The 57116-nt window shown below is 72.5% G+C and carries 51 protein-coding genes and 1 pseudogene (1 of these 52 cut by a window edge); 20 read left to right on the top strand and 32 right to left on the bottom strand.

The window, feature by feature from the left end:
* The 3 genes from ACFV88_RS23770 to ACFV88_RS23760 form a co-directional block, all read right to left on the bottom strand.
* A protein-coding gene (locus tag ACFV88_RS23770) for a helix-turn-helix transcriptional regulator (RefSeq protein WP_385493829.1) crosses the window boundary here: on the bottom strand, positions 1-190 show its start. Its footprint begins 1103 nt before the window's first position; 190 of the gene's 1293 nt are visible here — the first part of the coding sequence; its start codon is at positions 188-190; its stop codon lies beyond the left edge, outside the window.
* A gap of 1397 nt (positions 191-1587) precedes the next feature.
* Positions 1588-2553: a pirin family protein gene (locus ACFV88_RS23765; RefSeq protein WP_385493828.1), complete on the bottom strand. Its 966-nt coding sequence runs from the start codon at positions 2551-2553 to the stop codon at positions 1588-1590.
* An 82-nt stretch (positions 2554-2635) separates the two neighbouring features.
* On the bottom strand, positions 2636-3109 hold the full coding sequence (locus tag ACFV88_RS23760; RefSeq protein ID WP_385493826.1) for a GNAT family N-acetyltransferase: 474 nt from the start codon (positions 3107-3109) through the stop codon (positions 2636-2638).
* Between the two features lie 166 nt (positions 3110-3275).
* On the opposite strand from ACFV88_RS23760, the gene ACFV88_RS23755 reads away from it, so the two are divergent.
* Positions 3276-3896: an L-threonylcarbamoyladenylate synthase gene (locus ACFV88_RS23755; protein WP_385493825.1), complete on the top strand. Its 621-nt coding sequence runs from the start codon at positions 3276-3278 to the stop codon at positions 3894-3896.
* A gap of 25 nt (positions 3897-3921) precedes the next feature.
* Here the strand turns inward: ACFV88_RS23755 and ACFV88_RS23750 are convergent, their stop codons facing one another.
* From ACFV88_RS23750 to ACFV88_RS23725, 6 genes are all read right to left on the bottom strand, one after another.
* Positions 3922-4992 carry an ABC transporter permease gene (locus ACFV88_RS23750; protein ID WP_385493823.1) on the bottom strand — a complete coding sequence of 357 codons (1071 nt, stop codon included), beginning with the start codon at positions 4990-4992 and terminating at the stop codon, positions 3922-3924.
* Positions 4993-5079: 87 nt separating this feature from the next.
* The gene (locus ACFV88_RS23745; RefSeq protein ID WP_385493822.1) at positions 5080-5649 is read right to left on the bottom strand and encodes an NAD(P)H-dependent oxidoreductase; all 570 of its coding nucleotides are present in this window, start codon (positions 5647-5649) and stop codon (positions 5080-5082) included.
* Positions 5646-6716 (bottom strand): LLM class flavin-dependent oxidoreductase, encoded by a 1071-nt coding sequence (locus ACFV88_RS23740; RefSeq protein WP_385493820.1) that lies wholly within the window; start codon positions 6714-6716, stop codon positions 5646-5648. The genes ACFV88_RS23745 and ACFV88_RS23740 overlap by 4 nt, the downstream gene beginning before the upstream one ends.
* A 347-nt stretch (positions 6717-7063) precedes the next feature.
* Positions 7064-7576 carry a MarR family winged helix-turn-helix transcriptional regulator gene (locus ACFV88_RS23735; protein WP_385493819.1) on the bottom strand — a complete coding sequence of 171 codons (513 nt, stop codon included), beginning with the start codon at positions 7574-7576 and terminating at the stop codon, positions 7064-7066.
* Between the two features lie 102 nt (positions 7577-7678).
* Complete coding sequence (locus tag ACFV88_RS23730) at positions 7679-8749, bottom strand: MBL fold metallo-hydrolase (RefSeq protein WP_385493817.1); 1071 nt, start codon at positions 8747-8749, stop codon at positions 7679-7681.
* Positions 8750-8848: 99 nt separating this feature from the next.
* A complete protein-coding gene (locus ACFV88_RS23725; protein WP_385493816.1) occupies positions 8849-10024 on the bottom strand; it encodes an NAD(P)-dependent alcohol dehydrogenase in 1176 nt (391 codons plus the stop codon).
* 532 nt (positions 10025-10556) lie between these two features.
* Here ACFV88_RS23725 and ACFV88_RS23720 point away from each other — a divergent pair.
* The 3 genes from ACFV88_RS23720 to ACFV88_RS23710 all read left to right on the top strand — a co-directional run bounded on the left by ACFV88_RS23720 (position 10557) and on the right by ACFV88_RS23710 (position 13272).
* Complete coding sequence (locus tag ACFV88_RS23720) at positions 10557-12017, top strand: aldehyde dehydrogenase family protein (protein ID WP_385493814.1); 1461 nt, start codon at positions 10557-10559, stop codon at positions 12015-12017.
* Positions 12018-12087: 70 nt separating this feature from the next.
* Positions 12088-12585 carry a MarR family winged helix-turn-helix transcriptional regulator gene (locus tag ACFV88_RS23715; protein WP_385493813.1) on the top strand — a complete coding sequence of 166 codons (498 nt, stop codon included), beginning with the start codon at positions 12088-12090 and terminating at the stop codon, positions 12583-12585.
* Positions 12586-12699: 114 nt separating this feature from the next.
* A complete protein-coding gene (locus ACFV88_RS23710; RefSeq protein ID WP_385493811.1) occupies positions 12700-13272 on the top strand; it encodes an NADPH-dependent FMN reductase in 573 nt (190 codons plus the stop codon).
* 45 nt (positions 13273-13317) lie between these two features.
* On the opposite strand, the gene mnhG is transcribed toward ACFV88_RS23710, so the two are convergent.
* The 8 genes from mnhG to ACFV88_RS23670 form a co-directional block, all read right to left on the bottom strand.
* Positions 13318-13692, bottom strand: coding sequence for a monovalent cation/H(+) antiporter subunit G (mnhG, locus tag ACFV88_RS23705; protein WP_385493810.1), 375 nt, complete (start codon positions 13690-13692; stop codon positions 13318-13320).
* Complete coding sequence (locus ACFV88_RS23700) at positions 13689-14006, bottom strand: monovalent cation/H+ antiporter complex subunit F (RefSeq protein WP_385493809.1); 318 nt, start codon at positions 14004-14006, stop codon at positions 13689-13691. The genes mnhG and ACFV88_RS23700 overlap by 4 nt, the downstream gene beginning before the upstream one ends.
* Positions 14003-14608, bottom strand: coding sequence for a Na+/H+ antiporter subunit E (locus tag ACFV88_RS23695; protein ID WP_385493807.1), 606 nt, complete (start codon positions 14606-14608; stop codon positions 14003-14005). Before ACFV88_RS23695 ends, ACFV88_RS23700 begins: the two co-directional genes overlap by 4 nt.
* Before the next feature lie 7 nt (positions 14609-14615).
* The gene (locus ACFV88_RS23690) at positions 14616-16253 is read right to left on the bottom strand and encodes a Na+/H+ antiporter subunit D (RefSeq protein WP_385493806.1); all 1638 of its coding nucleotides are present in this window, start codon (positions 16251-16253) and stop codon (positions 14616-14618) included.
* Positions 16250-16816, bottom strand: coding sequence for a Na(+)/H(+) antiporter subunit C (locus ACFV88_RS23685; protein WP_385493804.1), 567 nt, complete (start codon positions 16814-16816; stop codon positions 16250-16252). The genes ACFV88_RS23690 and ACFV88_RS23685 overlap by 4 nt, the downstream gene beginning before the upstream one ends.
* Positions 16813-19740, bottom strand: coding sequence for a Na+/H+ antiporter subunit A (locus ACFV88_RS23680; RefSeq protein ID WP_385493803.1), 2928 nt, complete (start codon positions 19738-19740; stop codon positions 16813-16815). The genes ACFV88_RS23685 and ACFV88_RS23680 overlap by 4 nt, the downstream gene beginning before the upstream one ends.
* 191 nt (positions 19741-19931) lie before the next feature.
* Positions 19932-21242 (bottom strand): serine hydrolase domain-containing protein, encoded by a 1311-nt coding sequence (locus ACFV88_RS23675; protein WP_385493802.1) that lies wholly within the window; start codon positions 21240-21242, stop codon positions 19932-19934.
* A 61-nt stretch (positions 21243-21303) separates the two neighbouring features.
* Positions 21304-22038, bottom strand: coding sequence for a helix-turn-helix domain-containing protein (locus ACFV88_RS23670; RefSeq protein ID WP_385493800.1), 735 nt, complete (start codon positions 22036-22038; stop codon positions 21304-21306).
* Between the two features lie 233 nt (positions 22039-22271).
* Between ACFV88_RS23670 and ACFV88_RS23665 the strand changes: the two are divergent.
* Positions 22272-23641 (top strand): annotated as a pseudogene (locus ACFV88_RS23665) (amidohydrolase family protein).
* Positions 23642-23686: 45 nt separating this feature from the next.
* On the opposite strand, the gene ACFV88_RS23660 reads toward ACFV88_RS23665, so the two are convergent.
* From ACFV88_RS23660 to ACFV88_RS23645, 4 genes are all read right to left on the bottom strand, one after another.
* Entirely contained in the window at positions 23687-23968 is a 282-nt protein-coding gene (locus ACFV88_RS23660) for a hypothetical protein (RefSeq protein WP_385493799.1), read from the bottom strand.
* Positions 23965-24522 (bottom strand): RNA polymerase sigma factor, encoded by a 558-nt coding sequence (locus tag ACFV88_RS23655; RefSeq protein ID WP_385493798.1) that lies wholly within the window; start codon positions 24520-24522, stop codon positions 23965-23967. The genes ACFV88_RS23660 and ACFV88_RS23655 overlap by 4 nt, the downstream gene beginning before the upstream one ends.
* A gap of 263 nt (positions 24523-24785) precedes the next feature.
* The gene (locus ACFV88_RS23650) at positions 24786-26477 is read right to left on the bottom strand and encodes a VanW family protein (RefSeq protein ID WP_385493796.1); all 1692 of its coding nucleotides are present in this window, start codon (positions 26475-26477) and stop codon (positions 24786-24788) included.
* A 237-nt stretch (positions 26478-26714) separates the two neighbouring features.
* Entirely contained in the window at positions 26715-27581 is an 867-nt protein-coding gene (locus tag ACFV88_RS23645) for a universal stress protein (protein WP_385493795.1), read from the bottom strand.
* Between the two features lie 354 nt (positions 27582-27935).
* On the opposite strand from ACFV88_RS23645, the gene ACFV88_RS23640 reads away from it, so the two are divergent.
* Together ACFV88_RS23640 and ACFV88_RS23635 are read left to right on the top strand one after the other, a co-directional pair.
* The gene (locus ACFV88_RS23640; RefSeq protein WP_385493792.1) at positions 27936-28715 is read left to right on the top strand and encodes an SDR family NAD(P)-dependent oxidoreductase; all 780 of its coding nucleotides are present in this window, start codon (positions 27936-27938) and stop codon (positions 28713-28715) included.
* Between the two features lie 121 nt (positions 28716-28836).
* Entirely contained in the window at positions 28837-29379 is a 543-nt protein-coding gene (locus ACFV88_RS23635) for an SRPBCC domain-containing protein (protein WP_385493791.1), read from the top strand.
* Here the strand turns inward: ACFV88_RS23635 and ACFV88_RS23630 are convergent.
* The gene (locus ACFV88_RS23630; protein WP_385493790.1) at positions 29277-32414 is read right to left on the bottom strand and encodes a BTAD domain-containing putative transcriptional regulator; all 3138 of its coding nucleotides are present in this window, start codon (positions 32412-32414) and stop codon (positions 29277-29279) included. The two genes, ACFV88_RS23635 and ACFV88_RS23630, sit on opposite strands and share 103 nt — an antisense overlap.
* A 103-nt stretch (positions 32415-32517) precedes the next feature.
* A complete protein-coding gene (locus ACFV88_RS23625; protein ID WP_385493788.1) occupies positions 32518-35442 on the bottom strand; it encodes a BTAD domain-containing putative transcriptional regulator in 2925 nt (974 codons plus the stop codon).
* Positions 35443-35679: 237 nt separating this feature from the next.
* Between ACFV88_RS23625 and ACFV88_RS23620 the strand changes: the two genes are divergently transcribed.
* On the top strand, positions 35680-36438 hold the full coding sequence (locus ACFV88_RS23620) for a DJ-1/PfpI family protein (RefSeq protein WP_385493787.1): 759 nt from the start codon (positions 35680-35682) through the stop codon (positions 36436-36438).
* Positions 36439-36475: 37 nt separating this feature from the next.
* On the opposite strand, the gene ACFV88_RS23615 is transcribed toward ACFV88_RS23620, so the two are convergent.
* Entirely contained in the window at positions 36476-37345 is an 870-nt protein-coding gene (locus tag ACFV88_RS23615; RefSeq protein ID WP_385493785.1) for a L,D-transpeptidase family protein, read from the bottom strand.
* A 163-nt stretch (positions 37346-37508) separates the two neighbouring features.
* Here ACFV88_RS23615 and ACFV88_RS23610 point away from each other — a divergent pair, with 163 nt between their 5' ends.
* From ACFV88_RS23610 to ACFV88_RS23600, 3 genes are read left to right on the top strand one after another with little or no spacing between them, the layout of a single operon-like run.
* On the top strand, positions 37509-38189 hold the full coding sequence (locus ACFV88_RS23610; RefSeq protein ID WP_385493784.1) for an ABC transporter permease: 681 nt from the start codon (positions 37509-37511) through the stop codon (positions 38187-38189).
* 28 nt (positions 38190-38217) lie between these two features.
* Positions 38218-38895: an ABC transporter permease gene (locus tag ACFV88_RS23605; protein WP_385493893.1), complete on the top strand. Its 678-nt coding sequence runs from the start codon at positions 38218-38220 to the stop codon at positions 38893-38895.
* Between the two features lie 50 nt (positions 38896-38945).
* Entirely contained in the window at positions 38946-39878 is a 933-nt protein-coding gene (locus ACFV88_RS23600; RefSeq protein WP_385493782.1) for an ABC transporter substrate-binding protein, read from the top strand.
* A 49-nt stretch (positions 39879-39927) separates the two neighbouring features.
* On the opposite strand, the gene ACFV88_RS23595 is transcribed toward ACFV88_RS23600, so the two are convergent.
* Genes ACFV88_RS23595 through ACFV88_RS23580 form a run of 4 tightly spaced genes read right to left on the bottom strand, consistent with a single transcriptional unit; the run spans position 39928 to position 44068 of the window.
* The gene (locus tag ACFV88_RS23595; RefSeq protein WP_385493781.1) at positions 39928-41091 is read right to left on the bottom strand and encodes an ABC transporter ATP-binding protein; all 1164 of its coding nucleotides are present in this window, start codon (positions 41089-41091) and stop codon (positions 39928-39930) included.
* 9 nt (positions 41092-41100) lie between these two features.
* Positions 41101-41796, bottom strand: coding sequence for a lactate utilization protein C (locus ACFV88_RS23590; protein WP_385493780.1), 696 nt, complete (start codon positions 41794-41796; stop codon positions 41101-41103).
* Positions 41793-43316 (bottom strand): lactate utilization protein B, encoded by a 1524-nt coding sequence (locus ACFV88_RS23585; protein WP_385493779.1) that lies wholly within the window; start codon positions 43314-43316, stop codon positions 41793-41795. Before ACFV88_RS23585 ends, ACFV88_RS23590 begins: the two co-directional genes overlap by 4 nt.
* Entirely contained in the window at positions 43313-44068 is a 756-nt protein-coding gene (locus ACFV88_RS23580) for a (Fe-S)-binding protein (RefSeq protein ID WP_385493777.1), read from the bottom strand. Before ACFV88_RS23580 ends, ACFV88_RS23585 begins: the two co-directional genes overlap by 4 nt.
* A 129-nt stretch (positions 44069-44197) precedes the next feature.
* Between ACFV88_RS23580 and ACFV88_RS23575 the strand changes: the two genes are divergently transcribed.
* The 9 genes from ACFV88_RS23575 to ACFV88_RS23535 all read left to right on the top strand — a co-directional run bounded on the left by ACFV88_RS23575 (position 44198) and on the right by ACFV88_RS23535 (position 53274).
* On the top strand, positions 44198-45499 hold the full coding sequence (locus ACFV88_RS23575) for an alpha/beta fold hydrolase (RefSeq protein ID WP_385493775.1): 1302 nt from the start codon (positions 44198-44200) through the stop codon (positions 45497-45499).
* Between the two features lie 373 nt (positions 45500-45872).
* Entirely contained in the window at positions 45873-46316 is a 444-nt protein-coding gene (locus ACFV88_RS23570; protein WP_385493774.1) for a hypothetical protein, read from the top strand.
* Between the two features lie 153 nt (positions 46317-46469).
* Positions 46470-47114, top strand: a complete 645-nt coding sequence (locus ACFV88_RS23565) for a helix-turn-helix domain-containing protein (RefSeq protein ID WP_385493773.1) — start codon at positions 46470-46472, stop codon at positions 47112-47114.
* A 244-nt stretch (positions 47115-47358) separates the two neighbouring features.
* On the top strand, positions 47359-48948 hold the full coding sequence (locus ACFV88_RS23560) for an ABC transporter substrate-binding protein (RefSeq protein WP_385493771.1): 1590 nt from the start codon (positions 47359-47361) through the stop codon (positions 48946-48948).
* A gap of 53 nt (positions 48949-49001) precedes the next feature.
* The gene (locus ACFV88_RS23555) at positions 49002-49967 is read left to right on the top strand and encodes an ABC transporter permease (protein ID WP_385493892.1); all 966 of its coding nucleotides are present in this window, start codon (positions 49002-49004) and stop codon (positions 49965-49967) included.
* The gene (locus ACFV88_RS23550) at positions 49960-50874 is read left to right on the top strand and encodes an ABC transporter permease (protein WP_385493770.1); all 915 of its coding nucleotides are present in this window, start codon (positions 49960-49962) and stop codon (positions 50872-50874) included. The genes ACFV88_RS23555 and ACFV88_RS23550 overlap by 8 nt, the downstream gene beginning before the upstream one ends.
* A gap of 92 nt (positions 50875-50966) precedes the next feature.
* Positions 50967-51887, top strand: coding sequence for an ABC transporter ATP-binding protein (locus tag ACFV88_RS23545; protein WP_385493891.1), 921 nt, complete (start codon positions 50967-50969; stop codon positions 51885-51887).
* A complete protein-coding gene (locus ACFV88_RS23540) occupies positions 51880-52572 on the top strand; it encodes an ABC transporter ATP-binding protein (protein WP_385493769.1) in 693 nt (230 codons plus the stop codon). Before ACFV88_RS23545 ends, ACFV88_RS23540 begins: the two co-directional genes overlap by 8 nt.
* A 99-nt stretch (positions 52573-52671) precedes the next feature.
* The gene (locus tag ACFV88_RS23535) at positions 52672-53274 is read left to right on the top strand and encodes a hypothetical protein (protein WP_385493768.1); all 603 of its coding nucleotides are present in this window, start codon (positions 52672-52674) and stop codon (positions 53272-53274) included.
* A gap of 15 nt (positions 53275-53289) precedes the next feature.
* Here the strand turns inward: ACFV88_RS23535 and ACFV88_RS23530 are convergent, their stop codons facing one another.
* The 4 genes from ACFV88_RS23530 to ACFV88_RS23515 form a co-directional block, all read right to left on the bottom strand.
* Complete coding sequence (locus tag ACFV88_RS23530; RefSeq protein ID WP_385493890.1) at positions 53290-53904, bottom strand: class F sortase; 615 nt, start codon at positions 53902-53904, stop codon at positions 53290-53292.
* Between the two features lie 148 nt (positions 53905-54052).
* Positions 54053-54457 carry a hypothetical protein gene (locus tag ACFV88_RS23525; protein ID WP_385493767.1) on the bottom strand — a complete coding sequence of 135 codons (405 nt, stop codon included), beginning with the start codon at positions 54455-54457 and terminating at the stop codon, positions 54053-54055.
* A 128-nt stretch (positions 54458-54585) separates the two neighbouring features.
* Positions 54586-56739 (bottom strand): sensor histidine kinase, encoded by a 2154-nt coding sequence (locus tag ACFV88_RS23520; protein WP_385493765.1) that lies wholly within the window; start codon positions 56737-56739, stop codon positions 54586-54588.
* Positions 56732-57116 (bottom strand): winged helix-turn-helix domain-containing protein (locus tag ACFV88_RS23515; RefSeq protein WP_385493764.1); only part of this gene is annotated, 385 nt, incomplete at its 5' end. The genes ACFV88_RS23520 and ACFV88_RS23515, both read right to left, overlap by 8 nt.

Raw genomic sequence — 57116 nt, 5'->3', positions numbered from 1 at the left:
CGGACCGGCCCACCGCAGCGGCGAGCGCCTTCTGCGTCATCGGCTGTCCGTGATCGCCAGCAGTAGTCCGCCACGCTTTGACGAGGTCGCCAAGCCTCAACGCCCGGCCGATCCGCGGAGCGGCGGTCGGCGACGTCGGCCCGTCACCCTCGCCGCCGCGGGCTCGGCGACCCGTAGGAGGAACACTCACTGCAATTCCTTGATCTTACGCAAACTGGGAAATCGAAAATCGAATAGACACTACGCGATTCGAAGCGCAATTCAAAACCCGCATTCCGTCGTGACGGGCGCCCGCTCCCCGGGCCCCGCACCGGCAGGTTATCTGCCGGTGCGGGGCCCGGGAAGATCCCCTTGAAATAGTCCGCCGTGCCGTAACCAATTGCTCGTCACATGCCATCGAATTCAGGCATGTTCAGGTAGAGGGGAGAACGTCGAACCTTGATCTCGCATGCGTGAGGGCGAGGTCTGTGTTGCCAGTACGAGATCACCGATTTTCGCACCAGTTGACGGCTGCGCGGCCCAGAGTTTAGGTTCAGCCCAGCCGCGGCCAGAAGTGAAATTCACCATTACCCAAGGTCGTGTCACCAGAGGCCAGGACGCGCCCTCTCTCTTTCGGTATGATCTCGGTCGCGCGCGGGCACACCATCGTCAGGCTGGGAAAATGCTACGAGCAGGCAACCAGGGAACGGGCGCTGCAGACCTGACCAACGTAGACTCCCAATCCGTGCGAGCAGGCCACCGTCGGCCTTGGCCTCCCCGCCCCGCATGCCACCGCCCCCGGGGTGAACCGGCGACCTCAGTCCTGGCCTATCCCAGACCGGACAGGAGTGGCCCGCCAACGGACGGGATCGTCGGCATCGATGGCCACCACGACCCTGCGGTGGGCGAGGGGTGTCACCGACCTGGGCCGCCAGCAGCTGTGGAAGAACTCTGTTGGACCCCGCCACCGCGAGGGAAAGGCAGGCGGCGCCTTCCGGGTGGCCGAACCAAGCCTTCACGCTCGCGTGCTCCCCCACTGACCAGGGGCCGCGGTACTCGCCCATGTCGCCGTAGCTCCATGGGAATCGGGCTCGCTCTGGTGAACCACTTCACTCAGGCGGCGGCCGTCGCCGGTTGCGCCCGGGTTAGCCTCATGACCGCGACCGAGAGGTGCGGGGAACTTCTACGAGCGTCCGGGATGGCGGGCGGGACCCGAGACGAGCACGCGGGACGAGCTCCTGAATATGGCGAATTGTAGGGACTCCACAGGGCCAGGGGAAGTCGGCCGGTGGTGCCCCACAGGGACTCCCGCGCACCACCGGCTCCACCACGACTCCCCGCGCACCCGCCCCGCCGGGGGCACGACGGAGACGGCAGCCCGATCAGGGGCGACGGGGCCCCATCACGACCCCATCTGATTACTCGTCAGTAAAGTCAGCGTTGGGTCAGCATTAGGTTTACCTAACCCTGCCACAGGCAGCCAGACCTAGGACTGATGACAGCCTGAGCGAGCCCCGTCGAAGGGGGCGTCCGCCCCGTGCGGCTCCCTCCGTCAGGGCGGTGCAGCCGCACGAGGAAGCCGGATGCATCGCCCCCCGAAACGCCAGGTCAGCCCGTCCGCCCCCGCTTCTTCAGCTGTCCCGGCGGGAGTTGGGGCGCGGGCAGCGCAGCACCGTCGTACCCCTGCACCTCGCCGAAGCGGGCGCCGTCCATCCAGTCCGAACGCGCCTGGACGATCTCCTCGTTGCTCCGTCCGACGAAGTTCCACCACATGATCAGCTCCTCGGCGAACGGCTCTCCGCCGAGGAGCATCAGGCCCGCGTCGGACTCCGCGCGCAGCGGCAGCTCGGACCGGCCGCAGCCCAGGTAGAGCATCGAACCGGGGAGCACGGGGACACCGTCGACCCGGACCTCACCCGACATGGCCAACACGCCGTACTCGAAGTCGGGCACCAGCGGCAACCGCACATCCGCCCCGGCCTCGAGCGCGAGGTCGGCGCCCACGATCGGGGTGTACGTCGTGCCCGGTGAGCGGGAGCCGTCGAGGTCGCCCAGGATCACGGTCGCCGTCAGACCGGGGGCCGTGACCGTGGGGAGCGCGCTGTGGTGCTCGAAGTGCGGCTCCACATGACGGTCACTGTCCGGGAGCGCCACCCAGAGCTGCGCGCCGTGCAGGAAACGGGCGTGCGACTTCGGTGACTCCTCCGAGTGGCTGATCGCCCGACCGGAGGTCATCAGTCCCAGTTCGCGCGGCCGGATCGTCTGGAGGCTCCCGGTGCTGTCGCGGTGCAACACCTCGCCCTGGTGCAGCCAGCTCACGGTCTGGAGTCCCATGTGCGGATGCGGAGGCACCTGCATGCCCGGTTCATCCGCGATGTCGTCGGGGCCGTAGTGGTCGACGAAGGCCCATGCGCCGATCATGCGCCGGCCGAGGTTGGGCAGGAGCCGTCGGACCTCGGTGAACTCCCCGAGCTGTACGCGACGCGGGCTCAGCAGTTCGCGAACGGGTTCGGCGACGACGAATCCCCGGCCTCCACAGAGCGCGGGTTCCGGTGCGCGGTCAAGGTTGCTCATGTCGGACAACTTAGCGGAGCGGTGCGAACGGGGACCGGTGCCCCGGCCCGGTCCGCGGGGACCGACGGCGCCGGGGCGTCGCTCAGGCGTCGAGCGACAGTTCGAGCAGTTCCTCCGGGGGCCGGAATCCGTGCCGCCGGTACAGGGGGTCGCTCCGCTCCGACGGCCAGACAACCAAGGTGTCGAGCGGGGCGCTGCGTGCGTACTGGGCCACTGCGGTGAGGAGCGCCGAGCCGGCTCCCCCGTTGCGCCGCGCGGGGGTGACGTAGAAGTTCGTCACATAGCCGAGGGGGGCGTCGTCGCCGTACGGCTCCGGCACCTTCTCGACCAGGTGGAGGAACACCTGGCCGAAGACCTCGCCGTGCGACTCGGCGACCCAGGCCAGCCAGGTGCCGTGGTCGAGCCGGTCGCGGATCCACTGCACGGCCTCCTGCGGGGGACCGACCGGAGCGGGGCGCCGTCCCGCGTGGTCTTCGTGCTTGAACGCCCAACGCAAGGCGGCCAGCGGGCCGGCGTCGGCGGGGCGGGCCGGGCGCACGGTGAAGTGGGAGGACATGGGGCGAGTCTCCCTGATGCACCGTGAGCGGCGCAGTGCATTTCCTGCGGGTACCGCTGGACACGCCCGCCCCCGCCCCGGGCGCCGGGCCCGACTCCGCCTACCGGCCGGCAGTACCGGCCCGGCCCGGTCAGTCGAGCATCGCGCCGGGCCGTAAACTCGCGGGATGGCGAAGTACTTCGACGTGCACCCCGAGAACCCCCAGCGGCGCATGATCAGCACGGTGACCGACAGCATCCGGTCCGGTGCGCTGATCGCGTACCCCACGGACTCCTGCTACGCGCTGGGCTGCCAGGTGGGCAACCGTGAGGGCCTCGCCCGGATCCGGTCCATCCGTCAGCTCGACGACCGGCACCACTTCACCCTCATGTGTCAGAACTTCGCCCAGCTGGGGCAGTTCGTACACATCGACAACAACGTGTTCCGTGCCGTCAAGGCGGCGACGCCCGGCCGGTACACCTTCATCCTGCCGGCCACGAAGGAGGTGCCGCGCCAGCTGCTGCACCCCAAGAAGAAGACGGTCGGGGTCCGCATCCCGGACCATGCGGTCACCCAGGCCCTGCTCGCCGACCTCGGGGAGCCGCTGCTGTCCAGCACCCTGCTCCTGCCGGGGGAGGAGGAGCCGCTGACCCAGGGCTGGGAGATCAAGGAACGCCTCGAACACGTCCTGGACGTGGTGGTGGATTCGGGGGACTGCGGGACCGAGCCGACGACGGTCGTCGACTTCTCGGACGGCGAGCCCGAGATCGTCCGCCTGGGCGCCGGCGACCCCGACCGCTTCGCCTGACCCGGTCGGACCGGTCCGCAACCCGTCAGGACGGCCGGGGGACACCGGGCAGCGGCAGCCGCAGCCCGACCCGTTCGAGGAGGACCAGTCCGCCCACCCCGGCCGTCGTCCATACGGCGAGGACGAGGGCCCCGACGAGCACGCCGTCGCCGTGGAAGTAGGCCAGCCCGTTGACGGCCCGCACCCCCACGCCCACCGGAAGCACCTCGGAGAAGGGCGCGAGCCAGGAGGGCAGGAACTCGGCGGGCAGACTGCCTCCGCTGGTCGCGTTGCCGACCGTCATGAAGACGACGGCGGCGGCACTCGATCCCCACACGCCGAGCGCCCGCACCAACAGCATGGTGGCGGCGCCGACCGCCGTGGCGACGAGCGCCACCAGCGCGGCGACCCCGGCGAACGGGGCGGGCAACGCACCGAACGCCGAGACGACGAAGGCCACGGCCAACCCCCCGACGATCCCGAACGCGGCGAGGCCGGCCAGCCGCCGCCGCACGGACACCCCCGGGGCGAGCTGGTAGGTCATGATCCCGAACAGGTACCCCGCGAGGACCAGTCCGAAGGTCGTGTAGAAGACCGCGAGGCCACGGGTGTCCTGCGGTGAGGCGGGAACGACATCGGTCACCTCCAGCCGCTGACCGTCCTCCTGGGCGAGTTGCCCCAGTCCGGTGGTCACCAGCGTGGTGACCGCGGGTCCGTGTGCCCCCGCGTGGAGCAGTTCCGCACCGCCGGGGCCGGGTGCGTACGCGGCGAACACCTCGCCGTGCTCGACGGCGTCCCGGGCCGCCTGCCGGTCCGCGACGGGCTCCACGCGGAAGGTGTCCGACGGCGGGTCCGGCAACCGGTCCGCGATCTGCTGGGCCGTCGCCGCGGTGCCGACGACGGCCACCGGCAGGTCGCGGGCCACCGGGGCGTGGAAGGCGGAGAGGTAGACGCTGATGAAGATGGCGCCGATGGCCACGGCGACGGTCACCGGCAACAGCACCGGCCGTGCGGCGCTGCCCGCCCGGCGGGCGAGGGTGCGCCGCTCCCGCCGGGGCGGCACGGTGGGCGGGGGGCGCTCCTGCGTGCGGAGCGCGCTGGGCGGTGTGTCGGGCATGCTGTCCGTTCCTCAGGTCGAGTGGCTGGCTGCGCGGGCGCGCCCGGCCGCCGAGGGGCGGTTCCGTGGGGCCGATCGGCCCGTTGGTCAGGCCGGCGCGTGCGCTGTTTTCGCCTCGGCGAGCGCCCGGGCCACGGGCACCACGTCTCCCACGGCCATCTCGATGCGCTCGTAGACCTCGGGGTTGAGGATCGTCGTGCCGTCGAAGTCACCGGCGCTGAGGTAGATGCCGGCCGGCGCGGTCCACGCCTGGAGGAAGCCGAACAAGGGCCGCATGGCGTGCTCGATGACCAGCGCGTGGCGCTCGCTCCCGCCGGTCGCGGCGAGCAGCACCGGTGTGGCGGCGAGTCCGTAGGGGTCCACCAGGTCGAAGAAGTGCTTGAACAGCCCGGTGTACGAGCCGCGGAAGACGGGGGTCGCCGCGATGACGAGATCGGCTTCCTCCACTGCGCGCAGTGCGTCCTCGGCATCCGCGCCGAGTCCGTCCCGTTCCACGGTCGTGGCGAACGCCGGTCCGAGGTCGTGCAGTTCGATGAGTCGACTCTCGGTGTCGGTCCGTGCCGCCAGTGTCCGCAGGATCAGTTCGACCAGGGCCGTCGTCTTCGACGGTGAACTCAGGGTGCCGACCACGGCGGTCACCCGCAGGGGGCGCGTCATGACGCCACCTTCGTCCCGGACGCCGCGAGGGCGGCGATCTCCTTGCGGACGACGGGTGCCACCTCGGAGCCGAGCAGTTCGATGGACTTGAGCGCCTCGCGCTGCGGCAGGTTGCCGAAGCCCAGCTGGATCATCATCCGGTCGTGCCGGAAGAGTGCGTACTGCGCCATGATCTTGTCGATGACCTCCTGCGCGCTGCCCAGGAAGAAGGCCCCGGCTTCGGTGGCCTGTGCCTCGTAGGCCGGCTTGGGCATCGAGACGCCCTGACCGCGCTGGTGGTGGTTGGCCATCCAGCCCGCCTGGAAGTACGGGTGTGACACCTCGATCGCCTCCTGGTGGGTGCGGGCGACGAAACCCGGGGAGTTCACCGACACCTTGAGCACGTCCGGGTCGTGTCCGGCCTGCTCCGCCGCCGACCGGTACAGCTCGACGAACGGGGCGAACTGTCGGTAGCTACCGCCGATGATCGCCAGCGACAGCGGGAGGCCGAGCCGTCCGGCACGGACCACCGAGGCCGGCGTGCCGCCGACGGCCACCCAGACGGGCAGCTCACGGTCCGGACGCGGGGTGATGTCGGCGTCCACCAGGGCCGGTCGCAGTGCGCCCCGCCAGGTGACGGGGTTCTCCTCGCGCAGCTTGAGCAGGAGGTCCAGCTTCTGCGCGAACAGTTCGGAGTAGTCGCCCAGGTCGTAGCCGAAGACGGGGAAGGACTCGATGTAGGAGCCGCGTCCGGCGATGATCTCGGCACGGCCGCCGGACAGCAGGTCGAGGGTCGCGAACTGCTGGAACACCCGGACCGGGTCGTCGGAGCTGAGCACGGTGACCGCGCTGGAGAGCTTGATCGAGCGGGTGTGCTCCGCCATCGCCGCCAGGACGACGGCGGGGGAGGAGACCACGAAGTCGGTGCGGTGGTGCTCGCCGACCGCGAAGACGTCCAGGCCGGCCTCGTCGGCGGCCTTCGCCTGCTCGACCAGTTCCCGCAGCCGGGGCCCGGGGGCGGGCGGCTGACCCGTCACGGGGTCGGGCGTCAGCTCACCGAAGTGGTAGATGCCGAGTTCAAAAGCCATGAGAGGTTCTCTCCGCTGGTCAGGTCCGGTTAGATCGTTAGTTGCGCAACGAACAACATGGAGAGTGTACGGAAGTATTCCGCCAGGTCGGGGCGGGCCCGGCGCGAGTGTCCGGGGTCAGATGTGGACGCCCTCTCGTGCACGGCGTCCCGGATGCGGCGCAGCTCGCTGCGGAGGCCGTGGTGGATGGGCTTCAGCCGGGTGCCGGTACCGCCGGGCACGGGTGGTGCCGGAGGGGGTGCTCGGGCTCCCCGGGGCGGGTCGATTCGTCCAGCAGGTCGGCGGGTTCGGCCGGGTCACGCGCCCGGCCGCCCTGGGGTGTCGTGGGGTGCGCGGATGGGGACGGCTCAGCAGGCGTCGGCGCCGTCGTCGAAGCCGAGGGTGCGCCAGATGTCCGCGAGGGAAGCCAACTGTTCCTCGCTGAGCCGGTCGAGGAACTCGCGCCGGAGGTTGGTCAGATGCACCTTCCGTGCCCGCCGGTACGCCTTCTTGCCGCCTTCGGTGAGGACGGCGTCGAAGCCGCGCGCGTCGGTGGGGCACTTCTCCCGTACGACCAGACCCTGGCGTTCCAGGTCGTCGACGATGCGGGTGAGACCGCTGCGACTGATCAGCAGGGACGCGGCGATGTCCTTCATCCGCAGTCGCCCCTCGGGGGACTCGGCTAGGGTCAGCAGGACCTCGAAGGAGGACATGGGCAGCCGCTCGGCCGCGACCAGCCCCGCGTCCAGGGTGCGCAGCAGGCGCAGGTGGGTGGAGAGCAGGCCCAGCCAGACGGCGCGCTCCGTGGGGTTGAGCGGGCGCGAGGGCGAGGCGGGGGCGCCGGCGCGCTCCGCTGACCCGGTCTCGGTGTTCAGGCTCATGGCCCCTCCCAGCTGGTGTGTTCCACGACGAATGATAGGCGGGGCCACGCGGGGGACGGCCCGGCTGAGGGTGCCGCCGGGCCGTCCGGTCACCATCTGGGGTCAGCCGCGGGGCTGCGGCAGGATCAGCTTCTCGAAGCCGGAGACCATGCCGTACTCCAGTCGCAGGGCCTCCAGGACCGAGTAGGCGTGGTACTTGGTCATGACGTCCGCACCGGCGAGCCGCTGGGCCCAGGTCTGGCCGTTGTCGGTGACCTTCTCCAGGGTCTTCTTGGTGACGTAGTTGGTCATCTCGTTGAAGTAGTTCTCCCAGAGCACCCAGGCGTTGCTGAATCCGAGGCGCTCGATGTACTCCAGCTCCTGCCCGTGGTCGAGCGCCTCCTTGGAGAACTCGACGATGTCGTTGGTGTAGTCCCGGGACGCCTTGGCGTCCTCGGGGGTGCCGTACCGGTTGACGTGGCCCGAGACGACGCCCTTGAAGTCGTACTGGAGGATCCAGTCGTGGGCCTCCGCCCAGCCGCGGATGTTCTCCGAGGCGTCGCAGTGCTTGAAGGCGCTCCATCCGGGACTGATGATGTCGATCGCGGCCAGCGCCTTCTGCTGGGGCGCGTAGATGAAGATGTTGCCGGGGGTGTGGTTCACGCCGTGGTAGTCGAGGTCGAAGCGGACGCCGTTGACGACGAGGCTGTCGCTGCTGGTGATCGTCTCGGTGGGAACGGGTATGCCCTGCTCGCCGCCGAGGTCGGGCCAGCGCTCGATCATCTCGCGGGTGTAGTCGTGTGCGATGACCTTGGGCTTGGCGTCGGCGAAGATGCCCGCGGCCCCGATGTGGTCGGAGTGCCAGTGGCTGTAGATCAGGTGGGTGACCGGCTCGTCGGTGACCTCGGCGATCGCGCGGTTCAGGTTCTCCCCGAGCAGCGGCGGGGCGTCGACCACGACGACCCCGTTGCCGGTGCGGACGAACATCGTGTCGTACGCACCCGACGTCACGTAGTACGCGCCGTCGTTGATCTCCTCGACGTGGTAGCCCTTGGCGAGCCGCCCGGGGAGGAACAGCGCGCCGTACCCGTCCGCGGGGATGGGGCGGTAGTCGGCGAGCGTGTTGAGCGGCATGCCGGCCGCGCCCAGCTGGTGACGGTCGGTCGGGGTGCCGGGCTTCTGCTGGTCGTTCATGGTGCGTGTCCTTGCTCTGGTTCCGTATCCGGCCCGGGGGACCGGAAGCGACGGGGCGGTGGCGCGGTCGGCGCCGCCGTTCCCCAAGGGGTGGGACTTCTAGGCCCCGATGCGCAGCACGGGCTTGATCGCTGCCCCGGTCCGCGTGTCCGAGACGGCCTCGTTGATCTCGTCGAAGCCGTAGTGCGTGATGAGCCGGTCGAAGGGGAACCGTCCGGCGCGGTAGAGGTCGATCAGCTGCGGGACGAACAGCTGGGGGATCGAGTCGCCCTGCGCGATGCCCCGGACGGTCCGCCCGCCGAGCAGCGCGTTCATGTTCACGGGGGCGTGGGCTCCCGCGGGTGCTCCGCCGATGAGCGCGGCGGTGCCCAGGGGGGCGAGCGCGTCGACCGCCAGGGTCAGCATCTCGGGGCGCGCGGTGATCTCCAGGACGTAGTCGGCGCCGCCGTCGGTGATCTCGGCGATCCGTGCGGCGGTGTCCTCCTCCTTGGCGTGGACGGCGTGCGTGGCGCCGAGTTCCCGGGCGAGGTCCAGGCGTTCCGGCACGATGTCCACCGCGATGATCGGTGCCGCTCCCGCGATGCGGGCGGCCATCACGGCGGCGAGGCCGACGGTTCCGGTTCCGATGACCACGACCGAGGCGCCGGCCGGCACCGCCAGTGAGTTCAGGACGGCGCCCGCCCCGGTCTGGAGCCCGCAGCCGAGCGGCGCGAGCAGATCCAGCGGGATGTCGTCGGGCACCTTGACCACGTTGCGCTCGGTGGCCAGGGAGCGGGTGGCGAAGGAGGACTGGCCGAAGAAGTGGCCGTGCACCTCCTCGCCGCTCGTGTCCGGGCCGCGGTGCAGTGCGTTGGTGCCGTCGAGCCGGGAGCCGCCGAAGTTCGCGGGGAAGGAGACCGCACAGTAGGCGGGGTTCCCGCTCAGGCACGGCGTGCACCGCCCGCAGGACTGGTACGACATGACCACGTGGTCACCCGCTGCGACGGAGGTGACCCCGTCGCCCACCCGCTCCACGACGCCCGCGCCCTCGTGACCGAGTACGGCCGGGAGCGGCACGGGCAGTGCCTGGTCCCGTACGTGGACGTCGGTCTGGCAGACGCCGGTCGCCACGACCCTGACGAGGACCTCATCGGGACGCAGGTCGGTGTCGAGTGCGAGGTCCTCGAAGACGAAGGGTCCGCCCTTCTCCCTGACGACCGCCGCCTTGACGGGGGTGGTGGGGGAGTGCGGGGTGTCGGGTGCGTGCGGGGCGGGGCCGCCTGATGCTGCCGCCATGATCGATTCTCCCAACCGGATGCGCTCCCCGGGCGGGCCTACGGCCACGGGCGGGGGCGGTGATCCACGGGCCGCCGAAGCGGCTGGAATGGGGGCCGGGAAAAGTGCGGCAGCGGGCGGCTGTGCGTCTCTCGGTGCCGGAATCCGACCCCATATAGTTCGTTGTGCAACGAAGAATAAGCACATCTTCGGTCAAGGGGCAAGTGGCTCGAACGTGCTCCGTCCGTCGCCCCCGAATCCATGGGAATACTTGCTTCCGGTTGGGCGCTGACCCCTTTACAGTTGGTTGCGTAACGAACTACTCTCCCGGCTGGCGGTGGGACCTCCCAGGACGTACGTGCCCCGGGCTCGGTCGACACACCGCGGCGACCGGGCCCGCCGGCTCGTCCACTCCACCGTCCCTCCGCATCCCGGGGCGCGCACCCCGGGCCACCGCGACCGGCGCCGAAGCGCCCTACGGCTCCCCGAGCCGCCGGGCGCCCGGATCGACCGGTCGAGGCCCCGCCCTCGTTTGCACACCAGGAGCAACCGGATGACCACCCAGAACACCACCCACGCCCGCAACCTCATCGACGGCGTCTGGACGGACTCCACCGCCGTCGGCGAATCCCTCGACCCGGCCACCGGCGAGGTCCTCGGCACCTACGCGGACGGCGGCACCGACGAGGCGAAGGCCGCCGTCGACGCGGCCCGGCGCGCCTTCCGCACCGGCAACTGGGCCCGCGACCGGGACCTGCGCGCACGGGCCCTCTTCGAGATGTCCGACCGCATGGCCGAGCGCCGCGACGAACTCGTCGCCCTGCTCTCCCGGGAGAACGGGAAGATCCCCGCCGAAGCGGCGCTGGAGGTCGACCTCACCATTTCCAAGATCCGCTACTACGGGGCGCTGGCCCTGACGGAGTCGGGGCGCGCCGCGGAGGTCAAGCCCGGCCTGTACTCCATGACCCTGCGCCAGCCCGTCGGGGTCGCCGGCGTCATCGCCCCCTGGAACTCGCCGGTCATCCTCTCCGTGCGCTCCTTCGCGCCGGCCCTCGCGGCGGGCGCCACCGTGGTGCTCAAGCTGCCCGCCCAGACCGCGTTGACGAACCACCTGCTGTACGAGATCGTCGCCGCCACCACGGCCCTGCCGCCCGGGGTGTTCAACGCGTTCACCGAGTCCGGCAGCGCCGGCGCCCGCCACCTCGTCGCGGACCCGGGCGTGGACGTGATCAGTTACACCGGCAGCACCCGGGTCGGGCGCGCCATCATGGCCGACGCCGCCGCCTCGCTGAAGGGCATGTCCCTGGAACTCGGCGGAAAGACCCCGATGATCGTCTTCGACGACGCCGACCTGGACGCCGCCGTGCCCGTCCTCACCAAGGCCATCACCACCTTCACCGGCCAGTTCTGCATGACGGGCAGTCGCATCCTGGTGCAGCGCGGCGTCGCGGACGCCCTGCGCAGCCGACTGTCCGCGGCACTGGAGGCGGTCCGGGTCGGGCCGGGCACCGACCCCGCCAGCGAGATGGGCCCGCTCGTCGACCTGGCCAATGCCGACCGCGTCGACCGCGTGGTCGCGGACGCCGCCGAGTACGCCGAGGTCCTCGTCCGGGGCGGCCGGATCACCGAAGGACCGCTCGCCCGGGGCGCGTTCGTCCGGCCCAGCCTCGTGGAGGTCCAGGACGTCAACCGGCCCATCGTCCAGCAGGAGGTGTTCGGTCCGGTCGCCACCTTCGAGGTCTTCGACGACGAGGCCGACGCGATCGCCCGCGCCAACGCCACCGAGTTCGGCCTCGCCGCCAGCGTCTGGAGCCGTGACGCCGACCGGCCGCTGCGGGTCGCCCGCGAACTAGAGGCGGGCACGGTGTGGTCCAACACCTGGGCCGTCATCGTCGACCAGATGGAGGAGGGCGGCTTCAAGCAGAGCGGCGTCGGCCGCCTCAACGGCGAACGGGCCCTGGAGGAGTTCCAGGAGATCAAGCACATCGTGCACCCCGCTCCCCGCGCCGCCTGACCGCGCGGTGCCCCCGCCGAGGGCACCGCACCCCGGCGCCGTCCCCACCCCGCTCCGAAGGAGGCACGTCATGTCCACAGCACCCGCCGGTTCCGACCTCACCGCACAGCGGACCATGCGGGCCTTCCTCTCCGCCGCGCGACTGCTGTCCGAACAACTCGGCAGGGAACTGCGCCGCGAGAGCGACGTGTCCCAGATCCACTACGAGGTCCTCGCCTGGCTCTCGGACGCGCCCGGACACAGCCTCCCGATGACCGCTCTGGCGCGCCGCACCGGCGTCTCCACCAGCAGGCTCTCCCACCTCGTGGACCGACTGGAGCAGCAGGGTCGGGTCGAGCGCCTCGCCAGCCCGGCCGACGGGCGCGTCCATCTGGCGCACCTCACCCCGGACGGGCTGCGGGCCCTGGAGGACGCCGCCCCCTGGCACGCGGCCTGTGCGCGCACCCGGCTGTTGGACCACCTCAGCGACGAACAGCTCCGACAACTGCACGCGATCAGCGAACAGTTGCAACACCACCTCACCGCGCGCGGCACGCTGCACGCCGACCATGAACGGGACCCGGTGTGACCACCACGACCACGGACGCCCCCCGCGCCCCACCGGCCACCGCAACACCGTTGCTCCCCCCCACCCCCTCCGAACCGCCCGAGCCCCTGACGTTCCCGAAGGAATCCCGAGCCCATGCCCAAGCCCAAGATCGCCATCATCATCGGTGCCACCCGTCCCGGTCGGGTCGGTGGCTCCGTCGCCGAGTGGGTGCACCAGATCGCCAGCACCCGTGACGACGCCGCGTTCGACCTCGTCGACCTCCGTGACGTCTCGTTGCCCTTCCTCGACGAAGCGCTGCCCCCGTCGCTCCAGCAGTACGAGAACGAGCACACCAAGCAGTGGGCGGCCACCGTCGACGCCTACGACGGATACGTCTTCGTCACCCCCGAGTACAACCACTCCACCTCGGCCGTGCTGAAGAACGCCATCGACTTCCTCTACACCGAGTGGAACAACAAGGCCGCCGGATTCGTCGGCTACGGCAGCGCCGGCGGCTCCCGCGCCATCGAGCACCTGCGGCACATCATGGCCGAGGTCCAGGTGGCCACCGTCCGCAACCAGGTGATGCTCTCCCTGTTCAACGACTTCGAGGACTTCACCACCCTGGAGCCGCAGCCCCTCCAGACCGACGCCGTCCACGCGATGCTGGACCAGTTGATCGCCTGGAGCTCCGCGCTCGCCCCGCTGCGGACCAAGGGGGAGTAACCCCGCAGCACCCGAGGGACGGGGTCGCCCGCACCGCGGCCCCGTTCACCCCTTCTCACCGCCGCCCGGCGGCGGTGAACTCAGCTGTTCGTCCAACTCGTCGAAGACCAGGCCCTCGCGTCCCGCGTACCCCGTGCGGTAGGCGACCCGGGCGACCAGATGGGCGGCCACCGGCCCGGTCAGCAACTGGAAGAAGCCGACCAGCCCCAGCGTGCCGAGGTCGATGCCGCTGCGCAGCCGCAGCGCGACGCCCATCAGCACGAGCAACATCCCGAGCGACTGCGGGTTGGTCGCCGCATGGCTGCGGGAGAGCACGTCGGGCATCCGCACCATGCCGATGGCACCGAGCAGGCTGACCGCCGCGCCGAGGAACAGCAGCACCGCCCCCGTGGTGTCGGCGAGTTGGGCCCACGAGCTCATCGCCCCTCCTCCCCGGCCCGGGGCAGGTCCGGCGCCCGGTCCCGCACGGCGATGAACCGGGCGATCCCCACCGAACCGGTGAAGCCCAGGAAGGCCAGCACCAACATCACCGGGAAGTAGAAGGCGTCCCGGGTCAGCGCCGACCGCACCGCGATCCCCGCGATCATCAGCGCCGCGCACACATCGAGCGACATCGCCCGGTCCAGCATCGACGGCCCCCGCCACACCCGGTACAGCACCAGGGCCCCGGCGAGCAGGATCATCACCGCAGCGGCCACCAACAGGACCCGGTCGACCGTCTGTGCCGCGCTCACCGTGCGCCCTTCAGCTGCGGCGGGGGCTGCCGGACCCGGGCGATCTCGGTCCGGTCGCCGAACGCCCGCACCACGAGTTCCTCCATGTGCCAGACGGCCCGGCGCGCCCGCTCCGGCGTGGCCGGGTCGTCGGCCTCCAGCACGTGCACGAACAGGGTTGCCTGCGAACGGTGCACCTCGACCACGGAGCCGTCGGGCACGTTGGAGACGGCCAGCGCCGTGGCGGTGAGCATGAGATCGCTACGGCAACGCAACGGGACGGCGAGGACGGCCGCCCTGAAGGGCCGGTTGTCGAGCATCTGGTGGGAGACCTTCAGACCGGCCGTGTACATCTCCCACAACAGCCGGACCGTCAACCGGGCGATGCCCACCGGATGCAGCCGCAGCCCGATGTTGACCAACGGCAGCGGGAACACCAGGCACACCGTCACCGCCACCACCACCCCGGTGACGGCGTTGGCGAGGCTGAGCGTGCCCCACAACAGCATCCAGACCACGGTCAGCCAGGTGATCAACGGCAGGTCGAGCACCCGTCGCCGGCGGCCGACCACCACACAGCTGTACGGGGGGAGTCCGGGTTCGCGGAACCGGAGCGAGATCACGGGGACGTCATCGGCCGAGCACCGCCTCGATGTAGGGGGAACGTTCCAGGAGTTCGGCCGCCGTCCGCTCGGTGAGGGTGGTGAACGGGTCACCCCACACCGTGTAGGCCAACGACAGCAGCACCAGTGCCACGGTCGCCCAGGTCATGCTGCGCGGCAGCCGGTCGGTGGTGGTGGTGATCGCCCGGCCGGAGAGCGTCGCGGTCACCGCCTGCCCCGCGGGCGCCGGCCGGCGGGCCGCGCCGTCGCCCTCCTCGGGGGTGTCGGACCCGTCGTCTCCCGGGTCGGTCTCCTCCAACACCGTGCCCCGCGCCGGACGCCCCGGGGGAGCGGCCCGCCAGAAGGCGAGGTTCCACACCTTCGCCATGACGTACAGGGTCAGCAGACTGGTCAGGGAGGCGGCGGCCACCAGCACGTACGCGAGGACCCCGGCGTCCGCCACGCCCGCCCGCAACAGTTGGAGCTTGCCGATGAACCCGGACATCGGCGGAATCCCCGCGAGGTTCAGCGCGGGCACCAGGAACAGCGCGGCCAGCGCCGGCGCGGCCCGGGCGAGACCCCCGACCCGGGTGAGCTCCGTGGTGCCCGTGCGCCGCTCGATCAACCCCGCCACCAGGAACAGCGCCGTCTGCACGGTGATGTGGTGGACGACGTACACGATCGCCCCACCGAGCCCGGCCCGGGTGCCGACCCCGATACCGAAGATCATGTAGCCGATGTGGCTGATCAGGACGAAGGACAGCACCCGTTTCAGATCGGTCTGGGCGACCGCGCCGAGCACCCCGATCACCAACGAGGCGAGCGCCGCCACCAACAGCAGGTCACCGAGCCGGTTGTCGGGGAACAACAGCGTCTCCACCCGCAGCACGCAGTACACCCCGACCTTGGTCAGCAACCCCGCGAACACCGCGGTGACCGGGGCCGGGGTGGTCGGGTACGAGTCGGGCAGCCACGCCGCGAGCGGGAACACGGCCGCCTTCACGGCGAACACGGTCAGCAGCGTCGCCTCCAACAGCGTCCGCACCCCGAGCGGCAGTTCGGCCAGGCGCACGGCCAACTGCCCCAGATTGACGGTGCCCGCCGCCGCGTAGGTCAATGCGACCGCGGTGAAGAACACCATCGAGGAGACCAACGACACCAGGACGTAGGTCGCCCCCGCCCGCAACCGCGCCGCCGTACCACCGAGCGTCAACAGGACGAAGCTCGCCACCAGCATGATCTCGAACCCGACGTACAGATTGACCAGGTCACCGGCGAGGAACGTGCAGGACACCCCGGCCACCAGCACCATGTACGCCGGGTGGTAGACGGCCAACGGGGACTGGTCCTCCCGGTCCGCCATGCCCTGCCCGATGGAGTACACCAGGACGCACAGGGTCACCGCCGCCGAGACCGTCAGCATCAGCGCCGACAACCGGTCCGCGACCAGACTGATGCCGACCGGCGGAGCGAAGTCCCCCAGGTGCATCACGAGCGGACCGTCCCGGTCGGCCGCGACCAGCATCGCCAGCGACAGCGCCAGCACCGCCGTCAGCACGACGACGCCGACCACCCGCTGGGCACGCGGGAACCGGGTGCCCAGCGCCAGCTCGAAGCCGGCGGCGAACAGCGGCAACAACACGGGCAGCGCGACCAACGCGTTCACGGGGCGACCTCCTCGGGGTCCTCGCCGAGGATGTCGTTCCACAGGTCACCCGAAGCGTCCCGGGCCCGGGCCTGGAGCGCCCGGTCCTCCCGCAGCACGCCCCGCAGCCGTCGGCGCTCCGAGCGGTACGCGTCCCGGTCGCCCTCCGGCCCCCGCCCCCGCGGTCCGTGCCGCTCGCGCAGCGCGGACCGCTGCTCCTGCACCTCGGCGCGCAGGGCGACCCGGCGGTCCTCGATGTCGTCCATGACCTCGTCGGTTCCGTTGACCCGTTGACTGCGGTACGCCATCGCCAGCAGGAACGCGGTGGTGGCGAGCGTGATGACGATGGCCGTGAGCGCGATCGCCTGCGGCAGGGGATCGCTGACCCGCGCCGGGTCCACCCGCGGGTACAACAGCGGCGCCGCACCCGCCGTACCGCTGGCGGTCAGCATCAGGACGTTGATCCCGTTGCTCAGGATCACCGCGCCGGTCAGGATGCGGGTCAGGGCCCGCATCAGCAGCAGGACGCCGCCGACCGCGCACAACACGGCGCCGGTCACCAACAGGGTCAGACTGACCGTCACGGCCTCGCCTCCTTCGCCACCTCGTGCGCCGCCCGTTCGATCTGTTGGTCGACCCGGGCGCCGAGCGCCCGCACGATGTCCAACACGACCCCGAGGACCAGCAGGTACACCCCCGTGTCGAAGAACACCGGGGTGCCGATGTGGAAGTGGCCCAGGACGGGCAGGTGCCCGTCGTAGGAGAAGGGGTGGAGCACGGCGCCGTCGAGCAGCCCGATGACGGCGACCGAGGTGGACAGCAGCAGACCCAGGCCCGTCAGCAGTCCCGGATGGCCCGGCGCGGCGTCGGCGAGTTCATGGCGTCCCCCCGCCAGGTAGCGCGCCATCATCGCGAGCCCCGCCACCAGCCCGGCGACGAACCCTCCGCCCGGCAGGTTCTCCGCACACAGCAACAGGTAGACGGAGAGCACGAGGATGGGGTGGAAGACCAGTCGGGCCACCACCTCGAAGACCACGGACCGGTACTCGGGGGCCAGGGTGCGCCCGGCGGCCAGCCAGGTCCGCTCGGGCGCGGTGTCCTCCGCCACCGGTCCACGGGTGACGAAGTGGGAACCGTACGACCATGCGGTCGGTCCGGCGGGGGAGGTGGGCGCGGGGGGTTCCGGTGCGGTGCCGGGCACGGCCAGGGCCTCCGTGGCCTCCGCGGTGCCGGCCCTGCGGTGCAGGTAGATCAGGCTCGTCACGCCCACCGCGGCGACCGCGAGCACCGCCGACTCGCCCAGGGTGTCCCAGGCCCGGAACTCGACCAGCACCGTAGCCACCACGTCCTTCACGCCGTGCCCGGCGGTCGCCGTGACCAGCGCCGCACCGGCGGGCGGGGCGATCCGTGCCGCGGCCACCACCCACAGCGCGGTCGCCACGACCGCCGCGGCGACCAGCGCGAGCGGCACCCGCATCAGCAGCCGACGTCGGCTGATGGTCTCCTGGAAGTAGATCGGCATCCGGCGCAGCACCAGCACGAACACCAGCAGGGAGACGGTCTCCACGCAGAGTTGGGTGAGGGCCAGGTCCGGGGCGCCGTGCACCACGAACAGCAGCGCGGTCCCGTACCCCGTCAGGCCCGCCAGCACCACGACCTTCATCCGGCGCTGCACCGGGAGGCACAACAGGGCCGCCGCACAGGTCAGCAGGGCGATCGCCCCCTGGACGCCGGAGTCCCACAGCCGGGGCGGCGACGCCCCGACCCAGGGTTCGTCCACGACGAGCACGGCGAGTTGACCACCGAGCAGCACGCTCAACACGGCCGCCAGATAGACCGAGACGGAGCCGCGCTGGAAGAAGCCGGTGACCTGGAGGGCGAGCCGTTCCAGGCCGAGCAGCCCGAGGCCGAACACCCGGTCGGCGGTGGGCCAGGCGATGCGTCGGGACAGTCGGGTGACCGGTTCGCGCAGCAGGAACAGCCCGAGGCCGCCGACCCAGGCCACGGCCGACAGCACCAGTGCCGTCCCCGGAGCGTGCCACAACGCCAGCACGTACGGATGCGCGGGCTCGGGGAAGGCCGACGCGTACGCGCCCAGCAGCCCGTTCCACCAGGACACCCCGGGCCCGAAGACCAGACAGAGCAGGGCGAGCAACGCCGGGGGGCCGAGGAACGCCGCGCCCACCGGACGGACGGGAGTGTCGGCGAGTCCCGGCTTGCGGGCGAACGCGCCCCACAGGAAGCGCAGGGTGTAGGCACACGTCAGCGCGGAACCCGCGGTCGCCGCAGCGAGCGCCCAGCGGTCGGCCTGGCCGCCGTGCAGCAGCGCCTCGAAGGCGGCCTCCTTCGCGGCGAAGCCGAGCAACGGCGGCAGCGCCGCCATCGACGCGCCCGCGACCACCGCCGTCCCCGCGACCCAGGGCAGCGCGCGGCCCACTCCGGACAGCCGCCGCAGGTCGCGGGTGCCGGTCGCGCGGTCGACGATGCCGGTGACGAGGAACAGCGGCGCCTTGAACAGCGCGTGCGCGAGGACGAGCACCGCAGCGGCCAGCGCGGCGTCCCGGTTGCCGGCACCGGCGAGCACGGTGAGGAAGCCGAGTTGGCTGACCGTTCCGTACGCCAGGACCAGTTTCAGGTCGCCGAGGCGCAGCGCCCGCCACCCGCCCAGCAGCATCGTCACCGAGCCGAGCACCAGCAGCACCGGCCGCCAGGGCGGGGCGTCGGCGAACGCGGGAGCCAGCCGTGCCACCAGGTACACGCCCGCCTTCACCATCGCCGCGGCGTGCAGGTACGCGCTGACGGGCGTCGGCGCCGCCATCGCGTTCGGCAGCCACAGGCTGAACGGCCAGATCGCCGACTTCGACAACGCCCCCAGCAGCACCAGGACCACCGCCACGGACAGCGTGGTGGAGGCGGCGGGCGGGTCCGCCAACAGTTCCGAGATCCGGTACGTGCCGGCTTCCTGACCGATCATCAGGAAGCCGACCAGCATCGCCAGCCCGCCGAGCGTGGTCACCGTGAGCGCCTGGAGGGCGGACCGGCGGTTCTGCTTGCGGTCGCTGCCGTGGCCGATCAGCAGGTAGGAGAAGACGGTGGTCAGCTCCCAGAAGACGTACAGGACGACCAGGTCGTCCGCGAGCACGAGCCCGAGCATCGCACCGGCGAAGGCCAGCAGGTTGCCCGCGAACCGGCCGAGCAGGGGGGTCCGGTCGTCGAAGTAGCGCACGCAGTACAGCAGCACCAGCGCCCCCACCCCGGCGGCGAGCAGCACCATCAACAGGGCCAGCGCGTCCAGCCGCAGGGCGATCCACACGTCGTACGCCGGAAGCCACGCCAACGACCAGGACACCGCACCGCCGCGCGCGGCCGTACCCCACTGCGTCGCGGCCCAGACCACGGTGACGACGGGGGGGACCGACAGCACCAAGAAGGCCCGCGTCCCCAGTCGCCCGACGAGCGGGCCGGCGCACGCGGCGAGGAGGAAGTGGGCGAGGATCAGCGCCGCCATACGGCCCCGGGAGCCGAAGGACCGCGCCGGGCGACGCGAGGGACATCACTCATGAAACATAGCTATAAGCCGCGGGGCCTTTTGGCGTTCCGGCACGCCGGAACATCCGGGAGCCCCGCCGAGGTGCCCACCGGTGGCCCAGCGCACGCCGTGCGGCTTCCTCGCGGTCCGGGTACCGCGCCCTCCCGCGGTCAGTAACAGGCGAACAGGTCGTACACCGGCCAGTAGCTCCACCCCGAAACGGTTTCGGCGATGTCCTCCAGCATCTCCACGAACTCGGCGGCGGAGCAGTCCTCCCCCGGGCGGCTGTTGCCGAGCGCGGCGAGGGCGAGCCCGTCGTCCCGGATCAGCAGGTGGGCCAGGGTGCCCGCCATGAGGCCGCGGTGCCCCCAGCTCCGTAGCCGGCGCAGCCGCGGGGGATAGGGGCCCGGGATCAGTTCGTAGGTGGTCCGGATCTCCCAGGCGAGCCCGCGCGAGGCGTCGACGGCGGACGGGGTGGTCATGGTGTGCAGCCCGGTCGGGGTCAACAGGTCGGCGACCGTGGACAACCCGTCGGTGCGCACGGCGAACCGCAGGAGGTCGACCACCGACGCCACCCAACCGCCGTGCGCGTCCATCCGGCTGACGTTGAGTTCGTAGGGCCTGTTCGGGACGATGCGGTGACAGGGGTCGGAGGTCTGGGTGCCGTTCGGGTAGTACCGCACCTCGCCGGGGGCCCGGCCGAGGCGTTCGTTCGCCGCGATGCGCATGTCGGCGATGCCGCACGGGTCGAGCACGGCGGCCCGGACGTAGGTCGCGTAGGGGTGCCCGCTGATCGTCTCGATGACGCGGCCCAGGACGCAATACCCGAAGTTGGAGTAGTGCGCGGTGGTTCCGGGCTCGGCGGTCGGCGCCCGGTGGGTCAGCACCCAAGTGATGAGCTCGTCCTGGCTCATGCTGAGCCGCGGTCCGGCCGGATCGTTCACGAACATCACATCGTCGTCGCCGCCGAGTTCCCACCCGCTGGTGTGCTCCAGCAGATGCCGGACGGTGATCTTGCGCAACGTGCCCGCGTCGGGCGCCGCGGCGGGGATCGGGAACCGGGCGTCGAGGACGCCGTCGGCACCGAACACCGGGTCGTCCAGATGGAGTCGGTCGTTCGCGACGAGGGTCATCACGGCCACGGCGGTGATCGGCTTGGAGATGCTGGCGATGCGGTACAGGTGCTCGGGCTGCGCCGAGACCGGGAGCCGAAGGGGCCCCGCCGGCCCGTGCGACAGCGCCTGGTCCGCCCATCCGTACCCCTTGGCGAGGAAGAGCCGTTCACCCCGGGCGATGCCCAGGGAGATGCCGGGGACGTGGCGGCGCCGCATGTAGTCCAGGACCCGGCGGTCGATCTCCGCCTCGGCCTCGCGGTGTCGGGACATCACCACCGACTGCCGGGACCGGTTCCACCAACAGGAGAAGGTCCCGGTGTACTCCTTGGTCGCCCCCCACTTCACGCGGTCCTTGGTCGGGCTCACCCTGCGAGCGTCGCACGTCCGCTCCGCGCCTGCCATTCGTGGCCGGGGCGCCGCCGTCGGGTCAGGGCGGCCCGCTGGGGAGGCCGCGCGTGGCGTGCAGGACGAACCAGACGGCGCGCGCGGTCGCCGCGCCGGTGTTCCGGAAGACGTGTGGCACGGTGGAGTCGAAGGCCACCGAGTCGCCCGCGCCGAGCAGGTACTCCTCCTCGCCGACCCGGACGGTCAGTTCCCCCTCGGTCACCACGCCGTACTCGTAGCCCTCGTGGCCCGCCGGGTGGTCGTCGGCGTCCGACGACCCGCCGGGTTGGTACACGATCTCCAGGAAGTCCACCAAGGTCTGCGAGGTGGTGGTCAGACGCTCCCAGCGGACGCCCCCGCCGAAGTCGACGGCCTGCCGGTCGGCCGCGCGTTGGACCTGCACCCGGTAGGAGGGCGGGAGCGTGCGCAACGAGTGGAACCCGTCGTGCGACGGGGCGGCCGGGGCGGGGGTCCCACCGGTGGCGTCCGGTGAACCCGCGGGTACGGCCCGGCCGTTGTCGGCCGGCCCTCCGGAGTCGGGCTCCCGCCGCAGCAGGAAGTCGGTGGACACGTCCAGTTCGTTGGCCAGGCTGTAGAGGACGCCCACCGACGGTGCCGACTTGCCGAGTTCGATCTGGGAGAGCAGGCTCGCCGAACAGCCGATCTTCCGGGCGAGTCCGCGCACCGACTCGCCACGCGCCTGACGCGCGGACCTGAGTCGTCCGCCGAGCGCCGCGGTGCCGGACGGAGGGGGCGGCGGAGGCGTCGAGTGAGTCACGCCCGTCAGTCTAGACCGCACACCTCGTATGTATAGAGAGAGTGTACGAACACCCCCGCGTTGCGGAGAAATCACCCTGTTTGATGATCCCTGGCGACGGGGTTCGTTCAGTGACACTTGACAGTCTGGAGGAGTGATTCCTACGCTCACTGCACGTGAGGCACACCACACCCCTGCCTCCGTGACGGCACGCACCAGGGCAGCACAGGGGCTCGGGCAGCACAGAGGAGAACGTGGTGAAGCGCACCCTCATCCGGAACGCCAGTGTGATCAGCGTCGACCCGAACATCGGGAACCTCGACCGGGCGGACCTGCTCATCGAAGGCACCAAGATCGCCGCGGTCGGCCCCGGCCTCACCGCCGACGGCGCCGAGATCGTGGACGGCCGCGGAACCATCGTGATGCCGGGCATGATCGACACCCACCGCCACCTCTGGCAGACCGTCCTGCGCAACATCGCCGCGGACTGGACGCTCAGCCAGTACTTCGCCGGCGTCCGGGTGCAACTCGGCGGACACTTCCGTGCCCAGGACGTCTACGCCGGGAACCTGGCCGGAGCCTACGAAGCGCTGAACGCCGGGGTCACGACCGTTCTCGACTGGTCGCACAACATGAACACCCCCGAGCACGCGGACGCCGCCGTGGCCGCACTCAAGGAGACCCACGGCCGGTTCGTCATGTGCTACGGGAACGCCAACGACGAATGGCTCCCGGTCAGCGACAAACCGACGAACGCCGCCGACGCCCGACGGGTGCGCTCCGAACACTTCTCCTCGGACGAGCAGCTCGTCCGGATGGGCATGGCGCTGCGCGGGCCCCAGTACGCCACCCGGGACGTCACCCGTGACGACTGGGCGCTCGCCCGGGAACTGGGCGTCCTCATCTCGGTGCACGTGGGCGACGGCGCCTGGGGACGGGACCGCCCGGTGGCCTGGCTCGCCGACAACGGGCTGCTGGGCCCCGACGTCGTCTGTGCGCACTGCAACTCGCTGGCGGACGACGAGTTCCAGATCATGGCCGACGCGGGCTGTTCGGCGGCGATGACCCCCGAGATCGAGATGCAGATGGGCCACGGCTGGCCCGCCACCCGACGCCTCCTCGATGCGGGACTCGCCCCCACCCTGGGCATCGACATCGCCACCTGCAACAGCGGGCACCTCTTCCAGGTGATGCGCACGGTGCTCCTCGTGGAACGCGCCTTCGCGCACGCCGGGGCCGCACGACGCGGGGAGGTGCTGGAGGAGCAGCTTCCGCTGAACACCCGGGACGTCATCGAGTTCGCGACCATCAACGGGCGAAGGCGCTGCGGCTCGACCACCGGATCGGATCGCTCACCCCGGGCAAGGATGCCGACGTCGTGCTGCTGCGCGCCGACGGCATCGAGATGGCCCCGATGAACAGCGCCGCCGGTGCCGTCGTCCTGGCCGGACACCCGGGACTGGTCGACTCGGTGTGGGTCGCCGGACGACGGGTGAAGGCCGGGGGAAGACTGGTCGGTGTCGACGAGAGCAGGGTCGTCGGCCTGGTCGACGCCGCCCGGGACCACGTACTGTCCCGGGCCGGCGTCGAACCGGGCGGACGCTTCCACCCCCCTCGGTACTGACCCGGGTGGCCCCGGCCGGGTGTCACTCCGGCCCGGGCCGCGACCTCATCCCTGCGTCGGGGACGTCCGGGCGGCGACGGTCACCTCGCACCGCCCGGCGGTGCACGACCGCCGCAGCCGTCCCCGCGAGACCGTCTGCACGAGGCCGACCGTCCAGCACATCGGGCAGCCGCGCAGGGCCAGCAGACCGGCCGGGGCGAGCAGCAGGCTCCACGCCCCGGTGACGGGCAGCAGGAGCACCGAAGCCGCCAGCGCACCGAATCCGACCAGGCCCCGGAGCAGGTGGACCGGAACGGACCGGCTCGCGAACGTGGGGGCGCCCGTCATGAGGGGTCCCCCGGAACCGGACCCGCCGCGGCGAGGTGCTCCCGCAGGGTGCTGCGCGCCCGGTGCAGTCGGGACTTCATCGCGGCGGTCGACAGGCCCAGCGCCTCGGCGGTCCGCCGCCCGCTGTGCCCCTGGATGTCGCGCATGATCAGCACCCGGCGCTGCTCGGCGGGGAGCGCGAGGATCGCGTCCACCACCCACTGGGCCTCCAACCGCTCCAACACCTGTTCCTCCGCGGAGGGCAGGCCCGGGTCGGGGGCGGGGGCGTCCGCCCGCCGGACCCGCGCACGGACCCGGCGCAGGCACTCGTTGCGGACGACCCGGAACATCCAGGAGGCCAGTGCACCGGAGGCCCGGAGCATGCCGATCTTCCGGTAGAGGACGATCAGGGCCTCCTGCGCAGCGTCCTCCGCGTCCTCCGGCGACGCGCACAGGGAGTGGGCGAAGCGCCGCACGTGCGGATGGGAGCCGGTGACCAATTCGGCCGTGGCCCCGGCGTCCCCGCGCTGCGCGGCCAGGACCAGCCCTTCACCGGGCCAACTGCGGTCAGCCACGGGACCGCCCCCGCCGACGCAGGGCGTACACCGTGCACAGACAGACGAGCACGGCGGCGGTGACGATCGCACCGACGAGCATGGTTACCTCCAGGTGGGGTGTGCCCACCGGGTGGTCGGCACACCCATGAGAGCCACCGGACCCGCGAAAGGATTCACCCCGGCGGCGCCTTGCGCCCCAGACGGTACGCGCCGCGGCCCGCGACCGGTCACGCCCGTGCGGGGCGCGCCCGGTCGCGGGCCGCGGTGCGGTGCGAGCGCGGTCAGTCGCAGGTGACCTCGTCACGCGGGGTGTAGCGGGTGTGGAACGGTTCCCGCTTCACCTCCACGCCGTCGTTGCGGAAGATCCGCTCCACGGTGACGTCGAATCCCTCCAGCGGGGTCTGCGGCTGGCAGTCCTTCTCCGCACCGGGCCGGGTGCCCGGCTCCTTGATGTTCGTCCGGGGACCCTTGCTCGCCTCCACCGAGTCGTACTTCTTGGTGCCGAGGAAGGTCACCGTGATCGAGGTGTCGGTGGAACTCGTCAGGATGTGCAGGGCCTTGCCGGTGTCGTTGGCGAACTTGAGGTCCAGGCTGCCCCAGGCGACCGTTGCCTCCCGGCCCTCCGGATAGCGCTCGATGTAGAAGGAGTGCGCGCCGTACTCCACGGGCTTGACCCCGGCGAAGAAGATGGCGTTGAACATCGCGGTGGCCACCGTCGACACGCCGCCGCCGGACGCCTTGGTGTACTTGTCGTTGAGGATGATGATCCCGTCGACGAACCCGTTCTCGGTCGTCCGCTCGCCCACGGTGTCGTTGAAGCTCCAGGTCTCGCCCGGCATGACCGTCGAGCCGTTGATGAGCTCCGCGGCCCGGCCGATGTTCTTCGTCCGGTACGCGGCCTTCTCGAAGTTCGCGGTGAACGACGAGACCTTCTCCGTCAAGCCGAGCTCGGGGAGCTTCGCGCGGGTCAGCGTCGGCTGCTTCTTGACCGTGGCCACCTCAGCGGTGCGGGCGGCCCCCGACTCGGTGAGCAGCGGGACGACGGCCTCGGTCAGTGCCTCGGACGTGACCTTCTGGCCCGGGACGCCGTCGGTCGCCACGGTGACCCGGTCGCCGTCCAGCCGCAGGGTCGCGTCCTTCGGCTCGGTCGTGACCGCGTCCACGGCCGCGGCCACCGCCGGATCCTTGAACAGACCCTTGCCGTCGAGTTCGGGCTGGAGCCGGTTCTTGCCGTCCGGGCGCATGCTGAGGTGTTTGCTCAGCGTGGCCGGCGTGAGGGTGATCCGCCCCTCGTCCGTGGTGAGGATGATCGGCGCGGACAGGGCGGGCCGGGCGAACTCGCTCATCGCGCGTTCCGTTTCGGCCGCGCTGACCCGTGGCGCGCTTTCGCGCACGGGCAGGGTGATGGTCTCGGGCTCCGGCGCCAGGTAGGCGTCGCGCAGCAGGTCGACGGACTCGTCGACGTTCAGGGACAGCCCGGTACGGGCCGGCACGGCCTTCGGAGCACCCTTGTCGAAGGTGACCGATCCCTCACGCACCGTACGGTCGTGCTTGTCCGCCAGGTCCTGCACGGCCTGACGGGTCCGGTCCTCGTCGATGCGCACCACCGGATCGACCGGACCGCCGTCCGAAGCGAAGAGGTTGCCGATCACCGTGAACGGGCCCTTGCCCGACCTGGTGGCGTCGGCGGCGGTCTCCTCGGTGTCCACCCGGAAACCGGCCGCAGCCGGTGCCACGCGGTCGGTGCCGTCCCCGACGGTCACGTCGATCGGCGCCGTGGTGACCGCGCGGAGCTCCCGGTCGAGCTTCTGCCGGGCCTCGCCCTGCTCCAACCCCCCGATGTCCACCCCCAGGACGCTCGTCCCGGTGGGCGCCTCCTCGGCCGTGAGCAGCAGGCCGGTGAGGTAGAGCGCGCCCGTTCCGAGCACGGCGGCGCCGCCCACGGCGGCAGCGGGATGTATTCGGCGGCGCATGGAACTCCCCGGGGTGGCCGGCACGGAAACGGCCGGGACTCGGCCCGGCCGGTGCGATGGTACTCAGGACCCTACCGTGCCAAATATAGTCAAATGGTAAATGGCTGGAAGGGGCCGCTGCCCGGCTGATGATCGACTACGGATCGACCGTCGCCGGCTGTCGGGCCCGCCCCCGTCGGGCCGGGCCCGGTTCCTGGACGCCCGGTCCGCGGACCGGAACGACGCCCCGGACCCCGCTCACTGGTGCGGGACCACCGCCACGGGGCAGCGGGCGTGGTGGAGGGCGGCATGGGCCACGGAGCCGATGAGCCCACCGGTCGGGGTGTAGCGGGCCCGCCGGCCCACGACCAGGAGCTGCGCACCGGTCGACGCGGCGAGCAGGACCTGCCCGGCGCTCCCGATCTCCACGTGCTCCACCACGGGCACCTCGGGGAAGCGGTCCCGCCACGGCGCGAGCACCGTCTGCAGTTCCTCGCGCTCCAGCGGCTCCAGGCCGCCCGCCTCGTCGGTGCGGTGCAGGAACTCACGGCTCAGCGCGTGCAGCGGCGGCAGGTTCCACGCCCGCACGGCCCGCACCGCGACACCCCGCGCGGCGGCGGCCTCGAAGGCGAAGCCGAGCGCCGGGTCGCTGTCCTCGGCGGTGCCCTGCTGACCGACGACGACCTCCCCGCTCGGGCGGGGGCTGTCCTCGGCGGCTCGCACCGAGACCACGGGCCGGATCGTGTCGGAGATCACCCGCTGACCGTGCGATCCGAGCAGGAACCCGAGCACCGGACCCTGGGCCCGGGACCCGAGCACCAGCATCTCGGAGTCACGGGCTGCGGCGAGCAGCGCCACGACCGGCGCTTCGGAGAGCACCTCAGTGGTCACGGACAGTTCCGGGCGCCCGTCCGCGGCCCGTGCACCCGCCTCGGCGACCACCTGTGCGGCGGCCCGGTCCAGGGCGTCGTCCCCTTCGATCACGGGGAAGTCGCGGGGCTCCCACCACGGCGCGTGGACGATCCGGAGCGGCAGCCGCCGCAGGGACGCTTCCTGGGCCGCCCAGTCGACTGCGGCTCCACTCGCCGGTGAGCCGTCGACCCCGACAGCGATAGCGCGGGTCATCTGCCATGCCTCCTCGTGACGCGACGGAGCGGCAACACCACCGCTCCGTGTCCCAGCCTTCCCCACGTAACGGAGCCCGGGCAGGGCCGATCGTCCCGAGAACGGTGCCCGCTTTCTTGCGGGGGCGGGTGCTGCACGTCCTTGCCGGCCCCGTCAGGGCGTCGTCGGCGGGATCGACGACGCGACGGCTCGCCCCGGCCACCCGTTGCGACGCCCTGCGGGGTACGGCCCCCGGGCGGTCACGACTCGCTGATGGTGTGGCAGATCGCGCTCTACCCGGTCCGGTTCGACCCCACCGGGGCCGTCACCGGGGCCGTCGCACCGGGGCTGGCGCTCCCCCTCTAGGGTGCGGACATGACCTCACAGACCTATCTGTCCGAGCTGTTCTCGCTGGACGGCCGAGTGGCCGTGGTCACCGGCGGCAGCTCGGGGATCGGCCGAGCCGTCGCGGGTGCGCTGGCCCGCGCCGGAGCGGGCGTGGTGACCGTGGCCCGGGGCGAGCAGGAACTCGTGGCGACGACGGACGAGCTGACGGCGGCCGGCTGCCGTGCGGCCTGGGTCAGTGCCGACCTCAGCACCAGGGACGGGGTGCGCGCCGCGGCGGAGCAGGCAGCCGCGGCCTTCGGCGAGCCCGACATCCTCGTCAACAGCGCCGGGATCAACCTGCGTCCGCCGATGGGGGAACTGGGCGAGGACGTCTGGGACACCACGATGGCGGTGAACCTGGAAGCCCCGTTCCTGCTCGGTCAGCGCTTCGGGCCCGGCATGGCCGCCCGGGGGTTCGGCCGGATCATCCACATCAGCTCGCAACAGGCGCACCGGGCGTTCGTCGACAGCGGTGCGTACGGGGTGTCTAAGGGAGCCCTGGAGTCCCTCGCCCGTTCCCAGGCCGAGGCGTGGTCACCGCACGGCGTCACCTGCAACACCCTGGTCCCGGGCTTCGTGATGACGCCCCTGAACCAACGGCTGTCGTCCGATCCGGAGAAGGTGGCGGCCCTGGCGTCCCGCACCCTGACCGGGCGCAACGGGGTCACGGAGGACTTCGTGGGTGCTGCCGTGTTCCTGGCGAGCACGGCCTCCGGTTACGTCACCGGTCAGTCGATCTTCGTGGACGGCGGCTTCTCCGTGCACTGAGCACCACGGGCCGAGCCCGGGTGTCGCCGAACCTCAAGCGGACGGAAGGGGAACCGTAAGCGCCCCCCGGCAGGGTGTGGTCCGACCACAGCGCGCCCAGCCGTTCGGAGGGAACAGACCGATGCCCCGCACCGAGTACGAGATCGTCCGTGAAGTGGCCGCCGGCCGGGAGGACGTGTACGCGGCCTGGACCGAAACGGAACGGTTCGCCCGGTGGTTCGGGCCCCGGATGCTGACCACCCCGGTCGAGCGGGTGTCGCTCGACGTGCGCCCGGGCGGACGGTGGCGGGCCGTCCTGGTCGGTGAGGAAGGCTTCGAGGCCGTGCTGCGGGGGCGCTACCGCCGGGTGGACGCTCCGGCCCGACTGGTGTTCACCACCGGTGACCCGGACCACCCGGGTGGGGAACCCGCGTTCCTCGCGACCCTCACCCTGGAAGGGCGCGGCGCCCGGACCCTGATGCGGTTCCACCAGTACGGGGTCAACACCGATGCCGAACACGTCGACCGGGTCCGTGCGGGCTGGCTGGAGTTCTTCGACCGGCTCGACGAGTACCTGTCCGTTCAGTCGGTCGCCGGATCGATCGGGGGTCCGGCGGGGGAGGGGTCGGACGCCGGCCACCGGGACGCCAGGTCCTCGAACGTCAGCCTCCGGCCACGGACGTAGGCGGCGTCGAACGCCTCGTCGCCCAACGCCGCCCCGGCCCGCTTCCCGGCCCGCTCGACCCCCTGCTGTTCGCGTGCCGTGGCGGGAGTGGCGTGCGTGCGGCGGGCCTCGGCCGCGACGCCGAGGAACAGGGCGGCCCGCTCGGGCGGGGCCAGACCGGCCGCCACCTCCACGGCAGCGACGGTCGTCAGGGGATCACCGACCGCGAGGGCGGCGGTGAACGACCGGCGCAGCACCGGCAGCGCGAGGTCGGGGCGCCCGCGACCCTCGTGCACCTGTGCCAGCTCCAGCAGGGTGCTCGGCAGGAACAGCGGGGGCTCGCCGTCGTCCGGGACCCCGTCGAGCAAGTGCCGCAACTCACCCTCGGCGACGTCCAACAGCCCGGCGCGGCGCGCGGCGAAGGCATGACCCATGCGGGCGAACACCTCCCCCTCCCGGTAGCCTCGCTCCCTGGCCAGCCGCAGGGCCCGCCCCGCATACTCCATGGCCCGGTCGTACGCACCGCCCTCCATGGCCAGCCACCCGAGCCAGGCGAGGCGACGCACCACGTCCGGCCACAGTCCCAGTTCCTCTGCGGTCCGCAGGTCCGCCGCGAACAACTCGGCGGCACGGGCGTGGTCACCCAGGTTCTCCGCCAGTCCGGCCCGCCACTCACCGGCCTGGATGACGCCCCAGCCGTCCCCGAGCCCGGCGAACAGCGCGGCGCTCTCCTCGCTGGTCCGCTCCAGCTCGGCCGCGTCCCGGACGGTGAAGGCGTCGCGGGCCTGTCTGCTCAGTGCCACCGCCGTCCCCCAGTCGTCGCCCAGCGCACGGCAGGTCACGAGCGCCGCATCCACCAGGGCCCTGGCCGACGGCAGGTCTGCGGGGCCCAGCGACAGGAACAACCGGGCCCGGGCCCGGGCGAGTGGATCGTGGATCTCCTCGGCGACCGCCGGATCACCCCCCTCACCCAGCAACAGGCCGAACCCCTCGTACCAGGCCCGGGCACGTGCCCGTTCCTCCCCGTCACCGGCCGGGGCCCCATCGGCCTCCTCCTGCGCCCGGGCGAGCGCCGTGCGCAGCCACTGGCGGGCCTCTGAGAGGCGTCCCCGCAGGAACCAGAACCAGCACAGCGAGTTGACCAGCCGCAGCGACTGACCGGTGGGCGCCGTCGTCAGGGCCGCCCGCAGGTTCGCCGACTCGGCGGTGAGACGGGCCAACCAACGGCCCTGTTCCGGGCCCCGCAGTCGGGTGTCCGCCTCGGCGGCGAGGGCGGTGTAGTGCGCACGGTGAGCCCGTTGGACCCGGTCCGTCTCGCCCGCGTCCGTCAGACGGTGCAGACAGTAGGCGACGACCGACTCCAACATCCGGTACCGCGGTCCCGCCGGCCCGTGCACCACCGTGACCAGACAACGGTCGACCAGCCGTGCCACCGTGTCCAGGACGTCCACCCCGGGCTCGGCGCAGACCGCCTCGGCGGCCGTCAGGGCGCATCCGTCGGCGTGCACGGCCAGCCGCCGCAGAACCAGACGTTCCTCGTCGGTGAGGAGGGTCCAGCTCCAGTCGATGACCGCCACCAGGGTCTGTTGACGCGGGGGCGCGCCCCGGTGGACACCGGCCAGCAGCCGGAAGCGGTCGTCGAGCCGGGCGACGAGTTCTTCGACTCCGAGGGCCCGCACCCGGGTCGCGGCGAGCTCCAACGCGAGCGGGATGCCGTCCAGCCGCCGGCACAGTTGGGCGACCGGCTCCGCGTTCGACGGGTCGAGGGTGAACTCCCGGGCACCGGCCCGGGCCCGGGCGAGGAACAGCCGGACGGCATCGGACCGTGCCACGTCGTCGAGCCCCGCACCGTCCGGCAGCGACAGCGGCGGGACCTGCCACAGCACCTCGCCGGGCAGGCCCAACGGCTCGCGGCTGGTCGCCAGGACCCGCAGCCCGGGTACGGAGCGCAGCAGGTCGGCGACGAGTGCGGCGGTGGGCTCCACCACGTGCTCGCAGTTGTCGAACACCAACAGTGGTGCCCGGCCGGCGAGCGCGGCGACCAACTGGTCACGCGGGTGACCGGGGCCCTCCCGGACGTCCAGGGCGACGAGCACCGCCTCGGCCAGGGACACGGTGCCCCGGTCCAGGGCGGCGAGTTCGATCAGCCACACCCCGTCGGGACGGTCCGGCACCTGCCGCCCGGCCACCTCCAGGGCCAGCCGGGTCTTGCCGACCCCGCCGGAGCCGGTGAGGGTCAGCAACCGGTGCGCGGCCAGGGCTTCGGTGAGCTCGGCGACGGCCGTGTCCCGTCCGATCAGTTCGCTCACCGGCGCGGGCAGGTTCGTCACCGGCCGGCCCGCGGGCGGTGCGGTCAGCGCGGGATCCTGACGGAGCATCCGCTGGTACAACCCGGCGAGCTCGGGCGACGGGTCGAGCCCCGACTCGTCATCGAGTACGGTGCGCAGCTCCGTGTACGAGGCGAGTGCCTCGCTCTGCCGCCCCGCCCGGTACAACGCCGTCATGTGCACCCCGCGCAACCGTTCCCGCAGTGGATGGTCCACCACCAGCGCGGCCACGTCGACCGGTTCCCCCGCCGCGAGCCGCTGCTCGGCGAGGTCCTCCGTCGAGGTGAGACGGGCCTCCTCCAGCCGCGCGACGACCGGGCCCAGGAACGGCAGGTCGGCGAAGTCCGCGTAGGCGGCTCCCCGCCACAGCTCCAACGCCTCGGCGGGGCGGCCCGCAGCGGCGAGCGTGGTGAAGCGGTTCGCGTCGACCGCATCGGCCGCCACCACCAGCGCATAACCCGGAGCCTGGGAGACCACCAGCTCACGGGCGCCCGGCTCGGCCTCCTCCAACGCGCGGCGCAGTTGCGAGACCCGTACCTGGAGGGCCGCCGCCGGCTTCGCGGGCGGGGCGTCGCCCCACAGGTCGTCGATCAACCGGTCGACGGACACCACCCGGCCCTCGTGCGCGAGGAGGGCGGCGAGCAGCGCCCGCACCTTCAGCCCGGGAATCCGGATGGGTGTCCCCCCGTCCGTCAGCACCCGCAGCGGGCCCAGTACACCGAATCGCATACGGGTGACCCTAGAGGGTCGTCATCGGCGCACCGCGCACGGGCCGGTGCGCGCCCCGGCGGCACGGTCACCGCAGCTCCTCGCCCCTGACCAGGGTCCGGACTCAGACCGGGTCCGGGGAGTCGAGGTTGCGCATGGTCTCGGTGCGGAGCGGGCCCTCGTACCCGATTTCCGTGAGGATGGCCTCGGCCTCCCGCCAGGTGCTGCGGGCCGCGGCGCGGTCGCCGGTGAGGTCCTGGACGTCACCGAGGTGGCACAGGGCCTCCGCCTCGCTGAACCGGTGCCGCAACTCCCGGTTCAACGACAGTGCCCGGCGGTAGCAGTCGGCGGCCCGGGCGTACTCCCCGAGGTTCTGGTACACGAATCCCAGGCTGTCCCAAGTGTTGGCCTCACCGCGCACGTCCCCGAGCTTCTGCTGGAGGGCGAGTGCCTGACGACAGCACGAGGCCGCCTCCTCGTGGTCGCCGAGCTGTGCGTGGTCCCACCCCACCGCATTGAGCGCCCGAGCCTCACCCGCCTCGTGCCCGGCCCTACGGAACAGCGCCAGGGCCCGTTGGTTCTCCCTGAGGGAACGAGGCAGGTCCTGTTGCCGGTCGTACCACCAACTGAGGCTCAACCGGGTTCGTGCCTCACCCGCCAGGTCGTCCAGCTCCTGGTACATGTCCAGGGCCTGGGCGTAGTGGAACCCGGCGTCCTCTTGCCGCCCCGACTCCCCTTCGGCGATGGCGAGCTCCACATGGGCCTGCGCCTGCCAGCGGTGGTCTCCGAGCCGCCCGGCGGAGCGCAGCCCGAGCCGATGGGTCAGGATCAGGTCCGGCCACAACGAGCGGCGCCCGAGGTACGTGGTCATCGCCCAGGTCAACTCCCGGGTGTGGGTGTCGAAGCCCCGACGGGCGGCGAGTTCGACCGCGCGCACCAGGACCCCGCGCTCCGCGGTGAACCAGTCCAGGGCCTTCGCATGCGTGGGGTGGTGCGCCACGGTGACCCCGGCCGCCGGGGGCGTGACCGCGAGGGGGTCCCGGTGCGGTGCCAGCAGCAGATCGGCCGCGTGCGCCGAGGCGGCGTAGTGGTCGAGGAGGCGGCCCAGGGCCTGCTGCTGCTCCGCCTCGGGTTCCTCCGCGACGAGTTCGGTCGCGTAGGCGCGGAGCAGGTCGTGCAGTCCGAAGCGGCCGGGAACCCGCTCGGTCACCAGGTGGGCGGCGCCGAGTTCCGCGAGGGCCGCACGTGACTCGCGGGCCGCCGCGGCGAGCAGGCTCGCCGCGGCGGGCACCTGGATCTCGTCACCGGGGTGCAGCCCCAGCAGCCGGAACAACCGGGCGGCCCGCGGGCCCAAGGTGCGGTACGACCAGGAGAAGACCGCCCGGGCGTCCGCGGCGTGGTCGGTGCCTTCGAAGGCGTCGAGGCTGCCGTGCGCTGCTCGTAGCTCCTCGGCGATGCCCGCCAACGGGAAGTCGGGGTGGGCGGCGGCCCGGGCGGCCACGATGGCCAGGGCGAGCGGTAGTCGCCCGCAGTGCCCGGTGATCTCGGCGACGGCCGGCGGATCGGCCCCGGTGCGTGCGGTGCCGAGCTGCTCGGTGAGCAGTGCACGTGCCTCCTCGGTGGGCAGCACGTCGAGGGCGAGCGGCACCGCACCGCGCGCCGTCACCAGACCGGTCAGCCGGTTGCGGCTGGTGACCAGGACGGTACAGGTGTCGCCCCCGGGCAGCAGCGGGTCGACGTGGGCGGCGTCGCGGGCGTTGTCGAGGACGACCAGCAGCCGTCGCCCGGCGGTCAGGCTCCGGTACGTCCCGCTCCGGGCGTCCGCTCCGGCGGGCACGGCCGAGGGGTCCACGCCCAGGGCGTCGAGGAAGCCCCGCACCACCACGTCCGCCGCCACCGGCTGCCCCGAAGGGTCGAAACCGCGCAGGTCCGCGTAGAGTTGCCCGTCGGGGAACCGGTCGAGGTGGTCGTGCGCCCAGCGCAGCGCCAGCCAGGTCTTGCCGACCCCGCCGGTCCCGGCGATCGAGGAGATCACCGCCGTACCGCCCTGCCGCGGGGCACCGGGGTCCACCGCACGGCCGAGCCGCCGGAGCTCCGCCTCCCGCCCGACGAACCCGCGCGGACAAGCCGGCAGTTGACGCGGCACCGGCACCACCGCAGGGCTCGCAGCGGGTGCGGCGGCCGGCCCGGGCGCGGCTGCCCGCGGTGCGGGATCGGTCGGCGGTACGGATCTAGGGTCCTCGACGACGGCCCGGTCCGGCGTGCGGCCCGGGCCCGCCGCGGTCCGGGAGCCGGAACCCGGGTCCGGGCGGTGCGCGAGCGCGGGGTCGGCGGTCAACACGCGCTGCTGTAATCGCCGCAGTTCGGGCCCCGGGTCGGTACCCAGTTCCCGGGCGAGCCGCCGACTCAGGACCCGGTAGCGGGCCAGCGCCTCGGAAGCACGGCCACTGCGGTACAGGGCCACCATCAACTGGGCGGTGATCCGCTCGTCGAACGGGTGCTGCTCCGCCCGCGCGCTCAGCTCGGTGACCAGCCCGCTGTGCCGCCCCAGCTCCAACAGGGCGTCCGTCAGGTCCGACTGGGCGGTCAGTCGCTCACCGTCCAACTCCGTCCGCCGCGCGCTGAACCACGGCGTGTCGGCCCCCGCGAAGGCATCGCCGTGCCACAGCCCGAGCGCCTCCTCCCACAACCCGACCCCGTCCTCGGGAGCCGTGCTCGCACCTGCCCTGCGCACCAGATCGCGGAAGTGGTGGACGTCCACCGATTGCCGGGGGACCGCCAACCGGTAGCCCGTGGCCTCCCGTACGACCTCCGCACCGGTGCCCGTCAGCGCACCGCGCAGCCGCGACACATAGCTGTACAGGGTGTCCCGGCCCCGACGCGGCGGGTCCTCGCCCCACACCCGGTCCACCAGCACGTCCGCGGCGACCCCCCGACCCGCGTCGAGGAGCAGCGCCCCCAGGACCCCACGCTGGCGCGGGTGCCCCACCTCCAGGCGCACGCCTTCCGGGGTCCACGCCTCGATGCCGCCCAGGACTCGGAAGAGCACCGGTCAACCCCCTGACTCCGGCCGTACGGATCCACTGGAGCCTGTCTGTCTACCGGGCCGTCGAACCGTTGCTCCAGCGCTAATCCGGTCGTTTCAGGCCACCGGATTCCGGTCCGGACCGAGTCCCCTGCCCCGTCATTCGGGGAACTCACACCCCATCCGACACGACTACCTCAACGACCACGACACCACCATCGGACGGCGTCACCGGACGACGTCCAGGCCACGGAGGTTCCGGTGACCCGGATCAAACGCAGGAGCGCGCTCGCGACGGCCGCCGGAGCCGCCCTCGGCGCGGGCATCGCCGCAGCCGGCCCTGCCGCGGCGGCCACGGGCACCCGCACCGGTGCCCCGGACGCACCGCGCGGCGCCGCGGATCCGCTGCGGGTGGACATCGTCCTGTTCGACGGGGTCGAGGAGCTCGACGTGTTCGGCCCCTTCGAAGTGTTCGCGGGCGCCGCCGCGATGGGGCACCCGGTGCGCGTCCGACTCGTGACCGGTGGAGTCCCGGCCCGGGTCACCCTCGCCTTCGGCACCCAGGTGCAGGTCGCCCAGGAGTGGGACCCCGAGGAGACGGACGTGATCGTGGTGCCCGGCGGCGGCTTCCGGGACCGGAACAGACCCGGGATCTGGCCGGAGATCCGCCGTGGGGTCCTCACCCGCCGACTGCGCGAGGCGGCCCGCCGCGGCCCGACGCTCGTCGGCGTCTGCACGGGCGTGGTGCTCCTGCACGCCGCCGGACTCGTCGGCACCCGGCCGTGCACCACGCACACCGGCGCCCGACAGCACCTGAGGGACGAGGGCTGCGACGTCCGCAACGTACGGGTCGTCGACGACGGCGACCTCGTCTCGGCGGGCGGTGTCAGCTCCGGCATCGACGGCGCGCTCCACCTGTTGGCCCGTGACGTCAGCCCCAAGGCGGCGACGGACGTGGAGTACCTACTGGAGTTCGAACAGCGGGGCACCCCCCTGCGCACCGGGGTGCGCTCCGACTGACCTGCCCGCTGCCGGGACGGCCCCGACGGCCCCGCGGTCACTTCCGCAGGGCCCCGGCGTCCCCCATCACCACGACCGGGCGCAGCGCCGGGTCGAGATGGCGCAACAGCTCCCGCATCCGCCCGCGCGGCAACGACACGCAGCCCTTGGTCGGGCCGCCGTGGTCGACGTGCAACCAGATGCCACTGCCCTTGCCGAGGCCGAGCGGGCGGGTCTTGTCCAGCGGCGAGGTACCGGGCACCCGGTTGTAGTCGATGGCGAGGACGTAGTCGAAGGAGCCCTCCAACGACTCGTCCAGATAGCCCGTGCCGGAGTCGCCGAACTGTTCGTCCTGGTCGTACGGGAGCTTCGTCCCCGGGTCGGGCAGCAGCCCGCCCGCGTCGCCGAGCCCGAACACGCCGACCGGGGTGCGCAGATCGCCCGCCCGGTGGTCGTCCGTCCAGCCGCTCAGCGCGTTGTGCGCGGGCCAGGGACCGGCCACCAGCCGCCAGGCGCCGTGCGCGTCCCGCTGGTGCAGGGCCGCGGTGCTCGCGCTGGAGTCCCGCCCGGTGCCGGTCACCACCAGGGCCTGCCGCGCCTTCGCCGGCACCCGGGCCCCGGTGAGCGGCCCGAGCCCGGGCGGTACCGCCGCTGCCGCGGTGGCCCCCGGTCCCGGCCGTCCCTCGACCGGCGGGCCCGCCGAACCCCGTGCACCGGCCCGCGGCGACGCGTCCGCGTCATCGTCAGCGTCATCGTCCCCGCTCACCGTCCTCTCACCGGCCGTCCGCCCGCCCGTCGCTCCCTCGGCGGAGTGCCGGGCGGTGCCGGAACACCCGGTGAGCAGCAGCGCGGCACAGGAGGCGGCAGCCAGCAGCCCCCGGGCGGTGCGGGTCCTGGACGGGCGGGAGCGGACGGAGCTCGCGGACACGACGGAACCTTTCGATCACGGGGCCGACACCCGACCCCTCGGTGTGCCCATGTGTGCCCGTCCGCGCCGGGGAATCCCCGTCCCTTTGGCTTCGACCCGGCCGATGCCCCCGAACGGCCCAGCCCACCGGGCGGGTGACGGCCCGCCACGCTGGAATGAGCAGATGACCGCGCCCCCGGACGACTGCCTCGCCCGCAACGAGTGGATCTGCGGCGACTACCTCACGACCCGGAGTCAGATCCTCGCCGACGCGGTGCTCCAGCACCTCCAGCTGACCTTCCTCGCGGTCCTGATCGCCCTGGTCGTGGCCGTCCCGCTGGCCGTGGTCGCCCGCCGCTGGCACGGGGCCGCCGGCCCCGTCCTCGTGGTGACGACCGTGCTCTACACCATTCCGTCGCTCGCGATGTTCTCGCTGCTGCTGCCCGCGTACGGACTGTCCGCCTCCCTCGTCGTCGCCGGACTCGTCCTGTACTCGCTGACCCTGCTGGTGCGGAACATCCTCGCCGGGCTGCGGGCGGTCCCCGAGGAGACCCGGCAGGCGGCCCGCGGCCTCGGCTTCGGACCGGTCCGCCTCCTGCTCTCCGTCGAACTCCCGCTCGCGCTGCCCGCCGCCATGGCGGGGCTGCGGATCGCCACGGTCTCCGCCGTGTCCCTGGTCACGGTCGGGGCGATCGTCGGGTTCGGCGGGCTCGGCAACCTCATCTACGCGGGCATGAACACCTACTTCAAGGCCCAGGTCCTCACCGCGTCCGTGCTCTGCGTCGTGATCGCGGTCCTTGCGGACGTCCTGCTGCTCGGCGTGCAGCGACTGCTCACGCCCTGGACGCGGGCCTCCCGCGCGTGACGGGCCACCGGACCCGGGGGGTGGGGCCCTGAACACCCTCACCGAGGCGTGGCAGTGGCTGACGGATCCGGCGCACTGGTCCGGCACCGACGGCATCGGCCACCGGCTGCTCCAGCACGCCGTGCTGACCGTCGTCTGCCTGGTCGTCAGCTGTCTGATCGCCCTGCCCGTGGCCCTGGTGCTCGGCCACCTCGGCCGCGGGGGCGCCCTTGCGGTCAACCTCGCCAACATCGGCCGGGCCGTCCCCACCTTCGCGGTCCTCGTCCTGCTGCTGTTGACTCCGATCGGCCGGTACGGGGAAGGACCGACCGTCGTCGCGCTGGTGCTGTTCGCCGTGCCGCCGCTGCTCACCAACGCCTATGTGGGGATGCGCGGCGTCGACCGGGGCGTGGTCCAGGCCGCACGTGGCATGGGCATGACGGGGCGACAGGTCCTGCTGCGGGTCGAACTCCCGCTCGCACTGCCCCTGGTCCTCACCGGAGTGCGGATCGCGGCCGTGCAACTCGTCGCCACCGCCACCATCGCCGCCCTCGCGGGCGGTGGCGGACTCGGCCGGATCATCACCGCGGGCTTCAACCTGGCCAGTACCCCCATGGTGGTCGCGGGCGCCGTCCTCGTCGCCCTCTTCGCCCTGCTGGTGGAGGGCGTCTTCGAGGTCGTCGAACGGCTGGCGCCCGCCCGGACCCGCGCCCGGGCGGCCCGGTGACCCGCCGTCCGGTAGCCCGTCACACCCGTGCCGGCCGGGTCACGCGGGTCATGCGGGTCTGCGTCGTGCTGGGCCTGGTCCTCCTTTTGGCCGGCTGCGCCGGCGGACCCGCCCTGGAGACCCGGGACGCGGTCACCGCACCGCCGGGGAACAGCAAGGACCTCGTCGTCGGCTCGGCGGGCTTCACCGAGAGCGATCTGCTCGCCCAGATGTACGCGCTGCTCCTGCGGAACGCCGGGTACGGGACGCGACTGCTCACCGTCGCCAACCGCGAACTCTACGAACCCGCCCTGGAATCCGGTCAGATCGACGTCGTCCCGGAGTACGCGGCCACCTTCGCCGACTGGTTGAACGCCAAGGAGAACGGCCCCGACGCCGCACCCGTGGGCTCACCCGACCTGCGCACCACCATGGCGGCCCTGCGCCGGCTCGCCGGGCCCCGGGGCCTGACCGTCCTGGACCCGGGCCGGGCCGTCGACCAGAACGCCTTCGCGGTGGCCGGGTCCTACGCCCGTGAGCACCGACTGAAGACGCTCAGCGACCTCGGACGCTCCGGACTGCCCGTGCGGCTCGCGGCCGGGGACGAGTGCGTGCAGCGCCCGTACTGCGAACCCGGCCTGAAGAAGGTGTACGGCATCGACATCACCGGCATCGACCCCAAGGGCGTCGGCACCACCCAGGCGAAGAAGGCCGTGCAGAGCGGGCAGGACCAGATGGTGCTCACCACCACCACCGACGCGACGCTCTCCGAGTTCGGGCTGGTCATCCTCGCCGACGACAAGCACCTCCAGAACGCCGACTACGTCGTCCCCGTCGTCAACCGGGCCCGGGCGGGCGCCCACGGGGTGACCCGAGTCCTGGACCGGGTGAACGAGGTCCTCACCACCGCCGACCTCGCCTCGCTCAACCAGCAGGTCGACAGCTGGCGCCGACTGCCCGAGGACGTCGCCCGGGCCTACCTCACGGACCAGGGCCTCCTGTGAACCGCACCCGCACGGTCCGCCCACCGCCCGGCCCCGCACCGCCCGACCCTCACACGTCCGACACCGAGTCGAACGACACCTCGTCCCGCGCCACGCCCCGCGCGTCCGCGTCCACCGACCGCCGCAGCGCCTCGTGGAGCTTCGCCGGGGTCAACACCCCCAGGAACCGGGCCCCGTCGATGACCGCCACCCAGCCCGCGTCGTGCTGGAGCATCACCCCGAACGCCTGCTTCAACGGGGCGCCGATCGGCACCCAGGCGTTCATCCGGTGGGCCAGGTCCCCGACCGCGGCGCCGGGCTCCGCGAGCGCCAACTCGTCCGCGCCGACCCAGCCGTGCAGATCCCCGTCGGCGTCCAGCACCACGCCCCAACGGGCCCCCTCGCCCCGCAGCCGGCCCGCCGCCCGATCGGCCGCCTCCCCGGTGCGCACGACGACCGGCTGTTCCAGGTCGTCCGGTTCGATCGACGTCACCGACAACCGCTTCAACCCCCGGTCGGCCCCGACGAACTCGGCGACGTAGGGGGTGGCCGGCGTCCCGAGCACCGCGGCCGGGGTGTCGTACTGCTCGATGCGGCCCCGCCCGTACACCGCGATCCGGTCACCGAGACGGACCGCTTCCTCGATGTCGTGGGTCACCAACAGCACCGTCTTGCGCACCGCGGCCTGCATCCGGAGGAACTCGTCCTGCAACTGCTCCCGGACGACCGGGTCCACCGCGCCGAACGGCTCGTCCATCAGCAGCACCGGCGGGTCGGCGGCGAGCGCCCGGGCCACGCCCACCCGTTGCCGCTGCCCACCGGAGAGCTGGTCGGGGTAGCGGGCACCGTACGTCGCCGGGTCCAGCCCCACCAGCTCCAGCAGTTCCGCGGCCCGCGCCCGCGCCCGCGCCTTCTTCCAGCCGATCAGGGCGGGCACGGTCGCCGTGTTGTCGAGGACGGTCCGGTGCGGGAACAAGCCCACCTGCTGGATGACGTAGCCGATCCGGCGGCGCAGGTGCACGGGATCGACCGTGGCGACGTCCTCGCCGTCGACGAGGATGCGTCCCGTACTCGGTTCGATGAGCCGGTTGACCATCATCATCGTGGTCGTCTTGCCGCAGCCCGACGGCCCCACCAAGGTGACCAGTTCCCCCCGCGCCACCTCGAAGTCCAGGCCGTCCACCGCTGTCGTGCCGTCCGGGTAGCGCTTGCCGACCTGCTCGAACCGGATCATTCCCTCACGCTAGCCGGGGCCGCCGTCCCCCGCACACGCACGTCCGGGCCCGTCGGAGCCCACCAGCACCACGTCCAGGGTGCGCGGCCCGTGCACCCCCTCCACCCGGTCCAGCTCGATGTCGCTGGTCGCCGACGGTCCCGAGATCCAGGTCTGCGGCCGGGTCGGGTCCAGCCGGGCGACGGCCTGCGGCACCGAGCACACCACCTGGTCCGGAACCCGCACGACACAGATGTGGTGATCGGGGACCAGGGTGATCCGGCGGCGCCCCTGGTCCGGGCCGCCGTCCAGCACGAGCGTGCCCGTCTCGGCGATCGCCAGCGCGCACCCCGTGAGGACGCTGTCGACCCGGTCCAGCGCTGCGGCGGTGTCCTCGGCCCGGTCGGGCACGGGCTCCTGCACCGCCGCCGACAGCCAGTGCGGCGGCAGCCCCGCCGGTACCAGCACCCGCCGCGCGCCGCGCGCGTCCAACAGCCGGGCGATCAGCTCAGGCAGTCCGTCGGGGTCGGCCCGGTGGACGTGCGCGCGGTACTCCGTCAGATGCTCCGCCAGCAGTGCGGTGCGCTCCCGTTCGCTCCGCTCGCCGTGGGTCCGCAGATAGTCCCGGGGCAGCCTCGACGCGGACGTGGGCGCGGCGGGACCCTCCCCCCGGTCGTCCGCGAGGGCCCGACGCACCCGGCCCAGCACCCGTTCCCTGCTGTTCACGTCGTGGCCCCCCGGTCAGTGCTGCCCGTGGTGCCCGGCCCGGTGTCCCGGCCGCCCGAGGTGCGGCGCCACCAGTCGCGGAACGACTCCGGCGGGACCGGCGGCAGATCGCGGCCCGCCGTCCAGGCCCGGCCGGGGCCGGGCAACCTGCGGGGGTGCAGCCGCCGGGTGCGGGACGCGAGGCGTTGACCGGCGGCCAGGGCGGTCGGACGGGTGAAGGCCCAACGGGCCGCCCGCATTGCCGCCCGCTCGGCCGCGTGCCCCCGCGCCGGCCGCAGCACGACCCGGGTGCCCCGGCGCACCGCCGGCCCCCCTTCGACCACCCGTTCGCGCAGCCGGACCAGCACCTCCGGGATGTCGATGGCGACCGGGCAGACGTCGTAGCACGCCCCGCACAGGGACGATGCGAACGGCAGGGAGGCGTCGACCGCGCTGCCCGTTCCCCGTAGCTGGGGGCTGAGGATCGCACCGATCGGGCCCGGGTACACCGACCCGTACGCATGGCCGCCCGCCCGCTCGTACACCGGGCAGACGTTCAGGCACGCCGAACAACGGATGCAGCGCAGCGCCTGGCGGCCCACCTCGTCGGCGAGCGTGTCGGTGCGGCCGTTGTCGAGGAGCACCAGATGGAACGTGTGCGGTCCGTCCCCGTCGGACGTCCGCGCGGTGCCCGTCCACATCGACGTGTACGGGTTCATCCGCTCGGCCGTCGAGGAACGGGGGAGGGTCTGGAGGAACACCTCCAGGTCCCGCCAGGTCGGCACCACCTTCTCGATGCCGACCACGGAGATCAGGGTTTGCGGCAGGGTCAGGCACATCCTGCCGTTGCCCTCCGACTCGACCACGACCATCGTGCCGGTCTCGGCCACCATGAAGTTCGCCCCCGAGATCCCCACCCGGGCCCGTAGGAACTTCTCCCGCAGGTGCAGCCGCGCCGCCTCCGCCAGCTCGGCCGGCGCATCGGTCAACCCGTCCGGGGCGGGCCGCCCCCAGTCGCCCATCCGACGGGCGAACACGTCCCGGATCTCGCCCCGGTTCCGGTGGATCGCCGGGACCAGGATGTGGGAGGGCCGGTCGTCGCCGAGCTGGACGATCAGCTCCGCGAGATCCGTCTCGTACGCCCGGACGCCCTCGGCGGCCAGGGCCTCGTTCAGCCCGATCTCCTGGGTGGCCATCGACTTGACCTTCACCACCTCGCGGTGACCGGTCGCCGCCACCAGATCGGTGACGATCCGGTTCGCCTCGGCTGCGTCGGCCGCCCAGTGGACGGTCCCGCCGGCCGCCGTGACCGACTCCTCCAACTGCATCAGGTAGTGGTCCAGATGGCGCAGGGTTTGGTCCTTGATGCGCCGGCCCGCCTCCCGCAGCTGCGCCCAGTCGGACAGCTCGGCGACGGCGCGGGCCCGACGCTCGCGGATGGTACGGGTGGCGTGCCGGAGGTTGCGGCGCAGCGTGGCGTCCTGCACCGCCTCCCGCGCGGCCACCGGGAAGGCGGGCATGCCGACGAACGTGCCGCTCATGACGGGGTGCTCCCCTCGGTGCTGGCCAGGATCTGCGCGAGGTGCACGGGGCGCACCCGGGACCCGCGTCTGCTCAGGATGCCGCCGAGGTGGAGCAGACAGGAGTTGTCGGCGGCGCACAACACCCCGGCCCCCGTTCCCTCCGCGGCCCGCGCCTTGTCGGTGCCCATCGCCACCGACACGTCCGGGTTCTTCACGGCGAAGGTGCCGCCGAAGCCGCAGCACTCCTCGGCCCCCGGCAACTCCACGAGTTCGAGCCCCCGCACCGCCCGCAGCAGCCGGACGGGCCGGTCACCGAGCCGTAGCGAGCGCAACCCGTGGCACGTGGGGTGGTAGGTGACGGTGTGCGGGTAGTGGGCGCCGACGTCCGTCACGCCCAGCACGTCGATCAGGAACTCCGTCAACTCGTACGTCTTCGGCACGACCGCGGCCAGGGCCGTCGCCAAGCCGCCACCGCGGCCCTCCGCACGGGCCCGCTCACCGAGCCGCGGATACTGCTCCCGCACCATGGCGGCGCACGATCCCGAGGGGGTGACGACCGCGTCGTAGTCGTCGAACACGTCCGCGTAGCGCAGGGCCAGCGGTTCCGTGTCGCGCCGGTAGCCCGTGTTGTACTGCGGCTGTCCGCAACAGGTCTGGGCCAGGGGGAAGTCGACGTCCACCCCCAATCGGGACAGCAGGGCGACCACGGCCCGCCCGGTGCCCGGGAACAGCGTGTCGTTGACGCAGGTCAGGAACAGGGCGACTCGCATCGTGGGGTACGCCTCCTCGGTCGGCGACTGGGTCGCACCCTACGCGCCGCGGGCGGGCGGCGGGCGCGGCGAACACTGTGGTCAACTTGACGCACAATCCCACAAACCGAGCATCGCAGGAGTAGCCCCGTGCCGCTTTCGTACCGTCAGCCGGGCGTCGTCTTCACAGACCACCACTTCGGCGTCCCACTGGACCACGACCAGCCCGCGGGCGAGCAGATCGAACTGTTCGCCCGGGAGGCCGTGGCCCCGGGGCGCGACCCCGAGGGCCTGCCGTGGCTGGTCTACCTCCAGGGCGGCCCCGGGTTCGGCGCGAACCGTTTCGCCGGTGCCTCGGCCTGGCTGCCGCGCGCCCTGGAGGAGTTCCGGGTCCTGCTGCTCGACCAGCGGGGCACCGGCCGTTCGACGCCGGCCACCCGCCAGACGCTGCCCGCGCGCGGCGGGCCCCGGGAGCAGGCCGACTACCTGACCCGCTTCCGCTCGGACTCCATCGTCCGGGACTGCGAGGCGATCCGCCCGGTCCTGACCGGTGGCGCGCCCTGGACCGTGCTCGGCCAGAGCTTCGGGGGGTTCTGCGCCACCAGCTATCTGTCCACCGCCCCCGAGGGACTGTCGGCCGCCCTGATCACGGGTGGTCTGCCCTCCCTGGACGCCCATGCCGACGACGTCTACCGGGCCGCGTACCCGCGGATCTCCCGGAAGGTCGGCGGCCACTACCTCCGCTATCCGATGGACGTCGAGCGGGCCTGGCGGATCGCCGCTCACCTCGCCGAACACGAGGTCGTCACCGGCGGCGGCTACCGGCTGACGGTGGAGGCGTTCCAGTCCCTCGGCATCCTCCTCGGCGGCGGCGACGGCAGCCACCGTCTGCACTACCTCCTGGAGAACGCCTTCGTGCGCACCCCGTCGGGACCGGCCCTCGCGGACGCGTTCCTGGAGGAGGTGCACGCCCTCCTCTCGCACGCGGGACACCCGCTGTACGCGATGGTCCACGAGTCCATCTACGCCCAGGACCACCGGGCGACCGGCTGGTCGGCCGAGCGGGTCCGGGCGGAGTTCCCGGAGTTCGACGCGGCGAAGACGTTGGCCGGGAGCGGGCCGCTGCTGTTCACCGGGGAGACCGTCCACCCGTGGATGTTCACGGCGGACCCCGCCCTGCGCCCGCTGCGGGAGGCAGCCGACCTGCTGGCCGCACGCGCCGACTGGACGCCCCTCTACGACGCGGACGGCCTCGCCCGCAACGAGGTGCCGGTCGCCGCGGCCGTCTACCACGACGACATGTACGTCGACACGGCCCACTCGCTGGCCACCGCCCGGGCCGTGCGGGGGCTGCGCACCTGGGTCACCGACGAGTTCGAGCACGACGGGGTGCGCGTCGGGGGCGGTCGGGTCCTGGACCGGCTGCTGGCGTTGGTCCGCGACGAGGTCTGAAGCAGGAGCGCGGAGCCCGGGGCGTGCGCCGAGGCTGCGTACCGGGGTGGCCGCCCCGGGGACGTTCCTGCGGCGCGCGCCCCGGCTCGGGGTGCGCGTGGGGCCCAAATGACGTCTGTGTCCGCGCGGGGCGTGCGCCCCGGCGTACGGACCGGTGACGGTCGTGCCCGACGAGGCGTCAAATGCCCGCTGGGCAGCGGAGAGAGGGCCTTTCCGAGACCCGCCGGAACCCCTCCCGAGGACAAAACTGCTGGTCCAGACCACTTTAGCGCTGCGTTACGGGTAGGAAACGAAGCGTTCGGATTCGTGCTCGGGCGATCCTTTTCCCTCCAGAATGTCGCTCTAAAAGCACCGTTCACATGGGGGGCACACCATGCGCACCAGCTCCGCTCTACTCGCTGTCACCACCCTGTCCCTGGCGCTCGTCGCCTGCGGCACCGACACTTCGGGAGGTTCCGGCAGCAACCGGTCCAGCACCGCTGCCGACGCCGGCAGTTCCGCGCCCGCCAGCGCTTCCAAGCAGGCCCTGCCCAAGCCGGGCCCCGACGGCAGCTACGAACAGACCTGGAAGCGGCCCACCGCCGACACCACCTGTGACCAGTTCCGTCAGCAGATGACCTCCCCGGAACGCTGGGTGATGGCCGCCGAGATCCTCACCGACCAGCGCGAGGAGGGCGCCGCCGAGCCCGCGCGGCCCGATGTCACCCGCTTCGAGGCGGACCTCGGCGTGGCCTGTCAGGACGGAGCCGTCGCCGACAGCGTGATGACGGAGGTCGGCTCGACGCTCTACCGTCTGGACCCGAGCTACCAGTCCTGACGGTCGCCCGCCCGCTCGCACGGGTCGCCGGGCCGTCACCCGGCCGGGCCCGGTCCGTCACCGCGCCGGGCACCCCCCGGCGCGGGCAGGGGTGCGCGCTCTCGCCGACGATGCGCGATTGACAATCGGCTTTGCCGAACCTGCAATGAACACGTGACGGATGACGAGCAGGGTCCGGTCCCGGACGGGGACGACCGGGACCGGACCGACGAAGTGCTGGCAGCGGTGGGGCCCCGGTTGCGGGAACTCCGCAAGGAACGGGGGGTGACCCTCGCCGGTCTCTGCGCCCTCACCGGCATTTCGGTGAGCACCCTGTCCCGGCTGGAGTCCGGGCTGCGCAAGCCGAGCCTGGAGTTGCTGCTGCCGCTCGCCCGCGCCCATCAGGTCCCCCTCGACGAACTGGTCGGCGCCCCGCCCACCGGTGACCCCCGGATCAGGTCGAAGCCGATCCATCGGGGCGGCCGCACGCTGTTCCCGCTCACCCGCCAGCCCGGGGGCCTCCAGGCGTACAAGGTCATCGAACCCGCGCGCCTGGCCGAGCCCCCCGACCCCCGGGTCCACGAGGGCTACGAATGGCTGTACGTGCTGGCCGGCCGGCTGCGGCTGGTCCTCGGCGAACACGACATCGTGCTCGCCGCGGGGGAGGCGGCGGAATTCGACACCCGGGTGCCGCACTGGTTCGGCTCCACCGGAGAGGGCGCGGTCGAGTACCTGAGCCTCTTCGGCCCGCAGGGCGAGCGGATGCACGTACGCGCCCGTCCGAGCCGCGCCGGGGGCGACGGCCGGGCGCCCGGCTGATCCGCCGCCCCCGGCGACCCGCAGTCCGGGCGGGGCGACGCGCTCCGTCCCTCGCTGTGAGGTCCCCCACACCACCGTCCCCGCCACCCGGTGCGGCCCCGCCGCACCGGGCGAACGTCCGTGCGCCCGCGGAGGGATGCCCCTCGCTCGGTGACCGTTACCTCATGCATAATGCACAATTGCGAATCACTCGCAATAACTTTTGATCATCAAAGAATCACCAGGATGCTAGGGGTGGAGCGGCATGAGGGCCCGATCGATACGTGGCGCGGGCATCGTGGCGGCGGCGACCGCCGTCGCGGTGACCGCGACGGCCTGCTCGGCCCCCGGCGGCGAGGACGGGTCCGCGGGCGACTCCGCCGTCGTCGGCATCGCCTACGAGCCCGAGAGCCTGAGCCCACTGCTCGGCTTCGGCAAGGACGGCAACTCGAAGATCTTCGACGGGCTGCTCACCCACGACGCCGAGATGAACCTGCGGCCCGCGCTCGCCGCCGAACTGCCGAAGGTCAGCGACGGCGGCCTGACCTACACCTACCGACTGCGCGACGGCGTGAAGTTCAGCGACGGCAAGCCCTTCACGGCCGAGGACGTCGTCTTCACCTACCGCACCATCCTCGACCCGAAGACGAACAACGCGTCCAAGGGCGAACTCGACGCGCTGAAGACGGTCGAGGCCGAGGGCGAGGACACGGTCGTCTTCCGGCTGAAGTACCCGTACGCCCCCTTCGCCGAGCGGACCGTCCTGCCCATCGCCCCCGAGCACGTCGCGGGCCGCCAGGACGTCAACAGCGGCCCCTTCACCACCAAGCCCGTCGGGACCGGCCCCTACCAGCTCGTCACCTGGTCCAAGGGCGAGAAGATCTCCTTCAAGGCCAACCCCGGCTACTGGGGCGACGCGCCGAAGGTCAAGAACTTCACCATGGCCGTCATCAAGGACGACGACGTGCGCGCCACCCGGCTGCGCTCCGGCGACCTCGACGGCGCCATCCTCCCGCCGAACCTCGCCGAGACCTTCGCCAAGGACGAGGACCGCAAGACGCACGCGGCCAAGACCTTCGACTACCGCGTCGTCACCCTGCCCACCGGCAACGAGGTCACCGGCGACACCGCGATCCGACGCGCCCTCGACATCGCCGTCGACCGCGGCGCGATGGTCGAATCGATCCTCAACGGCGCCGGCAAGGAGGCGTACGGCCCCGTCCCCACCGACAGCGAGTGGTTCACCGAAGGCACCGAACGCACCCACGACCTCGACCGGGCCAAGAAGCTCCTCGACGCCGCGGGCTGGAAGGCCGGCGGCGACGGCGTGCGCAAGAAGGACGGCGTCCGCGCCTCCTTCCCGCTCTGGTACGTCTCCGGCGACAAGCTCCGCCAGGACCACGCCCTCGCCTACGCCTCCGACGCCAAGAAGGCGGGCATCGAGATCAAGGTGCAGGCCGGCACCTGGGAGGTCATCGAGCCCCGGATGCCCGAGGACGCCGTCCTCGCCGGCGGCGGCTCCCCGGCCGACCCGGACTTCGACCAGTACACCCTCCTCAAGTCCGACCTCGCGGGCGACGGCTTCAACAACATGGCCTGGTACGACAACCCCGCCGTCGACAAGGCCCTCGACGACGCCCGCCGCAGCGGCGACCGGACGGTGCGGGGCGCCGCGTACGACACCGTCCAGCGCGAACTGGTGAAGAACCCCGGCTACACCTTCCTCACCCACATCGACCACCTGTACGTCGTCGAGGACCGCTTCGGCTCCCTCACCACCCAGATCGAGCCGCACGACCACGGCCTCGCTTCCGGACCCTGGTGGAACGTCGAGGACTGGCAGCCCCAGCAGTGACCGAGGCCACCGACGGCAGCCCCCGCACCGGGCGGGGGCTGCCCTGGGGGCCCATGGCACGGCTCGCGGGACGGCGCGTCCTCTTCGGCGTGCCGATCCTCTTCGCCGTCACCTTCGGCGTCTTCGCCATCGCCGCGGCCTCACCCTTCGACCCGGTCAAGGCGTACGCCGGCACCGCCGGACTCACCGCCTCGCAGGAGAACCTCGACCAACTCCGGGCCAACCTCGGCGCGGACCAGCCCCTCACCGCCCGCTGGTGGGACTGGGTCACCGGCGCCCTCACCGGGGACCTCGGCGACTCCGCCGTGATGCGGCAACCCGTCGCCGACGTGATCACCGAACGCATCGGCTGGTCCGTCCTGCTCGCCGCCACCGCCTTCGCCCTCGCGATCCTGCTGGGCACCCTGGTGGGGGTCCTCGCAGCACGTCGGCGCGGCGGAATCGTCGACCGGGTCGTCACCTCCCTCGCGTACACCCTGGAAGCCGCCCCGCCGTTCTGGCTCGGCCTCCTCGCGATCTGGCTGTTCTCCCTGAAACTCGGCGCGCTCCCCGCCGGCGGCCTCACCGACACCGGGAGCAACGTCATCACCGCCGGACAGGTCACGAACCATCTGATCCTGCCCGCACTGGTCCTCGCCGTCTCCCAACTCCCGTGGTTCGCCCTCTACGTCCGCCAAGGCGTGGGCGACGCCCTCGACGAGGACCCCGTGCGCGGCGCCCGCGCCCGCGGACTCGCGCCCAGGACCGTACTCGTCGGGCACGCCCTGCGCTCGGGCATGCTGCCCGTCCTCACCCTCGTGGGCTCGCGGGTCCCCGAACTCATCACCGGCGCCCTGCTCGTCGAGACCGTCTTCAGCTGGCCCGGCATCGCCGCCGCCACCGTCGAAGCCGCGACCTCCGTCGACTTCCCGCTGCTCGCCGCGCTCACCGTCCTCGCCACCGCCGCCGTGCTCCTCGGCAACCTCCTCGCCGACCTGCTGTACGGCCTCGCCGACCCGAGAGTGGGCTTCGATGGCTGACACCGCACACCCGCCCGCCACCCACCACGACGGCCCGGGCCCCGAAGCCCCGACCTGGCGGTCCCGGGGCGGCACCCGACGCTCCACCCGCACCTGGCGACTGTGGTCCTCGGCCGTCATCGTCACCGCCGTCGTCCTCGCGGTCCTCGTCGTGCCGCCGCTCGTCCAACTCGACGAACAGGCCGTGAACCTCGCGGCCAAGCTCCAGCCGCCGTCCTGGGAACACCCCTTCGGAACCGACGACGTGGGCCGGGACCTGCTGCTGCGCTGCCTGTACGGACTGCGGGTCTCCCTGCTCGTCGGTCTGGTCGCCGCCCTCGTCGCCACCGTCATCGGCACCGCAGTGGGCACCGCCGCGGCCGTCTTCGGCGGCTGGGTCGACCGGCTCGTGATGCGGCTGGTGGACGCCTTCGCGTCCGTCCCGCACCTGCTGCTCGGCATCTTCATCGTCGCGATGTTCCGCCCCGGAGTGTGGCCCGTCGTCTTCTCCGTCGCCCTCACCCACTGGCTGTCCACCGCCCGGATCGTCCGCGCCGAAGTGCTGTCCCTGCGCTCCCGGCCGTACATCGACGCCGCCGTCTCCGGCGGCGCCTCACGCCGTCGGGTCGCCGTGCGCCACCTGCTGCCGGGGGTCCTGCCCCAGGCCGGCCTCGCCGCCGTCCTCATGGTGCCGCACGCCATCTGGCACGAGTCGGCGCTCTCCTTCCTCGGCCTGGGCCTGCCCACCCACCAGGCCAGCCTGGGCACCCTCGTCCAGACCGCCCGCGGCTCCCTCCTCGCCGGCGACTGGTGGCCCACCCTCTTCCCCGGGCTCTTCATCATCGTCCCCACCCTCGCCATCGCCGGGCTCGCCGGAGTCTGGCGCGAACGCCTCAACCCCCGACGTCGATCGGAGCTGATGTTGTGAGCAGCACGGCGAAGGGCCCGCAGTCCACGGCCGGCACAGCCACCACCGGGGCGCCGCTGCTCGCGGTGCGCGGACTGTCCGTCCGCTTCCGCATGCGGGGCGGCAGCCAAGTGAGTGCCGTCAGCGACGCCGACTTCGACCTCCGGCGCGGCGAGTGCCTGGCCCTCGTCGGCGAAAGCGGCTGCGGCAAGTCCGTGCTGGCCTCCGCCCTCCTCGGGCTCCTGCCGGCCAACGCCCAGACCGCGGGCACCGCCGTCCTCGACGGGGACGTCGACCTGCTCGCCGCGGACGAGGCCACCCTCGCCCGCCGGGTCCGCGGTCGCCGCGTCGCACTGGTCCCCCAGAGCCCCGCAGCGCACCTCACCCCGGTCCGCACGGTCCGCTCCCAACTGGAGGAGACGCTCCGCGAGGTCACCGGCACCCCGCGGTCCTCGCTGCGCGCCGCCGCCCGGGCCGCCGCCGTCCGCGCGGCCTTCCCGGAGGACCACCTCGACCGCTACCCGCACGAACTCTCCGGCGGTCTCGCCCAGCGCGCCGCCACCGCCCTCGCCCTGGTCGGCGACGCCCCGCTGCTGCTCGCCGACGAACCCACCACCGGCCTCGACCGCGACCTGGTGGACCGCACCGTCGACGAACTGCGCCGCCACATCGGCGACGAACGGGCCCTGCTCCTCATCACCCATGACCTCGCCGCCGCCCAACGCATCGCCAACCGGGTCGCCGTGATGTACGCGGGCCGCATCGTGGAGATCGCCCCGGCACCCGACTTCTTCGGGGCACCCGGTCCGCGCCACCCCTACGCCCACGGGCTCCTCGACGCCCTGCCCGAGCGGGCGTTCACCCCCATCCCCGGGATGCCGCCGGAGCTCACCGCCCTGCCCGACGGCTGTGCCTTCGCGGCCCGCTGCGACCGGGCCGCCGACCGCTGCGGCGCCCGCCCCGCGTTCGACGGGGTCGCCTGCCACCACCCCCTGCCCCTACGGGCCGCCGCCGTGGAGGTACCCGGTGCTTGAACTCCGTTCCGTCGTCGCCGGGTACGACCGGCGCGCACCGGTCGTCCGGGGAGTGACCCTGCACGTCGCCCCCGGCGAGTCGATCGGCCTGCTCGGCCCGAGCGGCTGCGGCAAGTCCACCCTCGCCCGGGTCGCCGCCCTGCTGCACCGCCCCTACGCAGGCCGGGTGACACTCGAAGGCGAGCCGGTACGGGGCTGGCGGCACGGGGCCCCGCGCTCCCAACGCACCGCGATCGGCGTGGTCTTCCAACAGCCGAGGCTCGCGGCGGACCCCCGCCTGACCCTCGCCGACCTCGTTGCCGAACCGCTGCGCGCCACCGGCCGCGCCGCCGAGGTCGCCGACCGGATCGCCGAACTGGCCCGGACCGTGGGCCTCGGCCCGGACCTCCTCGGCCGCCGACCGCACGAGGTCAGCGACGGCCAGTTGCAGCGGGCCTGTCTCGCCCGGGCCCTCGTCCTGCGGCCCCGCCTGCTGATCGCCGACGAGATGACCGCCATGCTCGACGCCTCCACCACCGCAGCCCTGGTCGCCGTGGTCGAGCAGTACCGGGCCGAGTCGGGCGCCGCACTGCTGGCCGTGGGCCACGACCGCGTCCTGCTGGAACGCTGGTGCGAGCGCACCGTCACCTGGTCGGCGCTGACCCACGAGGAGCAGCGGCCCGCACCGCCCCGACCGCACGGGTGACCGGTGCGTCCCCCGTCAGGAGGACGCACGCTGCCCGGACGGGGGACCACGGCCCCGTGACCCGGTCACGGGGGCCGCCGCGGGGCCAGGATGCGGGTCATGCCCACACCTCGATTCCGCGCCCTGACCCGCTACGTCCTGCCCGCCGTCCTCACGGTGCAGGCCGTCCTGTTCACCGGCCCGGCCGCCCACGCCCACCAGCCCGTGGCCTGTGCGCCCACCGCCTGCGGCTCCGTCGTCATCGCACCGCTCTCCGCCGAACCGGCGAGCCCGGGGCCCTGCGCCAGCCCGGAGCCCGTCGTCTGTCAGATCCGTGCGCAGACCCCCGAGGCACGGGTGGCGTCCCGGGACGTCCGGATGCGCTACCACGGGCTCCTCGCGGACATGGACCGCGAGGAGTGCGCGATGCGGGCACGGGGCGCCTCGGAGGAGGAGATCGCCCGGCGGATGGTCGACCTGCGCAACGAAGCCAAGGAGATCACCCGCGCGGGCATGTCCCCGGAGCAGGTGCGGCGACTGGAGGAGCGGAACATCGCCAAGTACGGCAACCCGCTCGGCCCGACCGCGGACCAGCTGTACGCCAAGTACGGCTCCTGGGAGGAGGTCACCGAGGCCGCGACCCGGACGAGCGAGGCCGTCGACCAGGAACTCGGCCTGGAGTACCGGCCGTGTCCCTGCGCGTCGGCCCCAGCGGCTGTTTGACCCGCCCGAACCGGATCAGCTGCGGACCGCGTACACGATCAGGTTGTCCACCGGATGGCCCTCGGCGTCGAACGCACCGTCGCAGGTGACGAGCCGTAGGGCCCGTTCCGCGGTGGAGCCGTAGACCTTCTGGGTGGGGAACTCCTTCTTGCTCACCGTCTCCGTGCCGGTGACCCGGAAGTGGGTGTTCGCACCCGCGGCGTTGCGCACGCTGATCCGGGCGCCCTTGCGGATGTCCTTGAGGTCCTTGAACACGGCGGGTCCGTGCCGGGTGGCGTTGTGCCCGATGATCACTGCGGGGCCGGGCGCACCGGGCACGGGCCGACCCGTGTACCAGCTGGCCGTCATCCCCTGGTCCGCCGGGGGCACTTCGACGGTGCCGTCCTCGTTCAGCCCCAGGGGCATCAGCTCACTGGAGATGCCGAGGGACGGGACGGACACCCGGGTGGGGGCGGCGGGCTGCGACGCCGTGCCGTCGGACGGGGAGCCGTCCGGCCGGTCGGCGCCGGCGTCCGCGGCGGAGGAGGTGGGGGCGGAGTCCGCACCCCGACCGGACGCTGCCGATGCGGGGGTGTCGGAGCCGCCGCAACCGGTGACGAGACCGGCCGTGGTGAGGGCGAGCAGGGCCATGCCCAGGGCGGTGGAACGCGGGTGCGAGATCACGGAGGTCCTGACGGGGGCTGCGGATGAGGAGACCGGCGCCCGGCCGGGCCGGGCGCCGTACGGGCCGAACACCGGAGGTGGCGCCACCCGTGGGTCGGGCGGCGCCACCGGTGGATCAGACGGTCGGGCGCGCCGCCGTCACCCGGCGTCGCACGACGACCGCTCCGGCGCCCGCGAGCAGCACCAGACCGGCCGCGGAACCGATGAGCGCGGGGGAGCCGCTCTGCTCGACGGGGCGTTCGCCCGCGGCGACCCCGCCCCGCGGCGTGACGGCCCGGTCGCCCTCGGCGAGGGACACCTTCGGGATCTCACGGGAGGGAGGGGTGGGCGACGGGGTCGCCGTACCGGCCGCGACGCCACCGCGCGCAGTGGCGGGCGCCGGGGAATCCTTCGGGGTCAGGACCATGGCGCCGCGGGGCTTCTCGGGGGAGTCCGAGGCGACGGCGGCGGTCGGGGCGAGCACAGCGCCGACCGCGACGCTCAGCAGCGCGGCCCGACGCAGGATGGTGCGGTGGGACATGAACGGGTCTCCGTTTCAGCCGGGATGGGTACCCGGCGGGGAACCGGTCACGACCGGCCCCGCCGGGCCTGTCCGCACAGGCTCGCCCGGCCGTGTGAAGAACCTGTCAGATCACTGTGCGGATCGGATCAGCCCTGCCGGTCGCCCGCCGGCTCCGACACGGAACCCCGGGCCGGAATGCGCAGGGTGAACACCGAACCGACGTCCACCGTGCTCGACACGCTCACCGTTCCCCCGTGCGCCTCGGTGAGCCGTCGCACGATCGAGAGGCCCAACCCGCTTCCACCCGTCCGGCGGTTACGGGACTTCTCGGCGCGCCAGAACCGGTCGAAGACGTACGGCAGTTGCTCCGCGGTGAGGCCCTCCCCGGTGTCGCTGACCTCCAACACCAGATCCCCTTCCGGCTCGCTCCGCGCCGCGCGCACGGTCACCTCCCCGCCCGACGGAGTGTGCCGGATCGCATTGGTGACGAGATTGCCCACGGCCTGCCGCAGCCGCACCGGGTCGACCACCGGATCGTCCGGACCACCACCCTCCGCCGGCCCGGTGGACGCGCTCACGGTCAGGGTGACCCCCGCGGCGTCCGCCCGGGCCTGGTGCGCCGCTGCGACCTGGACCAGCAACTCCGTGACGGGCACCGGTTCCGGATACAGCCGCAGCGCCCCCGCATCGGCCTCCGCGAGGTCCTGGAGGTCGTCGATGATGTGCTGGAGCTGCACCGCCTCCTCCAGCAGCGAGGAGACGAGCGCCTTGTCCAGCTCGGCGACCCCGTCCTGAGCGCCCTCCAACCACCCCCGGATGTTGCTCAACGGGGTCCGCAACTCGTGCGCGACGTCGCTGACCATCACCTTGCGCTGCTCCTCCAGCCGGGTGCGGTGCGCCGCCATGTCGTTGAACGCCGCCGCGAGTCGTCCTATCTCGCTGTCCGCGGGCACCGGAACCGGCGTCCACCGGTCGCCGCCCGAACCGTCCTTCATCCGTTGCGCCGCACCCGTCAACGCGTGCAGCGGACGCACCAGCCGCGTGCCCGCCACCACCGACACCCCGACGGTGAGGGCCAGGACGAGGGCGGCGGCACCCGCGATCTTCGCCGTGTTGTCCGGCGACAGCTCGAACTTCGACGGGGTCCCCCCGTCCCGGTCCGTGATGAACAGCAACGCCTCGGGAGCCACATGGGAGGACAGCTGCTCGCCCCGGGCCTGGTGCAGGCACAGGCCGATCGTCCGGTGGTCCAGTGAGGTGCGTGCCTTGCTCGGGTTCGGCGTGTCCGACCAGGTCAGGTCGAGGCCGACGTCCACCCGTGGCTGTCTCCGCCGGTCGAGACAGGCGTTGGTGAGGTCGTTGAGCGTGTCGAGCGCCGTGCGTTCGGACGCGGTCGGGGCGCTGAGGGCTCCCGTGTCGCACTCCCGGCCGTCGTCCAGGAACATCTGGTCCGACGTGTCCGTGCGCGCGGTGCGTTCCAGCCGCGGCCGTCCACTGGGGCCGGTGACGAGGGTGACGGTCAGCCCGCGCGCGGCGTAACACTGGGCCTGACGCTCGGCGAGCACCCGCAGCCGGGTCCGGTCCGCCGTGGAGAGACGGAAGGGGCCGACGGCCCGGGGGTCGATCCGGTCGACCCCCGATTCGTCCGCGGAGCGGGACGAGGGCACCACCGGACCGCGCACCCCGCCGTTCGGCTTCGGCCGTTCCTCCGGCGGCTCCGGGGCGAGGTCCACCTTCGGCGTTCTGCCCGGCACCACGGCTTGCGGGGGTGCCGGTTCGGGGCGCACCTTCGTGGGCCGGGGCGTCTGGGGGGCGATGGTCTTCCGGGTCGTCAGGTCTTCGGTCGACTCCCCGCCGGCGAGCGCCGACAGTGCGGTGTCCACGGCCAACGGGTTGACGGTCACGGACGCCTGCGGCGGCAGGGTCGGGCGCGCGGCCTGGGGGCTGGAGTCCGCGAACGGGGTGCGATCGCCGTCGGTGAGGGTGATCCGGCGGCCGGTCCGCTGCGCCAGGTCGTCCACGGTGCCTTGGACGTCGTCCCAGTTGGGGTGGGTCGCCGCGTAGTCGAGCAGGGTGTTGTAGACACGGGTGTCGTCGGCGAGCAACTGCCCCTGTTCCTTCTTGATCGCACCCGAGGTGGTCTGCACGGCCAGCCATGCCGTCGCCGCCACCGAACACGCGGCCACCAGCGCCGACACGGCGAGGAACCGTCCCAGCAGGCTCTTGCGCAGCGGCAGCCGCCGGGGTCGCCCCGCCGCGCGGGGCGTGCGGCCCGGTTGCGGGGGCGCGGTGCTACCCACGGTGCCCGCTCCGGGGGCCACCGCGGCCCCGCTCCGGGTCGGTGAGCTTGTAGCCCACCCCGAAGACGGTGAGCAACCGCACCGGGCGCCGCGGAGAGCGTTCGATCTTCTTGCGGAGGTTCATCACATGGACGTCCACGGTGCGGGTGCTGATGTAGCGGTCGAAGCCATGGAGTTCCTCCAGGAGCCGCTGTCGGCTGAACACCCGGTCGGGTTCGGCGGCCATCGCGGCGAGCAACCGGAACTCCCCGGGCGTGCACTCGACCGCGACGCCGTCGATGCTCACCTCGTGGCGACCGGGATCGACGGTGAGCGCCCCCACCCTCAGCGGGGGTTCCGGCTCCGGCGGCGGCGCGGCCCCGGCCCCCTGCCGGGGC

This window comes from Streptomyces sp. NPDC059816 (assembly GCF_042732055.1).
GTDB lineage: Bacteria > Actinomycetota > Actinomycetes > Streptomycetales > Streptomycetaceae > Streptomyces.
The sequence above is the reverse complement of the archived record's forward strand: the minus strand, read 5'-3'. Positions and strand labels throughout refer to the sequence as shown.

Coding starts and splice junctions, on each gene's coding strand:
- ACFV88_RS23755 (WP_385493825.1), top strand. CDS start 3,276: ATGGCGAAGTACTTCGACGTGCACCCCGAGAACCCCCAGCGGCGCATG.
- ACFV88_RS23720 (WP_385493814.1), top strand. CDS start 10,557: ATGACCACCCAGAACACCACCCACGCCCGCAACCTCATCGACGGCGTC.
- ACFV88_RS23750 (WP_385493823.1), bottom strand. CDS start 4,992: ATGCCCGACACACCGCCCAGCGCGCTCCGCACGCAGGAGCGCCCCCCG.
- ACFV88_RS23660 (WP_385493799.1), bottom strand. CDS start 23,968: ATGACGGGCGCCCCCACGTTCGCGAGCCGGTCCGTTCCGGTCCACCTG.
- ACFV88_RS23715 (WP_385493813.1), top strand. CDS start 12,088: ATGTCCACAGCACCCGCCGGTTCCGACCTCACCGCACAGCGGACCATG.
- ACFV88_RS23550 (WP_385493770.1), top strand. CDS start 49,960: ATGGCTGACACCGCACACCCGCCCGCCACCCACCACGACGGCCCGGGC.
- ACFV88_RS23535 (WP_385493768.1), top strand. CDS start 52,672: ATGCCCACACCTCGATTCCGCGCCCTGACCCGCTACGTCCTGCCCGCC.
- ACFV88_RS23710 (WP_385493811.1), top strand. CDS start 12,700: ATGCCCAAGCCCAAGATCGCCATCATCATCGGTGCCACCCGTCCCGGT.
- ACFV88_RS23545 (WP_385493891.1), top strand. CDS start 50,967: ATGCGGGGCGGCAGCCAAGTGAGTGCCGTCAGCGACGCCGACTTCGAC.
- ACFV88_RS23580 (WP_385493777.1), bottom strand. CDS start 44,068: ATGCGAGTCGCCCTGTTCCTGACCTGCGTCAACGACACGCTGTTCCCG.
- ACFV88_RS23635 (WP_385493791.1), top strand. CDS start 28,837: ATGCCCCGCACCGAGTACGAGATCGTCCGTGAAGTGGCCGCCGGCCGG.
- ACFV88_RS23730 (WP_385493817.1), bottom strand. CDS start 8,749: ATGAACGACCAGCAGAAGCCCGGCACCCCGACCGACCGTCACCAGCTG.
- mnhG (WP_385493810.1), bottom strand. CDS start 13,692: ATGAGCTCGTGGGCCCAACTCGCCGACACCACGGGGGCGGTGCTGCTG.
- ACFV88_RS23560 (WP_385493771.1), top strand. CDS start 47,359: ATGAGGGCCCGATCGATACGTGGCGCGGGCATCGTGGCGGCGGCGACC.
- ACFV88_RS23595 (WP_385493781.1), bottom strand. CDS start 41,091: ATGATCCGGTTCGAGCAGGTCGGCAAGCGCTACCCGGACGGCACGACA.
- ACFV88_RS23600 (WP_385493782.1), top strand. CDS start 38,946: ATGCGGGTCTGCGTCGTGCTGGGCCTGGTCCTCCTTTTGGCCGGCTGC.
- ACFV88_RS23740 (WP_385493820.1), bottom strand. CDS start 6,716: ATGGCTTTTGAACTCGGCATCTACCACTTCGGTGAGCTGACGCCCGAC.
- ACFV88_RS23645 (WP_385493795.1), bottom strand. CDS start 27,581: ATGACCCGCGCTATCGCTGTCGGGGTCGACGGCTCACCGGCGAGTGGA.
- ACFV88_RS23725 (WP_385493816.1), bottom strand. CDS start 10,024: ATGGCGGCAGCATCAGGCGGCCCCGCCCCGCACGCACCCGACACCCCG.
- ACFV88_RS23525 (WP_385493767.1), bottom strand. CDS start 54,457: ATGTCCCACCGCACCATCCTGCGTCGGGCCGCGCTGCTGAGCGTCGCG.
- ACFV88_RS23760 (WP_385493826.1), bottom strand. CDS start 3,109: ATGTCCTCCCACTTCACCGTGCGCCCGGCCCGCCCCGCCGACGCCGGC.
- ACFV88_RS23640 (WP_385493792.1), top strand. CDS start 27,936: ATGACCTCACAGACCTATCTGTCCGAGCTGTTCTCGCTGGACGGCCGA.
- ACFV88_RS23530 (WP_385493890.1), bottom strand. CDS start 53,904: ATGGCCCTGCTCGCCCTCACCACGGCCGGTCTCGTCACCGGTTGCGGC.
- ACFV88_RS23745 (WP_385493822.1), bottom strand. CDS start 5,649: ATGACGCGCCCCCTGCGGGTGACCGCCGTGGTCGGCACCCTGAGTTCA.
- ACFV88_RS23610 (WP_385493784.1), top strand. CDS start 37,509: ATGACCGCGCCCCCGGACGACTGCCTCGCCCGCAACGAGTGGATCTGC.
- ACFV88_RS23555 (WP_385493892.1), top strand. CDS start 49,002: ATGGCACGGCTCGCGGGACGGCGCGTCCTCTTCGGCGTGCCGATCCTC.
- ACFV88_RS23680 (WP_385493803.1), bottom strand. CDS start 19,740: ATGGCGGCGCTGATCCTCGCCCACTTCCTCCTCGCCGCGTGCGCCGGC.
- ACFV88_RS23650 (WP_385493796.1), bottom strand. CDS start 26,477: ATGCGCCGCCGAATACATCCCGCTGCCGCCGTGGGCGGCGCCGCCGTG.
- ACFV88_RS23630 (WP_385493790.1), bottom strand. CDS start 32,414: ATGCGATTCGGTGTACTGGGCCCGCTGCGGGTGCTGACGGACGGGGGG.
- ACFV88_RS23585 (WP_385493779.1), bottom strand. CDS start 43,316: ATGAGCGGCACGTTCGTCGGCATGCCCGCCTTCCCGGTGGCCGCGCGG.
- ACFV88_RS23765 (WP_385493828.1), bottom strand. CDS start 2,553: ATGAGCAACCTTGACCGCGCACCGGAACCCGCGCTCTGTGGAGGCCGG.
- ACFV88_RS23570 (WP_385493774.1), top strand. CDS start 45,873: ATGCGCACCAGCTCCGCTCTACTCGCTGTCACCACCCTGTCCCTGGCG.
- ACFV88_RS23735 (WP_385493819.1), bottom strand. CDS start 7,576: ATGAGCCTGAACACCGAGACCGGGTCAGCGGAGCGCGCCGGCGCCCCC.